The 56,977-nt window shown below is 42.5% G+C and carries 62 protein-coding genes (1 of these 62 cut by a window edge); 34 read left to right on the plus strand and 28 right to left on the minus strand.

All coding sequences use genetic code 11. The features are described 5' to 3' along the window. Nucleotides 1-444 (minus strand): hypothetical protein (locus tag R7P74_RS05645; RefSeq protein ID WP_318122736.1); only part of this gene is annotated, 444 nt, incomplete at its 3' end. A gap of 654 nt (nt 445-1,098) precedes the next feature. Here R7P74_RS05645 and R7P74_RS05650 point away from each other — a divergent pair. Next, nucleotides 1,099-1,320 (plus strand): hypothetical protein, encoded by a 222-nt coding sequence (locus R7P74_RS05650; RefSeq protein WP_140049444.1) that lies wholly within the window; start codon nt 1,099-1,101, stop codon nt 1,318-1,320. Between the two features lie 36 nt (nt 1,321-1,356). Here R7P74_RS05650 and R7P74_RS05655 read toward each other — a convergent pair whose 3' ends face one another. Then, entirely contained in the window at nt 1,357-3,060 is a 1,704-nt protein-coding gene (locus R7P74_RS05655) for an FAD-dependent oxidoreductase (protein ID WP_318122737.1), read from the minus strand. Nucleotides 3,061-3,127: 67 nt separating this feature from the next. Next, on the minus strand, nt 3,128-3,256 hold the full coding sequence (locus R7P74_RS05660) for a pyridine nucleotide-disulfide oxidoreductase (RefSeq protein WP_143693460.1): 129 nt from the start codon (nt 3,254-3,256) through the stop codon (nt 3,128-3,130). A 151-nt stretch (nt 3,257-3,407) separates the two neighbouring features. Between R7P74_RS05660 and R7P74_RS05665 the strand changes: the two genes are divergently transcribed. From R7P74_RS05665 to R7P74_RS05675, 3 genes are read left to right on the plus strand one after another with little or no spacing between them, the layout of a single operon-like run. Continuing rightward, entirely contained in the window at nt 3,408-3,698 is a 291-nt protein-coding gene (locus R7P74_RS05665) for an ArsR/SmtB family transcription factor (protein WP_005376206.1), read from the plus strand. 5 nt (nt 3,699-3,703) lie between these two features. Beyond that, entirely contained in the window at nt 3,704-4,117 is a 414-nt protein-coding gene (locus R7P74_RS05670) for a YeeE/YedE family protein (protein WP_372058356.1), read from the plus strand. Between the two features lie 14 nt (nt 4,118-4,131). Beyond that, entirely contained in the window at nt 4,132-4,572 is a 441-nt protein-coding gene (locus tag R7P74_RS05675; RefSeq protein WP_031781165.1) for a YeeE/YedE family protein, read from the plus strand. A gap of 36 nt (nt 4,573-4,608) precedes the next feature. Here R7P74_RS05675 and R7P74_RS05680 read toward each other — a convergent pair whose 3' ends face one another. After that, on the minus strand, nt 4,609-5,472 hold the full coding sequence (locus tag R7P74_RS05680; protein WP_033907051.1) for an endonuclease/exonuclease/phosphatase family protein: 864 nt from the start codon (nt 5,470-5,472) through the stop codon (nt 4,609-4,611). 309 nt (nt 5,473-5,781) lie between these two features. On the opposite strand from R7P74_RS05680, the gene nrdD reads away from it, so the two are divergent. Together nrdD and nrdG are read left to right on the plus strand one after the other, a co-directional pair. Further along, nucleotides 5,782-7,902: an anaerobic ribonucleoside-triphosphate reductase gene (gene nrdD / locus R7P74_RS05685; protein WP_005388026.1), complete on the plus strand. Its 2,121-nt coding sequence runs from the start codon at nt 5,782-5,784 to the stop codon at nt 7,900-7,902. A gap of 84 nt (nt 7,903-7,986) precedes the next feature. After that, the gene (gene nrdG / locus R7P74_RS05690) at nt 7,987-8,457 is read left to right on the plus strand and encodes an anaerobic ribonucleoside-triphosphate reductase-activating protein (RefSeq protein WP_318122738.1); all 471 of its coding nucleotides are present in this window, start codon (nt 7,987-7,989) and stop codon (nt 8,455-8,457) included. A gap of 84 nt (nt 8,458-8,541) precedes the next feature. Here the strand turns inward: nrdG and R7P74_RS05695 are convergent, their stop codons facing one another. Continuing rightward, nucleotides 8,542-9,927 carry an MATE family efflux transporter gene (locus R7P74_RS05695; protein ID WP_206957542.1) on the minus strand — a complete coding sequence of 462 codons (1,386 nt, stop codon included), beginning with the start codon at nt 9,925-9,927 and terminating at the stop codon, nt 8,542-8,544. 120 nt (nt 9,928-10,047) lie between these two features. On the opposite strand from R7P74_RS05695, the gene R7P74_RS05700 reads away from it, so the two are divergent. From R7P74_RS05700 to R7P74_RS05710, 3 genes are all read left to right on the plus strand, one after another. Beyond that, nucleotides 10,048-10,905, plus strand: a complete 858-nt coding sequence (locus R7P74_RS05700) for an AraC family transcriptional regulator (RefSeq protein ID WP_054575975.1) — start codon at nt 10,048-10,050, stop codon at nt 10,903-10,905. A gap of 155 nt (nt 10,906-11,060) precedes the next feature. Next, on the plus strand, nt 11,061-12,248 hold the full coding sequence (locus R7P74_RS05705) for an amino acid aminotransferase (RefSeq protein WP_017634625.1): 1,188 nt from the start codon (nt 11,061-11,063) through the stop codon (nt 12,246-12,248). 11 nt (nt 12,249-12,259) lie between these two features. After that, entirely contained in the window at nt 12,260-12,943 is a 684-nt protein-coding gene (locus tag R7P74_RS05710) for an ATP-dependent zinc protease family protein (protein WP_206957541.1), read from the plus strand. Nucleotides 12,944-13,072: 129 nt separating this feature from the next. Here R7P74_RS05710 and R7P74_RS05715 read toward each other — a convergent pair whose 3' ends face one another. Beyond that, complete coding sequence (locus R7P74_RS05715) at nt 13,073-13,609, minus strand: hypothetical protein (protein ID WP_017634623.1); 537 nt, start codon at nt 13,607-13,609, stop codon at nt 13,073-13,075. Nucleotides 13,610-13,763: 154 nt separating this feature from the next. Next, entirely contained in the window at nt 13,764-14,138 is a 375-nt protein-coding gene (locus R7P74_RS05720; RefSeq protein WP_005376220.1) for a YgiW/YdeI family stress tolerance OB fold protein, read from the minus strand. A gap of 155 nt (nt 14,139-14,293) precedes the next feature. On the opposite strand from R7P74_RS05720, the gene R7P74_RS05725 reads away from it, so the two are divergent. The 4 genes from R7P74_RS05725 (at nt 14,294) to modC (ending at nt 18,390) form a co-directional block, all read left to right on the plus strand. Continuing rightward, complete coding sequence (locus R7P74_RS05725) at nt 14,294-15,745, plus strand: cobyric acid synthase (protein ID WP_238952654.1); 1,452 nt, start codon at nt 14,294-14,296, stop codon at nt 15,743-15,745. Between the two features lie 69 nt (nt 15,746-15,814). Next, nucleotides 15,815-16,570: a molybdate ABC transporter substrate-binding protein gene (gene modA / locus R7P74_RS05730; protein ID WP_213877347.1), complete on the plus strand. Its 756-nt coding sequence runs from the start codon at nt 15,815-15,817 to the stop codon at nt 16,568-16,570. 27 nt (nt 16,571-16,597) lie between these two features. After that, entirely contained in the window at nt 16,598-17,287 is a 690-nt protein-coding gene (modB, locus tag R7P74_RS05735) for a molybdate ABC transporter permease subunit (RefSeq protein ID WP_138940294.1), read from the plus strand. After that, a complete protein-coding gene (gene modC / locus R7P74_RS05740; protein ID WP_054575980.1) occupies nt 17,284-18,390 on the plus strand; it encodes a molybdenum ABC transporter ATP-binding protein ModC in 1,107 nt (368 codons plus the stop codon). Before modB ends, modC begins: the two co-directional genes overlap by 4 nt. Nucleotides 18,391-18,466: 76 nt before the next feature. Here modC and R7P74_RS05745 read toward each other — a convergent pair whose 3' ends face one another. After that, on the minus strand, nt 18,467-18,904 hold the full coding sequence (locus R7P74_RS05745) for a DUF3069 domain-containing protein (protein WP_005376232.1): 438 nt from the start codon (nt 18,902-18,904) through the stop codon (nt 18,467-18,469). A gap of 273 nt (nt 18,905-19,177) precedes the next feature. On the opposite strand from R7P74_RS05745, the gene R7P74_RS05750 reads away from it, so the two are divergent. Beyond that, nucleotides 19,178-20,137, plus strand: a complete 960-nt coding sequence (locus R7P74_RS05750) for a GGDEF domain-containing response regulator (RefSeq protein ID WP_258634430.1) — start codon at nt 19,178-19,180, stop codon at nt 20,135-20,137. Between the two features lie 251 nt (nt 20,138-20,388). Here the strand turns inward: R7P74_RS05750 and R7P74_RS05755 are convergent, their stop codons facing one another. Continuing rightward, the gene (locus R7P74_RS05755; RefSeq protein ID WP_258476955.1) at nt 20,389-21,627 is read right to left on the minus strand and encodes a GGDEF domain-containing protein; all 1,239 of its coding nucleotides are present in this window, start codon (nt 21,625-21,627) and stop codon (nt 20,389-20,391) included. 253 nt (nt 21,628-21,880) lie between these two features. On the opposite strand from R7P74_RS05755, the gene R7P74_RS05760 reads away from it, so the two are divergent. The 10 genes from R7P74_RS05760 to R7P74_RS05805 all read left to right on the plus strand — a co-directional run bounded on the left by R7P74_RS05760 (nt 21,881) and on the right by R7P74_RS05805 (nt 31,732). After that, on the plus strand, nt 21,881-22,249 hold the full coding sequence (locus R7P74_RS05760) for a late competence development ComFB family protein (protein WP_005376241.1): 369 nt from the start codon (nt 21,881-21,883) through the stop codon (nt 22,247-22,249). A gap of 41 nt (nt 22,250-22,290) precedes the next feature. Next, nucleotides 22,291-22,572, plus strand: coding sequence for an HlyU family transcriptional regulator (locus R7P74_RS05765; protein ID WP_005376244.1), 282 nt, complete (start codon nt 22,291-22,293; stop codon nt 22,570-22,572). Nucleotides 22,573-23,006: 434 nt separating this feature from the next. Further along, nucleotides 23,007-24,563, plus strand: a complete 1,557-nt coding sequence (locus R7P74_RS05770) for a Re/Si-specific NAD(P)(+) transhydrogenase subunit alpha (RefSeq protein WP_225473054.1) — start codon at nt 23,007-23,009, stop codon at nt 24,561-24,563. Nucleotides 24,564-24,571: 8 nt separating this feature from the next. Further along, nucleotides 24,572-25,948 (plus strand): Re/Si-specific NAD(P)(+) transhydrogenase subunit beta, encoded by a 1,377-nt coding sequence (pntB, locus tag R7P74_RS05775; protein ID WP_005376248.1) that lies wholly within the window; start codon nt 24,572-24,574, stop codon nt 25,946-25,948. A 155-nt stretch (nt 25,949-26,103) separates the two neighbouring features. Next, nucleotides 26,104-27,558 carry a sensor histidine kinase VxrA gene (vxrA, locus tag R7P74_RS05780; protein WP_025767766.1) on the plus strand — a complete coding sequence of 485 codons (1,455 nt, stop codon included), beginning with the start codon at nt 26,104-26,106 and terminating at the stop codon, nt 27,556-27,558. Beyond that, nucleotides 27,533-28,195 carry a response regulator transcription factor VxrB gene (gene vxrB / locus R7P74_RS05785; protein WP_005376251.1) on the plus strand — a complete coding sequence of 221 codons (663 nt, stop codon included), beginning with the start codon at nt 27,533-27,535 and terminating at the stop codon, nt 28,193-28,195. The genes vxrA and vxrB overlap by 26 nt, the downstream gene beginning before the upstream one ends. 6 nt (nt 28,196-28,201) lie before the next feature. Continuing rightward, nucleotides 28,202-29,083 (plus strand): DUF2861 family protein, encoded by an 882-nt coding sequence (locus R7P74_RS05790; protein ID WP_005388048.1) that lies wholly within the window; start codon nt 28,202-28,204, stop codon nt 29,081-29,083. A 60-nt stretch (nt 29,084-29,143) separates the two neighbouring features. After that, nucleotides 29,144-30,265 (plus strand): conjugal transfer protein TraF, encoded by a 1,122-nt coding sequence (locus R7P74_RS05795; protein WP_005388052.1) that lies wholly within the window; start codon nt 29,144-29,146, stop codon nt 30,263-30,265. A gap of 41 nt (nt 30,266-30,306) precedes the next feature. Continuing rightward, complete coding sequence (locus tag R7P74_RS05800) at nt 30,307-30,468, plus strand: YoaH family protein (RefSeq protein ID WP_005376257.1); 162 nt, start codon at nt 30,307-30,309, stop codon at nt 30,466-30,468. A gap of 874 nt (nt 30,469-31,342) precedes the next feature. Beyond that, nucleotides 31,343-31,732: a universal stress protein gene (locus R7P74_RS05805; RefSeq protein WP_017634770.1), complete on the plus strand. Its 390-nt coding sequence runs from the start codon at nt 31,343-31,345 to the stop codon at nt 31,730-31,732. 90 nt (nt 31,733-31,822) lie between these two features. Here the strand turns inward: R7P74_RS05805 and R7P74_RS05810 are convergent, their stop codons facing one another. Beyond that, the gene (locus tag R7P74_RS05810; RefSeq protein ID WP_005376260.1) at nt 31,823-32,035 is read right to left on the minus strand and encodes a hypothetical protein; all 213 of its coding nucleotides are present in this window, start codon (nt 32,033-32,035) and stop codon (nt 31,823-31,825) included. Between the two features lie 296 nt (nt 32,036-32,331). Further along, nucleotides 32,332-33,171 (minus strand): LysR family transcriptional regulator, encoded by an 840-nt coding sequence (locus tag R7P74_RS05815; RefSeq protein ID WP_053349988.1) that lies wholly within the window; start codon nt 33,169-33,171, stop codon nt 32,332-32,334. A gap of 81 nt (nt 33,172-33,252) precedes the next feature. Between R7P74_RS05815 and R7P74_RS05820 the strand changes: the two genes are divergently transcribed. The 4 genes from R7P74_RS05820 to R7P74_RS05835 all read left to right on the plus strand — a co-directional run bounded on the left by R7P74_RS05820 (nt 33,253) and on the right by R7P74_RS05835 (nt 35,044). Then, complete coding sequence (locus tag R7P74_RS05820) at nt 33,253-33,603, plus strand: hypothetical protein (RefSeq protein WP_262592173.1); 351 nt, start codon at nt 33,253-33,255, stop codon at nt 33,601-33,603. 251 nt (nt 33,604-33,854) lie between these two features. Beyond that, the gene (locus R7P74_RS05825; protein ID WP_262634087.1) at nt 33,855-34,085 is read left to right on the plus strand and encodes a hypothetical protein; all 231 of its coding nucleotides are present in this window, start codon (nt 33,855-33,857) and stop codon (nt 34,083-34,085) included. 102 nt (nt 34,086-34,187) lie between these two features. Beyond that, entirely contained in the window at nt 34,188-34,544 is a 357-nt protein-coding gene (locus R7P74_RS05830; RefSeq protein ID WP_225466265.1) for a regulator, read from the plus strand. Between the two features lie 26 nt (nt 34,545-34,570). Further along, nucleotides 34,571-35,044, plus strand: a complete 474-nt coding sequence (locus R7P74_RS05835; protein WP_225466264.1) for a hypothetical protein — start codon at nt 34,571-34,573, stop codon at nt 35,042-35,044. 493 nt (nt 35,045-35,537) lie between these two features. On the opposite strand, the gene R7P74_RS05840 is transcribed toward R7P74_RS05835, so the two are convergent. The 10 genes from R7P74_RS05840 to R7P74_RS05885 form a co-directional block, all read right to left on the minus strand. After that, nucleotides 35,538-35,660, minus strand: a complete 123-nt coding sequence (locus tag R7P74_RS05840; protein WP_262634085.1) for a hypothetical protein — start codon at nt 35,658-35,660, stop codon at nt 35,538-35,540. 7 nt (nt 35,661-35,667) lie between these two features. Continuing rightward, a complete protein-coding gene (locus R7P74_RS05845) occupies nt 35,668-37,092 on the minus strand; it encodes a zonular occludens toxin domain-containing protein (RefSeq protein WP_262634084.1) in 1,425 nt (474 codons plus the stop codon). 5 nt (nt 37,093-37,097) lie between these two features. Next, entirely contained in the window at nt 37,098-37,430 is a 333-nt protein-coding gene (locus R7P74_RS05850) for a DUF2523 family protein (protein ID WP_005376274.1), read from the minus strand. After that, complete coding sequence (locus R7P74_RS05855) at nt 37,430-38,935, minus strand: chemotaxis protein (RefSeq protein WP_262634083.1); 1,506 nt, start codon at nt 38,933-38,935, stop codon at nt 37,430-37,432. Before R7P74_RS05855 ends, R7P74_RS05850 begins: the two co-directional genes overlap by 1 nt. Nucleotides 38,936-39,069: 134 nt before the next feature. Further along, complete coding sequence (locus tag R7P74_RS05860) at nt 39,070-39,261, minus strand: hypothetical protein (RefSeq protein ID WP_262634082.1); 192 nt, start codon at nt 39,259-39,261, stop codon at nt 39,070-39,072. A gap of 28 nt (nt 39,262-39,289) precedes the next feature. Beyond that, nucleotides 39,290-39,535: a hypothetical protein gene (locus tag R7P74_RS05865; protein ID WP_318122739.1), complete on the minus strand. Its 246-nt coding sequence runs from the start codon at nt 39,533-39,535 to the stop codon at nt 39,290-39,292. Nucleotides 39,536-39,537: 2 nt separating this feature from the next. After that, the gene (locus tag R7P74_RS05870) at nt 39,538-39,873 is read right to left on the minus strand and encodes a DUF1293 domain-containing protein (RefSeq protein WP_043852786.1); all 336 of its coding nucleotides are present in this window, start codon (nt 39,871-39,873) and stop codon (nt 39,538-39,540) included. Beyond that, entirely contained in the window at nt 39,845-40,945 is a 1,101-nt protein-coding gene (locus R7P74_RS05875) for a replication initiation factor domain-containing protein (protein ID WP_043048353.1), read from the minus strand. The genes R7P74_RS05870 and R7P74_RS05875 overlap by 29 nt, the downstream gene beginning before the upstream one ends. Then, nucleotides 40,935-41,135, minus strand: a complete 201-nt coding sequence (locus R7P74_RS05880) for a hypothetical protein (protein ID WP_043048356.1) — start codon at nt 41,133-41,135, stop codon at nt 40,935-40,937. The genes R7P74_RS05875 and R7P74_RS05880 overlap by 11 nt, the downstream gene beginning before the upstream one ends. Before the next feature lie 2 nt (nt 41,136-41,137). Beyond that, nucleotides 41,138-41,440, minus strand: a complete 303-nt coding sequence (locus R7P74_RS05885) for a hypothetical protein (RefSeq protein WP_318122740.1) — start codon at nt 41,438-41,440, stop codon at nt 41,138-41,140. 184 nt (nt 41,441-41,624) lie between these two features. On the opposite strand from R7P74_RS05885, the gene R7P74_RS05890 reads away from it, so the two are divergent. Continuing rightward, complete coding sequence (locus R7P74_RS05890; protein ID WP_186585305.1) at nt 41,625-41,993, plus strand: DUF3693 domain-containing protein; 369 nt, start codon at nt 41,625-41,627, stop codon at nt 41,991-41,993. Between the two features lie 222 nt (nt 41,994-42,215). Here the strand turns inward: R7P74_RS05890 and yciH are convergent, their stop codons facing one another. From yciH to R7P74_RS05910, 4 genes are all read right to left on the minus strand, one after another. Further along, a complete protein-coding gene (gene yciH / locus R7P74_RS05895) occupies nt 42,216-42,527 on the minus strand; it encodes a stress response translation initiation inhibitor YciH (RefSeq protein ID WP_005376292.1) in 312 nt (103 codons plus the stop codon). Nucleotide 42,528: 1 nt separating this feature from the next. Then, complete coding sequence (locus R7P74_RS05900) at nt 42,529-42,915, minus strand: DUF3319 domain-containing protein (RefSeq protein WP_005376294.1); 387 nt, start codon at nt 42,913-42,915, stop codon at nt 42,529-42,531. A 128-nt stretch (nt 42,916-43,043) separates the two neighbouring features. Beyond that, nucleotides 43,044-44,033, minus strand: coding sequence for a D-alanine--D-alanine ligase (locus R7P74_RS05905; RefSeq protein ID WP_213874160.1), 990 nt, complete (start codon nt 44,031-44,033; stop codon nt 43,044-43,046). 149 nt (nt 44,034-44,182) lie between these two features. Further along, nucleotides 44,183-44,752: an SPOR domain-containing protein gene (locus R7P74_RS05910; protein WP_318122741.1), complete on the minus strand. Its 570-nt coding sequence runs from the start codon at nt 44,750-44,752 to the stop codon at nt 44,183-44,185. 236 nt (nt 44,753-44,988) lie between these two features. Here R7P74_RS05910 and R7P74_RS05915 point away from each other — a divergent pair, with 236 nt between their 5' ends. Continuing rightward, nucleotides 44,989-47,622, plus strand: coding sequence for a bifunctional acetate--CoA ligase family protein/GNAT family N-acetyltransferase (locus tag R7P74_RS05915; RefSeq protein ID WP_318122742.1), 2,634 nt, complete (start codon nt 44,989-44,991; stop codon nt 47,620-47,622). A 77-nt stretch (nt 47,623-47,699) separates the two neighbouring features. On the opposite strand, the gene R7P74_RS05920 is transcribed toward R7P74_RS05915, so the two are convergent. Next, nucleotides 47,700-48,587 (minus strand): LysR family transcriptional regulator, encoded by an 888-nt coding sequence (locus R7P74_RS05920; RefSeq protein WP_017634152.1) that lies wholly within the window; start codon nt 48,585-48,587, stop codon nt 47,700-47,702. A 231-nt stretch (nt 48,588-48,818) separates the two neighbouring features. Here R7P74_RS05920 and R7P74_RS05925 point away from each other — a divergent pair, with 231 nt between their 5' ends. Next, a complete protein-coding gene (locus R7P74_RS05925) occupies nt 48,819-50,957 on the plus strand; it encodes a TonB-dependent hemoglobin/transferrin/lactoferrin family receptor (protein ID WP_053303617.1) in 2,139 nt (712 codons plus the stop codon). Between the two features lie 334 nt (nt 50,958-51,291). On the opposite strand, the gene galE is transcribed toward R7P74_RS05925, so the two are convergent. Together galE and R7P74_RS05935 are read right to left on the minus strand one after the other, a co-directional pair. Then, nucleotides 51,292-52,308, minus strand: a complete 1,017-nt coding sequence (gene galE / locus R7P74_RS05930; protein WP_005376309.1) for a UDP-glucose 4-epimerase GalE — start codon at nt 52,306-52,308, stop codon at nt 51,292-51,294. Between the two features lie 54 nt (nt 52,309-52,362). Continuing rightward, a complete protein-coding gene (locus R7P74_RS05935) occupies nt 52,363-54,321 on the minus strand; it encodes a diguanylate cyclase domain-containing protein (protein ID WP_318122743.1) in 1,959 nt (652 codons plus the stop codon). A 319-nt stretch (nt 54,322-54,640) separates the two neighbouring features. On the opposite strand from R7P74_RS05935, the gene R7P74_RS05940 reads away from it, so the two are divergent. The 3 genes in view from R7P74_RS05940 to R7P74_RS05950 are tightly spaced (each overlapping or abutting the next) and all read left to right on the plus strand, a layout consistent with a single transcriptional unit that may run on beyond the window. Continuing rightward, on the plus strand, nt 54,641-55,396 hold the full coding sequence (locus R7P74_RS05940; protein WP_064354779.1) for a 5-oxoprolinase subunit PxpA: 756 nt from the start codon (nt 54,641-54,643) through the stop codon (nt 55,394-55,396). Further along, nucleotides 55,396-56,079, plus strand: coding sequence for a 5-oxoprolinase subunit B family protein (locus R7P74_RS05945; RefSeq protein ID WP_318122744.1), 684 nt, complete (start codon nt 55,396-55,398; stop codon nt 56,077-56,079). The genes R7P74_RS05940 and R7P74_RS05945 overlap by 1 nt, the downstream gene beginning before the upstream one ends. Next, on the plus strand, nt 56,076-56,977 hold the 5' portion of the coding sequence (locus R7P74_RS05950; RefSeq protein ID WP_064354777.1) for a biotin-dependent carboxyltransferase family protein. 34 nt of this gene lie beyond the right edge of the window; 902 of the gene's 936 nt are visible here — the first part of the coding sequence; its start codon is at nt 56,076-56,078; the stop codon falls past the right edge of the window. The genes R7P74_RS05945 and R7P74_RS05950 overlap by 4 nt, the downstream gene beginning before the upstream one ends.

Consider the following 56,977-nt stretch of genomic DNA (forward strand, 5'->3'; position numbering starts at 1 on the left):
CTCTTGCAGGGCATGCATCAGTTGAACGCTTGAGAACTGGATATCTTCATTGATAGATTCAAGAACACATTCATCAATGCTGGGCCTCTCAATCTGGCTGACTTGCAGATCTGGTGTAAGGTTCAGAGTGATATCACGCATGTAAGTGGATAGGTATTTGTAGCCTAGCTTTGTTCTACGGTACTCGAGTTCTGCTCTTTCCTGCGGAGTTATATTGATTTTGACCTGTTCACTGCATTTTGATTCTGCTGATTTCCGTGGTCTGCCGCGGTTTGGTTTATTGATACGCTGTTCAATAAGTTTTAGAACTTCAAGTTGCTCATCAGAATCCCTCAGATGACGGTAGTCACCCTGCATTTCAATTACGAGCTGACGTTGTTCGATGAGTTTTGCACTGCTCATTTGGTCTAGCTTTTCTCTGATGCTTAATTCAAAATTAATCATACTGATTACCTTTATTATTTTTATTAGTGGTAAGGAGGAGCGGAGCGACAAGCGCAGAACCGTAAGGTTCGAGCACCGCAGCGTTAGCGAGGAAGCTCCGCAGGACAAGCTGCTAATTAATTTCGAGGAACGAGAAATAATTAGTACTGGCTTGTTTCCGTGTTTTTTAATTTAGTGGAACCATTGTGATTATTCTCCTTCTCGCACTCATGGAGAGCAGTGTCAAAATTTACAGATGGGAATAAACAGAGAGTTCCTGTTCTATATTTAATTCGTTATATGGTATTTGTTCAACTGACATTAAAATTAATATTTAGTATAATTTTAATTTTTTAGGGAATTAATTAACTTGTGTTGTATAAAGTAAATTATGTACCGTTGGATTATTAAAAAGTAAATTGCTTATAATGGGAATATGTTGGGATAACTTAATTTTCGTATAATATAAAATTAGAGTTAGTCAACTTATTACCTTTTAAAAGGTATGGAGTAGTGGTTTCTTGTCTTGGATTGATTAAGTAAATAATTAACGAATCGAACCAAATTGATTGAGTAGGAGAGGAAACACCATTATGCTTAAGGTTGACTATGTAAGTATGTTGGCCGACTTCGTCGAACTTGTCGAGTTGATGTCGCGTGCTAAGTGGAGGGTGTATGGCAGGTAAGGTAAAACAGCGAAGAGCTAGGAAAGTTTATACTTCTGAGTTAGCTGAATCGTTTGCAAACGCTGTTAATTTGGCAGCAAAGCAGGTCAGTAAAGAGAAACCTGATTCCCCTTCAGCAACGCTGGATAAAAAAGAGTGTTGTAAAGCTTGTTCAGCGAAAAAAGTAGCATTACCTACTTCTTTGCTTCATAAACAAAAAAGGAGCACATAGAGTGCTCCAAAGGAAAAGGGCAGTGTTTGGATTACCTTATGCGGTGGCGAACTTGTAAGTGCGATAGCCGCCAATCAGGTTACGGGCCTTGAAGCCGTTATTAACTAACTGACGGTATGCAACGTTACCGCGTAACCCAACTTGACAATAGATTACGATCTCCTTGTCTTTTGGTAGTTCATCCATACGGTGACGCAATTGGTCTACAGGAATGTTGATCGCATCTTTGATAAAGCCAACATTTTCAAGTTCGCCAGGGTTACGTACATCGAGCAGGACTTGCTCGTCTGTCAATGAGTCCATTTCATCAAATTGAATCGGAGTGGCGTCACCGTTAATGATGTTGTTTGCCACAAAGGCTGCTTGGTTGATCACATCTTTGGCACTGCCATACGGCGGCGCGTAAGTGAGCTCAAGGTGTTGAAGCTGCTCGACAGTCATGCCTGCACGCTGTGCAACCGCCATCACATCAATTCGTTTGTCGACACCATCTTTACCCACTGCTTGCGCACCAAAGATTTTGCCTGTTTTTGGATCGAACAACATCTTCAACGAGACAATCTCAGCACCTGGGTAGTAACTTGCATGGCTAGCGGTATGAACGTAGACCTTTTCGTACTCAACACCATCACGTTTAAGTTGTTTCTCGTTTTTGCCTGTTGAGGCAACTGCGAGGTCAAATATCTTACAGATAGCGGTGCCTTGTGTACCTTGATAGGTTTCACTGCGTCCTAGCATGTTGTCGGCGGCCATACGACCTTGACGGTTAGCAGGGCCAGCAAGTGGAACTAGAGTTTGTGCACCTGTAACAAAGTCTTTTTCTTCGACTGCATCACCAACAGCGTAGATGCTAGGATCGCTAGTCTGCATCATTTCATTGGTGTAGATACCACCTAGTTCACCAATTTGAAGCCCTGCTTCTTTTGCTAACTTAGTCTCAGGGCGCACACCGATAGCCATGATTAAGATGTCAGTGGTTAGTGACTCACCATTGCTTAGAGTAAGATTTAGTTCACCTTCAATATGCTGGTGTTCGGTATCTTCACCAGAACCGATGCTGGCTATATGCTCGTTCGGCACGTACTCGATAGCTTGGAGAGCAACGCCTAGTTTAAGGTCAATACCTTTTTGACGAATTTCAGCGTGAGCAAAGCCCGCCATTTCACGGTCGACAGGTGTCATTACCTGATCTGCCATCTCAATTAGCGTGGTTTTAATTCCCAATTGGTGGAAGGCTTCCATCATTTCTAGACCGATGAATCCACCACCGACAACCGTAGCGTGCTCTGGCTTGTTCATCTGGATGGTTTGAATGATACGATCCATATCTGGGATGTTACGCAGGGAATGCGTCAGCGGGTTATCAATACCAGGGATAGGCGGTACGATAGGGCCTGCACCTGGGCTAAGGAGCAAGAAGTCATAGCTTTCAGTATACTCGCTATTATCCAATAGGTTCTTAACAGTAACCTGCTTGTTGTGTCGATCAATGGATATGACTTCGTTCATAACACGAACATCAACGTTAAATCGAGCTAAGAAGCTTTCTGGAGTTTGCAAGAGGAGCTTACTTCTATCCTTAATGTCGCCACCTATGTGGTATGGCAAGCCGCAATTGGCGAACGAGACGAAACTTCCTCTTTCGAACATGATGATTTCTGCATCTTCACTCAAGCGACGAGCACGAGCTGCGGCTGATGCTCCACCAGCAACGCCACCAACAATAAGAATCTTTGTCATTACCTAACTCCAAATTTAATCGAAAGTACTTAATAAACCACTCTCTCTAAAAAGAGTGGTTTATTATTTACTTTTCTAATGACACAAATGGACCGCGTTCAAACATAATGATTTCTGCGTCTTCACTAAGACGACGAGCGCGAGCTGCTGCAGATGCACCGCCAGCAACCCCACCAATAATCACGATTTTGCTCATGGATTTCTCCTGCTGAATGATCGAAAACGCCTACACCTTACTTAAATAAATTAGCTAAGTCTAATGTTATTTAATCTACATTAGCATTGACTTAATAATATTAATTAGTAATATCTAATAAAATGTAATGTAGTAATGAAGAGGCATAAGAATGGGCGACAGTATGCTACAAAGTGCGACCGAAGCGAGTGAGCTGCTTAAAATTATGGCTCATCCAGAGCGCCTAATCGTGATGTGTAAGCTGATTGAAGGCGAGAAAGGGGTCGGTGAACTTTTTGAAGGTTCATCATTAAGCCAATCTGCTTTTTCACAACATCTCACCGTATTGAGAAAGCACGACATTATTAAAGCTAGAAAAGTTTCTCAGCAGGTATTCTATTCAATTTCTGATGAAAGAGTTGGTCCGCTGGTTGAGGCCTTTAAGCAAGTTTTCTGTAAGTAATTAGTTTGGCGGTTGCTATGTTTGAAGTTCCTTGGATGTCGCTGTTGGGCGGCATAATAGTTGGCGTATCAGCGATAACACTGATGCTATTTACTGGCAAGACTGCTGGGATCAGTGGGATCTTAAACGGTGCCGTTGAGAACGCAGATCGCGTTTGGCGCATTGTTTTTTTAATTGCGATGGTATTAGGTGGCGTGTTTGCTGTTTATGTTCTTGGCGGGCATGTACCAGAACAGTACAGCGGTTCTGTTGTTTTAGTTATCGTTGCTGGCTTGTTAGTCGGTGTCGGTACGCGTATCGGCAATGGTTGTACTAGTGGTCATGGCATTTGTGGGATAGGGCGTTTCTCAATCCGTTCTGTGGTCGCGACGTGTACTTTTATGGCCACAGCCATGTTAACCGTCTTGCTAGTATCGTGAGGAATAGTGCCGTTATGAAAACTCATGTAATGAAAAGTATTAAGCAAATGTCCGTTGTTGCATTTTCTGGTGTGCTCTTTGGTATTGGTATGGTGGTCTCTGGTATGGCTGAACCGGCAAAAGTGATTGGCTTTCTCGATATTACTGGAGCATGGGATCCAAGCTTAGCCTTTGTAATGGGCGGAGCACTTGCGGTGTTCGTTCCAGCTTATCTTTTATTAATAAAGCCAAGAAGCGAATCTGTGTTTGGTGATGAGATTGTATGCCCAACTTCTAAAGCGATAGACAAAAAGTTAGTCGGTGGTGCTGTACTGTTTGGTATTGGTTGGGGGTTACTGGGTGTGTGTCCTGGTCCTGCGGTTGCCAGCCTTTTCACTGGCAACACACAAGTTCTGCTCTTTATAGTGGCAATGTTGGCTGGGTCATTCACCGCTAAAAGAGTGGTTCGTCAATAAAGAAAGTACTTCAACGTTAAAAATAGTACTTAAACGCTAAAAAGTGAGTGTCGTAGAAACCGGGCAATGGTCACTCAGTTTATAGTCGAGTACATCTTGTGTTTTGAAAACGGTTTGAACACCAGACGACGCCTTTAAATCACCACTCACAATAATGTGGTCTATCACCGAGCGGAATTGGTGGGTTTTATTCGGATTACGATTAGAACGCACTTTACATTCCGCTTTAGTCTCTTTAGTCACTAGCTTTGCACTAGTATTGTCCGATATCACGTCCCACAACCAATCTCCTTGATAACCCAAGTTGTGGTTAAAGTCGCCAAGCACGACATAATGTTGTTTGTTGTCCTCGCGCGCCTTTATCCACTTAGCTAGTGCCTGTCCTTGTTGTTTCACTATCTTACAATCGCGGTTATTACGATACGCGCCACTGCAACCCGCTTTCAGATGTACAGAGAGTAGGTGAGTCTCGTTTTCTTGGTTTGGATTTAAAACAAGGTAGCTCGCGAAGCGCAGCTTGCTGTTGCCTCGTGTGATAGAGAAGTCTGGCTTGTCTAATACGCTTACGCCATTGCGCACGGCAAAGCCTGTGTATTGGTTGGTGTCGTTAAACTGAAGGTGTCGGTTGGAGGCGTTTGAACGATCGGAAAGATAGATAGTGAAGTCATTGCCAACAGCTTTTTGCATTGCAGCGACGCTTTCGACTTCTTGAAAAGCAAGAATGTCGGCTTGTGTTTTATCCACATAGTGGGTCAGTTTTTCAAAATCTTGTGGTGTTCTCGACACTTTTCCACCATCTATAGATAACCATTCTATGTTCCAACTGGTTAGATTGATGGAGTTTTGAGCAAATGAAAGAGAACTAAAAAGTAATATTAACGTAACAAAAAGTGATCGCATTTTGGCCTGTTGCACTCCTATCTTTTAGCGTATTCCTTTCCATCCTTTATCCTACAAGACCTCCAAAAATAGCAAGTAGATTTAGTACCAATTTTGCAATTTTCATGGTTTTCTTCGCAACTGAGATCAACGCCAATAAGATCGATTTCTTCTTGTTCGCTAGCCAATCTTTATTGATCAAAATCAATGTTTTCGAGTGGTGCTTCTCGTTAAATACGCCACAATATATTGTGTTGCTAGAATAAAAAATAACCCCATATAGTGTGTTTGTGGATAACTCTGTGAGTATGCTCGGGTAAGGAGAACAAGGTGAAACCAATCGTAATCAAACGCGACGGATCAAGAGCTCCGTTCAACAGGGATCGTATCCAAGCAGCAGTTGAAGCAGCAGCGGAAAACAAAGATAAAGATGTCGCTATTTATGCTCTTAATGTGGCTCTTGCTGTCGAGTTACAGTTAAGAGAACACGATGAAGTTCACATCCATGAGATTCAAGACTTAGTCGAAAATGAACTCATGCAAGGTCCTTACAAAGCCCTAGCGCGTTCTTACATTGAATATCGCCACGATCGCGACATCGCTCGTGAGAAGCAAAGTGCACTAACTCGCGAAATCGAAGGTTTGATTGAAGAAAGTAATCTGGATCTAATCAACGAGAACGCGAACAAAGACGGCAAAGTAATTCCGACTCAACGTGACTTGTTGGCTGGTATCGTAGCGAAACACTATGCGAAGACGCACATTCTTCCTCGCGATGTGGTTCAAGCGCACGAAGTGGGTGACATTCACTACCACGATTTAGACTACGCACCGTTCTTCCCAATGTTTAACTGTATGCTTATCGATCTTAAAGGCATGCTGACGCATGGTTTTAAAATGGGTAACGCTGAGATTGATACGCCAAAATCAATTTCGACTGCAACAGCGGTAACAGCGCAAATCATTGCTCAAGTCGCGAGCCACATTTACGGCGGTACAACCATCAACCGTATTGATGAGGTTCTAGAACCGTACGTAATCACAAGCTACGAGAAACACCTAGAGATCGCAAAAGAGTGGAACATTGCTGAGCCAGAAGAGTTCGCAAAAGCACGCACTGAGAAAGAGTGTTACGACGCGTTCCAATCTCTAGAGTACGAGGTAAACACGCTACACACGGCGAACGGTCAAACACCATTCGTTACGTTTGGTTTTGGTCTTGGTACAAGCTGGGCATCCCGCCTTATCCAGAAATCGATTCTGAAGAATCGTATTGCAGGTCTAGGCAAGAACCGTAAAACAGCGGTATTCCCTAAACTTGTATTCGGCATCAAAGATGGTTTGAACCACAAATCAGAAGATCCAAACTACGACATCAAGCAACTTGCGCTTGAGTGTGCGTCTAAGCGTATGTACCCTGACATTCTTAACTACGACAAAGTAGTGGAAGTAACCGGTTCATTCAAAACGCCAATGGGTTGCCGTAGCTTCCTTGGTACTTACGAAGAAAACGGTGAGCTGATTCACGAAGGTCGTAACAACCTTGGCGTCGTGAGCTTGAACCTTCCTCGTATCGCTATCCGTGCAAACGGAAGCGAAGAGAAATTCTACGAGCTTCTAAATGACCGCCTACGTCTTGCTCGTAAAGCACTAGAGACACGTATCTCTCGCCTTGAAAACGTGAAAGCACGTGTGGCCCCAATCCTATACATGGAAGGCGCATGTGGTGTTCGCTTGAAAGCAGACGACTCAATCGCAGATATCTTCAAGAACGGTCGTGCGTCTATTTCTCTTGGTTACATCGGTGTACACGAGACAATTAACGCGCTATTCGGTACAGAAGCGCACGTTTATGATGACGCTGTTTTGCGTGAAAAAGCGGTCGCGATCATCAAGCATCTAAAAGATGCTGTGAATCAATGGGCTGACGAAACAGGTTATGGCTTCAGCTTATATGCAACGCCAAGTGAAAACCTATGTAGCCGTTTCTGCCGCATCGATGCGAAAGAGTTCGGCGTAATTGAAGGCGTAACAGACAAAGGTTACTACACCAACAGCTTCCACCTAGATGTTGAGAAGAAGGTGAACCCATACGACAAGATCGACTTTGAGATGCCTTACCCAGAAATCTCAAGCGGCGGCTTTATCTGTTACGGCGAGTTCCCGAACATGCAACGTAACGTTGAAGCACTAGAAAACGTATGGGACTACAGTTACACCCGAGTGCCTTACTACGGTACAAACACGCCAATTGATGAGTGCTACGAGTGTGGCTACAACGGCGAGTTTGACTGTACAAGTAAAGGCTTCACTTGCCCAAGCTGTGGTAACCATGACTCAACTAAAGTATCAGTAACACGTCGAGTTTGTGGCTACCTAGGCAGCCCAGATGCACGCCCGTTTAACTTCGGTAAGCAAGAAGAAGTGAAGCGCCGAGTTAAACACCTGTAAGGTTTACTACCACTCGTTTTAACACTTTGAAAATCAACTTTAAACAGGTTGATTTTCTCTTTCGCGATAACACAGAGACGCATTATGAATTACCACCAATACTATCCAATTGACGTTGTTAACGGACCGGGTACGCGCTGCACGCTGTTTGTGTCGGGTTGTGTGCATCAGTGCCGTGGGTGTTATAACCAGTCGACGCAACGTTTGGATTCTGGTGTACTTTTCACGCAAGAAGCGGAAGACAAAATCATCGCTGACTTAAACGACACGCGTATCAAACGCCGTGGCTTGTCGTTGTCGGGTGGAGATCCGCTTCACCCTGCTAATGTGCCTTATATTTTGAAGATAGTGAAAAGGGTGAGAGAGGAGTGCCCAGGTAAAGACATTTGGGTTTGGACTGGCTACACGCTGACGGAACTGAATAACGCGCAAAGGGAAGTGGTGCAATACATCGATGTTTTGATTGATGGTAAGTTTGAACAAGACAAGAAAGACCTCAATCTCGAATGGCGTGGCAGTTCAAACCAAATCATTCATCGCTTTACGGACATCTAATCAAGCATTCTCCGCACATAAAAAGGGCTCACGCGTGCATAACGGGTGAGCCCTTTTGGTGTGAGTTCGTTAATGTCTTTTTGGTTACGCTGTCACCGATTGGTCATCTTCAACCATATTATTTATCCAACGTTTAGATTGAATACGGTAAGTCGTCAGTACGCCTTTCACTAACTCTTCCGCGAGCAGAGACATCAAGACAAAATGCAAAGGCAGCCCTAACACCATGCCTGTGTGATAAGTAAGGGGGATGCCAATAGCCCACTGACCGAACGTGTCGATGAAAATGCTATAGCGAATATCAGCGCCACTCTTTAGTACGCCGCCAATTCCAACCATGTTAAACACCCTCAAAATCATACCTAGCGCCATGACTAAACATACGTTAAGTGCCATGTCTGCATCGGTTAACGGGCTCAGTACCAATAGGTGATGAATCATGGGCGAGCTCAACCACACTAGGAAAAACAGCAAGGTGGCTAAGATTGCGCTGGTTAACACATACCACCACGCCGTTTTCTCGACTCGGTCATAATGTTTTGCACCAATATCATTCCCAAGAAGAACGGATGCAGCGACCGCAAATCCCATAAAGGTTGAAATCAGTACCCCTTCAATCGGTGATAAGAATGAGATGATCGCCAGTTCTGAAACGCCCAATTGACCATAGATGATGCTGTAAACGATCAATCCACCAGTCCAAAGTGCATCGTGGACCAACATGGGTAAAGAAACCTTAAAGTACTTTTTTCGATACTGTTTTAAGCGGCCTTGTACCCAATCGAACTTAGTCGGAATTAGGTAAGCATATCGTTTGTAGAAAAAATAAATCAAGACGGCGGTTTGGAAAAATCGAGAAACAAAACTACCTACGGCTGCACCAAATACGCCCCATTGAGGGAAACCAAATAAACCAAAAATCAAAACATAATTAAGCGCGACGTTAACGACAATGGCGGAGATACTAACGTTGGTTGCCAGTTTGGTTTGGCCCACGGAGCGCAATACCGCTTCAATCGGTACTACTATCGCCGTAGCAATGAGGCTAAAGCCCGTAACCACAAGATAATCACGTGCATAAGTGACGTATTCAGGATCGTCTGACATAAAAGAGACGATCTCTTCATCAAAAATCGCATAAAGAACGATAAACGGCAGCGTCACCAAAATGGAAATAAACCAAGATTGCGCCAACGTTCTGCGAATTCCGGCTAGGTTTCCTGAGCCGTAGTATTGAGAAGCAAGTACGGTAACTGCACCGCACAGGCCAAAGACAACCGCTAGGTTGAAGAAAAAGATACGATTTCCAACTCCAACTGCTGCCGTTGCAGATTCTCCGAGTAGGCTTACCATGAAAATATCCACGACGCCGAGCAAAGCAAAAAGCATGGACTGAAGTGAAACAGGTAGGCCAATCGTAATCAGCTTTTGCCAAAATGCTTTATCGATGTATTCGCGTGTTAAGAGCATCGCATTTCTCCTTAAAGATTAATGCGAGTAGTTTATCCTCATGATTTGGCGGTGTATTTTTCAAAGGAATCCAAAACCTTTGTAAAACTCTCTACTAACGCACATGTGAGCCAATAAATCATGGAAGATAAACAAGAACGCTACGCGATTTCAGAAAAAACTTATCAAGAGTTTATTGATCACAGTCGAGTATTAGCACTTGAGGAGAGAGGCATTGTGCAGTGCGGCATTGCCACTTGTCGTGACTTCTTCTCTGTTTATCGTAAAAACCAAAAGAAACACATGCTGCTCTATACGGTGCGTGGTAAAGGGTGGCTAGAGAGTGGGACTTATCGATACGATTTGGAGCCGGGCTCGTTGATTACAGTACCCGCAGGTGTTGAAAACGGTTTTGGTATAGAAGAAGAACCTTGGCAGATCGCGTGGCTTTTTCTTGCTACTGATAGAGAGTGGCCGATATTAGAATGCGATGTTCGCTATCAGCTTTCATCTACACCTGAAGTGATGTATGCATGTATCCAAACACTACTACGCAGCATTCACCTTCCAATCGATTATGGTGGTGCGGTAGGTGAGCATAGTGTGGCTCAGTTAGAGCTGATGTTAAACATGCCGCCCTCAGAGTCGATATCACGCAGCCAATTGAGGCTTCGGCGTGTATTTGACCTTGTCCAACGTCAGCTCCATAAGGATTGGAGCGTTGAGCAGGTGGCGGCTCTATATCCATGTTCGGAGCCTCATTTGCATCGACTGACTCAAAAGCAGTTTGGTCGAAGCCCAATGGCACATTTAACGCGTATGCGCATGGAATATGCTGCTAGGTTACTTCGTTCAACAGAATGGCCAATTCAGCATATTGGAGAAATAGTCGGATATCCGACCAGCGCAAACTTTAGTACACGTTTTAAAGCGTGGTCAACCATGACACCAAGAGAGTTTAGAAAAAACGGTAGAGTGGATTGGTACGACGAGGAGTGAATCGTTCTTTTTCTGAACGATAGAGCGCACAAAACTCACCGCAATCCAGAATTTTGTTCTCTAATTGATGAAATAAGTGAAAAATCATTTCGTCATTTTTTGCGATGGTGTTAACGTGAGGTTCGGTACTTGAATTTCAAAGGGTTATGACTTTCATGTTTTCTAATCTCCCAACTCCCGTATTAGATCCTATTTTATCTCTATCCGTTGCATACCGTAACGATGAACGTCCAAACAAGGTTGACCTTGGCATTGGCGTATACAAAAACAGCGCAGGCGAAACGCCGATTATGAAAGCCATTCAAATGGCGCAGGATGTCGTTGTTGAAACTCAAAAAACCAAGTCTTATGTTGGTCTTGCGGGTTGCGAAGAATTTAATAAAAGCATGATCGATTTGCTGCTGACGGGAACGTCTGCAATGGATCGTGTTGCAGCTATTCAAACGCCAGGTGCAAGTGGTGCGCTGCGTATGCTCGGTGATCTAATGAAGATCGCACAGCCAGATACGACGGTTTGGATTTCCAACCCAAGCTACGTAAACCACAAGCCAGTGATGGAAGCAGCAGGCCTTAAAGTTAAGTTCTACCACTATTTCTCTTCGGAAACGAAACAAGTAGACACCGCAAAAATGATGGATGATCTTGCGAAAGCTGGGCCTTCAGATGTGGTACTTCTTCATGGTTGTTGCCACAACCCAACTGGTGCAGATATTGACTTCTCTGCTTGGCAAGCCATTACAGAATTGTCGCAGAAGAACGGTTTCATCCCATTTGTGGACATTGCTTACCAAGGCTTCGGTGATGGCCTAGAAGAAGACGCAAAAGGTCTTCGTTTTATGGCAGATAACGTTGAAGAGATGTTGATTACTACTTCATGTTCGAAGAACTTTGGTCTGTACCGTGAACGAACTGGTGCAGCGATTGTGGTTGGTAAGAACATGCATGATGTAACCAATGCAAAAGGTAAACTCCTCACTCTAGCTCGCTCGACTTACACGATGCCACCCGACCATGGTGCAGCTTTAGTCAAGACCATTCTGCAAGATGACAATCTCACTTCCGTTTGGAAGCAAGAATTGAGTGAAATGCAACATCGTTTGGTTAGCCTTCGTCAAAGTTTGTGTAACGAGTTGAGAAACAACCATAATACAGATCAATTTGATTTCATTGAGGGTCACAAAGGCATGTTTACTGTGCTAGGCTTTAGTGGAAACCAAATGGCGCAACTGCGTGAAGATTATGGCATTTATGGTGTTGGCGATGGTCGAATTAACATTGCCGGACTTACCGAAACTCATATTCCATACGTAGCGGACGCAATTAAGAAAGTATCTCAAGCTTAATTGGAGTGTGGATGAAAAACTGGAAACTGATTCTGCCGCTTATGATGAGCGGCAGTTTAATTGCTTGTACGTCAACTCAAACGACACAGGAACCTGTTGAGCCAGAGTCGCCAAAGGTCGAAGCGCCCGTTAAAGTCGAGCCAGAAGTGAAACCTGAGGTAGATCCAAAGCCTGAGGTGGAGCCCAAACCAGAAGCGAAACCTGAGAAAAAGCCGGAACCAAAGCCTAAGAAGCCAGTCAAGGTCACAAAAACACCCGATGGCATGTTAATTCTTGGTTCTGAAGAATGGGTTTATGTTCCTGAAATTGACCAGACTTTCAAGGCTAGAGTCGATACAGGTGCGACAACATCATCAATTAGTGCGACTGACATTGTTCCGTTTGAGCGTGATGGTAAAGACTGGGTTAAATTTAAGATAGATTTAGGTGACAAAGACACCAAAGAATTTAAAGTACCCGTTGAGCGCTGGGCTAAAGTTAAGCAGTCTTCGTCAGAAGAGGTGGATAAACGAGCGGTGGTAAAAGCCTACATTACCGTTGGGGATCACAAAGAAAAGACAGAGTTTACGTTAGCCGATCGCGGACATATGACGTTTCCAATTTTGCTTGGTCGAAGCTTTTTTAGAGATATCGCCGTTGTAGATGTATCGAAAAAATATGTGCAAGATAAACCTAAAAAAACCGCTAAAAACTGATGTATTACAGCTAGTTTCTGCTAGAAGCTAATAATTCGTGATTAACAAAAAATGGCCTCCAAAATTGGAGGCCATTTTTATTGAATCATATGCTTGCTTGTGATGCCCTGGTAGTCATAGTCATGTCCACTAAAATGCAAAACGAGCAGACATTACAATTTGCTGGCCATAGACACCATTATTTTTGAAATCTGCACCAAGCGATAGTTGCTGAGTTGAGTGGAATCGTGCGCCCAGATTGTAAATGGTGTTCGAATCGTCATTATCTATGATTTGGCCGATACGGCCATGTAGCTCAACATTTTGCATAAACCAAATACGAGTACCAATATTCACTTCCGTGCGCCACTCGTCACCCACTTTATCACTGCCGTTCTCTTTAATGTTGTGTACCAACATTTGGCCATAAATATCTGCAAATTGGCCTGCTGGCCCATTAAAGCCTATACCACCAGCAATGTCCCAGTCTCCGCTAAACTCACTGTCTGCGCGAGCAATGAAATGGGTATTCTCTGTAAAGTAGGTATTGAACTCGCCACCAAATGTACCAGGGCTAGTGCCCATGCGAAATTCCATCGTGTTGTAGTTGAAATTATTTGCATGTGCGGAAAGTGGCAAAATAGCACACAAACCAAAGGCTGCAACCTTTAGAGCTTTACCTAGCATGGTGTCTCCGGGCAAGATGATTAAAATGAACAAAAAAATGGTCTGCAAAAAGCAGACCAAGATTGATAAAGCTATCATTTTAAGTGCTTGCCGTCACTATTTAGCTGTAATCGTCACTACATCATGTTGATATGCACAGCAATCGGGGGTTGTTTTACATGACTACGAGTTGTTCGACTTCAATCTCTGGTTTGTTCCCGCCTTCAAATTCGCCAAACAGACGGACTTTAGTCGTGTGATCAATCGGAGTATTTAGCTGAATATCGTCATCGAGTTCGACCATCACTTCACCGGAACCATCGCTAAAGACAAACTTATCCGCGCGAACTTGACGCAATAAGTTACCTTCAACGACCACATCTTTTTCAGTAAACATATTGGAGTCGTTTAGCAAGGCATCCAATTTTTCCACAGTGACAGGACCGTTAAACTGCAAGTTTGATTGGTTTTGAGCGTTATCTTTCGCGAACGCGATAGAAGGAGCAATAGCTAAGGCGGCGATTGTTGCGATAATTGTATTCTTTTTCATGTTACATCCTCATCGGTTTGTTTTGATGGGGTCATTAAAACAGGGCTTGTTTGAACCAATGATGATTTCAACATTCATATTCTATTCATTTGCTTGAGTAAGTGGGGACGATGACGTTATGATTGTTCATCTTCCTCTATTCCTTACGAATGTTCATGAAATCAGCGATCCCATCTTTAATGGTTCAAGGCACCACTTCGGATGCCGGAAAAAGTGTCCTTGTGGCAGGTTTATGCCGTGTATTAGCAAGAAAAGGGATAAATGTTGCCCCATTTAAGCCACAAAACATGGCACTAAATAGTGCGGTAACCAAAGATGGCGGTGAAATAGGTCGAGCACAGGCCGTTCAGGCACAGGCGTGTAATATTGAGCCAACCGTACATATGAATCCGGTTTTAATTAAACCTAACAGTGATACAGGTGCTCAGATCATTTTGCAGGGTAAGGCGATTTCCAATATGGATGCGGCTGGCTTTCATGATTACAAGAAAGTGGCGATGGACACGGTGTTAGATTCCTTCTCTCGTCTGACTCAAGAATTTGATTCGATTATTATCGAGGGCGCGGGGAGTCCTGCTGAAATCAATTTACGAGAAGGCGATATTGCAAACATGGGTTTTGCTGAGGCCGCTGATGTACCAGTGATCATTGTTGCTGATATTGATCGTGGTGGAGTGTTTGCACATTTGTACGGAACACTTGCGTTACTTTCTGAATCTGAACAAGCGCGAGTAAAAGGATTTGTTATCAACCGTTTTCGAGGTGATATTCGTTTATTGCAATCGGGCCTCGATTGGCTAGAAGAAAAAACAGGTAAACCTGTACTTGGTGTACTTCCTTTTCTTCATGGTTTGAATTTAGAAGCAGAAGACGCGATCACTGCGCAGCAAGAGTTGCACTCTGAGGTAAAACTGAATGTTGTTGTGCCTGTTTTAACCCGGATTAGTAATCATACTGATTTTGATGTGCTGCGATTGAATCCAGACATCAATCTACGTTATGTAGGTAAAGGCGAAAAAATAGATAAAGCCGACCTGGTTATTTTGCCTGGGACCAAATCAGTGAGAGACGATCTGGATTATCTAAGAAGCCAGGGGTGGGATAAAGATATCTTGCGTCATATTCGTCTTGGTGGAAAAGTGATTGGTATCTGTGGTGGCTACCAGATGCTTGGAAACTTGATTGATGATCCAAACGGCGTCGAAGGCCAACCAGGTCAAAGCGAAGGACTTGGCTTGCTTGATATCACTACGACGCTAACTAACAGCAAACAGCTTACAAACACACAAGCACAGCTTTCTCTTAACGGCAAAACAGCCAATGTAAAGGGTTATGAAATCCACGTAGGGCGAAGTGAAGTACGGGGCCTGCAACCTTTTACATTCAGTTCCGGTGAAGCGGAGGGGGCGATCAGCGAGTGTGGCCAAATCATGGGAACCTACCTTCACGGGTTCTTTGACGAGGCAGATGTCTTAAGCCTGGTATCAGAATGGGTAAACGGCACCCAAATCAAACAACAAGACTTTGAAGAGTTAAAGGAGCAAGGCATTAATCGCATCGCAGATGCGATAGAACAACATATACGCCTTGATTTTTTGTTTAAATAGCCCATTAACTGATTGAACTTTATATTTAAATAACCTGTTCTTTCGCTTGCCTTGTATTGGAGTATCTCTATGAAAGCATGGAAACAGTATGCTTGCCTTGCGGCAGTATTAAGCATTTCATTTTCAGCAAACGCAGCAACGAACCTAAAAGTGTATGCAGCCTCTTCTATGACGAATGCGATTAACGAAATCGCGCAAAACTTTGAAGAAAAGTATGACGTTTCTATCACTCCCGTTTATGGTGGTTCTTCTTCTATCGCTCGACAAATTATCAATGGCGCACCAGCGGATGTATTCATTTCTGCGAACACAAAATGGATGGATTATTTGGTCGATAAAGACGTCATTTATCGTGACAATGTCACAAATCTAGTGCGCAATAGCTTAGTGTTGATTGCTCCTCAGTCTTCAGAATTAACCTCATTTAACTTTTCTGATGCAAAGGCATGGGAGAAGGCATTGCATGGAAATCGTCTTGCTTTAGGCAATCCGACGTCAGTACCTGCTGGTATGTACGCGAAAGAGTCATTGACTACACTGGGTGTATGGAAAGCGGTTCAAACTCACGTCGCACCAGCAAAGAATGTGCGCTTAGCTTTGGCGTTGGTTGAACGTGGAGAAGCGCCTTTAGGTGTGGTCTACAAAACCGATGCTCAGTTAACTGATAAAGTCAAAATTCTCGGCGAATTTGCGAGTGATACGCATGCGGCTATTGTTTACCCGGCTGCAATTGTGAATGATTCTACTGAGTCGGAGCAGTTCTTCCAGTACCTAAAATCGGACGAAGCCGCACGCGTTTTTGCTCAATATGGCTTTCAGCAATAAACCGGCCTTCAATTATAGGAACGAAGCGTGACAGAACTGGAATACCAAGCCTTAATGTTAAGCCTCAAAGTAGGCGCGTACGCAGTACTTTGGCTGATTCCTCTCGGCGTTTTTCTTGCTTGGCTACTTTCTCGAAAAACGTTCTTTGGTAAATCGATTCTCGATAGCTTAATTCATTTACCACTGGTATTGCCGCCAGTGGTAATCGGCTATTTGTTGTTGATTTCTTTAGGACGACAAGGGTTCCTTGGAAAGTGGCTCTATGAAAACTTAGGGGTAGTCTTTAGCTTTAATTGGAAAGGGGCAGTAGTCGCTTGTCTTGTCGTGGCTTTGCCTTTGATGGTTCGTTCAGTACGCTTAAGCTTAGATAGCGTCGACCCTAAATTGGAGCACGCAGCCTCTACGTTAGGCGCTTCTCCTTTAAAAGTGTTTCTCACCATCACGTTACCACTGACCATTCCCGGAATTATTACGGGCACGATGCTGTCATTTGCTCGTAGTCTTGGCGAATTCGGGGCGACGATCAGTTTCGTCTCTAACATTCCGGGTGAGACCCAAACGATTCCGCTGGCAATGTACAACTTTATTGAAACGCCAGGTGCAGAAATGCAGGCGGCTCGTCTGTGTATCATTTCTATCGCGTTAGCCTTGTCTACATTAATGATCTCGGAATGGCTAAATCGTAAAGCGGCAAGTAGATTGGGTGCGAAGCAATGACGATTAAAGTCCAATTTAAACAAATGCTTGGTGAGACTGACTTCGACATCAAACTTAAGTTACCCTGTAACGGAATTAGTGCCTTGTTTGGACGATCTGGTGCAGGTAAAACGACGTTGATTAACATCATCAGCGGATTGGTCACTCCAAGGCAAGGGTATGTTGCGGTTGGTGAGCATGTTTTGTTTGACAGTGAACAGGGAATCAACCTACCAACGCACAAGCGTGGTATTGGTTATGTGTTTCAGGATTCACGTTTGTTTCCTCACTATTCGGTTCAAGGCAATTTGTTATATGGCGTTAAAGAAAAAGATGACGAGTATTTTGATGCAGTCACCGAACTCTTGTCTATCAAACCGTTACTAAAGCGCTTTCCGGTATCACTTTCTGGTGGTGAAAAGCAACGTGTTGCGATTGCGCGCGCATTGCTATCTAAGCCCAATTTGCTTTTGATGGATGAGCCACTTGCCTCACTCGATATGCCAAGAAAGCGTGAGGTAATGCCTTTTCTCGAGGAGTTGTCGGAGAAGGTAAATATCCCTATTATCTATGTCACACACAGTCTCCAGGAAATTTTAAGGCTTGCTCAGCACCTTGCAATTATTGACCAAGGTAAAATTTCGAGTTCAGGTAAGCTTGAGGAAGTGTGGGCTTCTCATGCTATGCGTCCATGGCAATCTTTCTCAGATCAAAGCAGCTTATTTGAAGGCCGGATTGCTGAACATCATGAACGTTATGCACTGACTTGTATCAACCTTGCACCTAATGTATTCCTGTGGGTGCAAAAGATTGACGGAACACCAGACACGCCAATACGCTTGCAAGTGCGTGCCAACGACGTTTCTATCACGCTCGAGCAGCCCAAGGCGACGTCGATTCGAAATATTCTGCCTGCTATTGTCGATTCCATCGAAGTGTTTAACGCAGCCGATGACAAACAGAGTATTAATGTATCACTCAAGCTAGACGAGAAATGTTATTTGTGGGCAACGATCACACCGTGGGCCCTTGACGATCTCAACCTAAAAGTTGGTAGCCGTGTTTTTGCGCAAATTAAAGGTGTCAGTGTGACACAAAAAGATATGGCACTAGCGCCTCATTAACCGTTTAGACTGATTTACGCTTCATGATCAAAAAAGGCCGCAAAGTGCGGCCTTTGTTACTAGAAGAATGTCGGAATTACTTCGCGAATACTTCTTTGAATTCACGCTTAAGAAGTGGGTCACGACGTGCTTTCTTAAGTTGCTTAACCATGTCTTTCACACAGTTGTGAAGCACATTATCAAGTAGTTGAGCACGGTATTCTTCTTTATCTTCATCTGTCATGTTTTCTGGCAGATTAAGAGTCGGAAACTCTTCCATCACATTAATACCAGCGAATGCTTGGCCTACAGAAACTAGAGCATGAAACTGTTCAAAGTTGTCTAGAATGTTCTGTGCACTTGCTGGCATTTCGTCCCATGATTCACGTACCGCTTCTTCAGACACTTCATGGATAGAGGTAACCATTTCGAACATTTGCTCTGGAACTTCGTCAAATTCGATAACTTTACGTAGCTCTGGAGAAATGCTGGCTAGATCGATTTTTTTGCTTTCGCTGTTAGTTGCTTCTGACATGGTGTGTCTCTCATTACAAAAAGGCGGGAATATTAATACCAAATGCATCAAATAGCTATACCCATTAGTCCGCAAGATGACCAAAGTGAATGAGTTTGTTGAACTTCTGCTCACAGGCCATGATTAGATAGGGTAACGTTCAGTCTAATTGCTTTATGCAATGGATTCCGTGATATTCAAACAAAAATATAGCACTTAATTATGAGTCGAATGCAACAACTCTATGAGTATGGTATATGTTTAATAAAGACATAATTAAAAATGGAACGCGTTATGCAACCGATAGGGACATCGATGCGAATCCTTCTGGTTGACGATGTTCAGCTAGACAGGATGCAGCTGGCTATTCGTCTAAAGCAACTTGGACATATTGTAAAAGCCGTAGGTAGTGGACTAGAGGCGTTAAATACCTATGAGAGTTTTGATCCGGAACTGGTGTTACTCGATATATCAATGCCAGATATGAACGGTTTTGAAGTCTCTCTTCATATAAGAGAAACGTTTCCGGATTGGATCCCAATTATTTTCTTGAGTAGTCACGAAGAGCCAGAAATGATTGCTAAAGCCATAGATGCGGGCGGTGATGACTATTTAATTAAGCCGGTAGATAAACTGGTACTGAACTCTAAACTTATCGCAATGCAGCGTATTGCTCATATGAGACGAGAGCTTAAGCAAGCGACAGCTCAATTGGAGCAGGTTAATCAACTTTTGACTCAGCAAGCGAATGAAGATGGCCTAACCAAACTCTATAACCGCCGTTATATCGACCATAAGTTGGAATCGATGGTTGCATGGCATGGCCGTCACAACATGCCAATGGCTTTGATTCTATTGGACGTCGATTTTTTTAAACCGTTTAATGATAATTACGGTCATATTGAAGGCGATCGTTGCTTGCAAGCGATTGCGAATCAACTCAAGGCTACTTTTTGTCGCTCTGGGGAATATGTAGGTCGATATGGTGGAGAAGAGTTTGTTGTGTTGCTAGGGTGTACCGACACTCAAACAGCAGAAAGAGAAGCCGAGCGTATACAAGAGGCTATGTATTTTCTCGATTACCCACATGAGTATTCTAGTGTGTCAAATAGAGTGACAGTGTCACAGGGTGTTTTTGTTTTTCAACCGACAGGGAAAGAAGTGCAATCAGACTTGTATGCAACCGTTGATAAAGCACTATATACCTCGAAGTCTTTGGGAAGAAACACACATACTGTAGTTAATTCTTTTTAAAAACAAAACCTTATGAATACTGCTCCTTTTGTTGCGTTGTCACTTTTTGGTGGTTATTTTAAAGCTAACTCAAAGTAAGATAGGCAAACAGTGCGAACGGAATTTCGCAATCGGGCGTATACCTTATACCTTTGATTAGATAGATGACATCGGGATAGTGGCAACGATGAGTGCAGTTATTATGCTGATGGGGAAGTTCGGTTTTGTTTTAAACCCAGACAAGCTTGTTAACTTTCACGATTGGTTAGGGCCTAACGAAGCTTTATGCAGTTACGTCCGGCCTTTTTCGCTTTGTAAAGTGCTTCGTCCGCTGATTTAATAACGTCCAGAGGAGCTTGCCCATTCCGGCTATCAGCAACTCCGAAACTTGCGGTAACAAAAACCGACTTTCTTTTCGAACTGTTGCTACCACGACGTTTTTGTCCTTGTTTATGGTTCTCAGGGCGAGATTCTTCATCGCGTAATATCATCTCGTATTCTGCAATCGATTTGCGAGCTTCTTCCAAAAAGTTCTTACATTCGTCAGTGTATTTGCCTTTAAAAACGATGGTAAATTCTTCTCCGCCAAATCGATAAACTTTTGCGCCGCCTGGGGTTTTAGTGAGGCGCGAAGCGACCATTTTTAGAACGTCATCACCAGTATCGTGACCGTAGGTGTCGTTAAACTTTTTAAAATGGTCAACATCAAGCATTGCGATCGTGAACTTCTTACCCATGTGTTTTAGATCGAGATCAAGTGCACGTCTGCTCGGAATCAGCGTTAGGCTATCGGTGAAAGCCAGTTGATGGCTAGCGGAAGCGGCATAAATAATGATAAGCAGCCCTGTTAGCGTAAACATGGTGCTTGATATGTACTGCACATCAAAGAAAATGAACGTCGCAGACGCCAATACCATGGCAGAGTAGGTCATCGCATGGATAATTTCATTCTTCTTTAAAACAAGGATTCCAAGAAAACAGACAATACCCACGCAATATAAAACAAGAATTAAAGGCAGTTTAGAGACCGTCGGTACAATAAATAAAATACCGCTTGTCCATTGTTCAAACCCTCCTTCAACGTAATATGCTAGCGTTAGATAAGACCAAAGAACGAACATTGCTAACATCAAGATGTAAGTCAACATGGCTCTAGAGTCAAAACCTTCTTTACTAAACAAAAATACCGTAAGAAACGAGACAGGAAGTAACGTGGCTAAAATGGTTAGCTCAAGTAAAGCGGTACCACTTTGAAGCGGGACTTGTAGGCGGTGCTGTATCACGAAGTAGGCTAGCAACATTGCCAAGCACACCATGGACTCTCTGCCTTGCTTAAATGAATAACAAAGGAGTAGCGCACAACCTAATAGTATGTACGGCAAGTTTGCGGCAATGCCCCAGTTTGCCTGAGTCATCTGAATAATGCTGTCCATGCCCGAACTCACTATGCCCAGTAGCAAAAAAGGGAATAAGAATCTGAAGCCTGATGAAGTCATTGACGATGAGGACATCTATTACAAACTGCCTGAAAATAGTTGACTATATAATTGGTTAGGTAAATCGTTTTATCAATATGGATATTTATCCGTTATTGAATTTCGAACTTTGAGAACTAGCAAGAATACGTCTATTTGTTCCTTTTCCCAAGTATTTTGGAAGACATTACGGCAAAAAGAGAGAGATTGATTAAATTAAGAGCAATCAATAAGTTGTTATAAACAAGTCGTTGCTATACTCATTTCATAGGAAAAAGGAGATTTACAGATGCAGATAAGCTCAGATGTACACAATTACATGGAAACATTAGTAGGCCAGGTTCTCAGTTTGCCCGAATTTTTAGAACAGTATGACAACGAACAGTTAGCCGATATTGCTTGCCTTGCGCTTATCCAGCTCAAGCCTGTCTATATCCGTCATGATATTGATTTTTTGTCTTCACTTCCTGAACAAAAATTAAGCCAGTTTAAGCAAAGCGCGGATATAGCGGTGAAAAACGCCGCAGAAATGGTGAAAGAAGACAGGCGTAAGAACCGAGAGTATGATGTGCCTGTAATTTTTTCCCATACTAGTTATGATGATGACAAAGAGTTGGATTGGTATGAAAAACCGATCCTTAACGTTAATATCAAGTAAGAGTCGCTCAGTTGACTAGTGAGTTGACCCAAGGAGGAATCGTGGGATTTTTTTCGCGTTTGTTTGGTGGTAGTGAGAAAACGGTTGAAGCCAAAAATATCGAACCAGTTGAGTATAAAGGTTTCCTTATTTACCCAGAGAGCCTTTCAGAGGGCGGACAATATCGCATCGCTGGTCGAATAGAAAAGCATGACAATGATGAAGTGAAAACACATCGGTTTATTCGCTCCGATTTACTTGGCTCAGAGCAAGATGCCAATGACCTTATGTTGAAGAAATCTCAAATGTTTATTGATCAAATGGGCGATAAAATCTTCGACTAGCAATTTACTGCAATTTGATTCCAGTCATCTTAAAAAGAGCCATTAGTGTATATGCTAGTGGCTCTTTCTTTTTAACGCATAAATCTCTGTTAAGTCAGTATTTAATCGTTACCTGGTTAGACCTCAGTCTAGTACGGTGTTGCGTTGTTATTTTTCGAGCACAGAGCGACAATCATTCATTACTTAGCGTTATATGTAATGAAATTTAGTATTTAAATTACAAAAGACTTGAAGTAATGAGACGCGTTCGATACAAACAGAATAATAACAGGGCTGTTAGTCAAGGTGTTATTGTGCAAATGGGTGTCCCCAAACATCATCTTTCGTTTGCAATTGTCTTGCGTGGTAAACAGATAGAAATAAAAAAGAATTAGAGTAGAGCGACGCTCTGTTTTGGGACTAATTTATTGATATGTATACAAGGAGTATGCGTTTTGCAAATCGGTGTACCTAAAGAGATACTCGCGGGTGAATCGCGAGTGGCTGCATCGCCGAAGTCGGTTGAGCAGTTAATAAAATTGGGATTCGATGTCGCGATTGAATCCCAAGCGGGGGTGCTAGCGAGTTTCGATGATGCCGCTTATGAAGCAGCTGGTGCGAAAATCGTTTCTAGTGAAGAAGTTTGGGCATCTGGCCTTATTTTAAAAGTTAATGCGCCAATTGTGGATGATGAGCAAAGCATTGACGAAATTGCGTTACTGCAAGATGGAGCAACACTGGTTAGCTTTATTTGGCCGGCTCAAAATGCTGAGTTGATGGAACAACTTTCAAGTAAGAACATTAACGTTCTTGCCATGGATTCCGTTCCTCGTATCTCACGTGCACAAGCCTTAGACGCGCTATCTTCGATGGCTAATATCGCTGGTTATCGTGCAGTGGTTGAGGCAGCTCATGAGTTTGGTCGTTTCTTTACAGGTCAAATTACGGCTGCCGGTAAAGTACCTCCAGCGAAAGTATTGGTTGCGGGTGCTGGCGTCGCTGGCTTGGCGGCTATCGGTGCTGCAGGTAGCTTAGGTGCCATTGTCCGTGCGTTTGACGTCCGCCCAGAAGTAAAAGAGCAAGTTGAATCGATGGGCGCTGAGTTCCTGACCGTTGACTTTCAAGAAGAGTCAGGCTCCGGGGATGGCTACGCAAAAGAAATGTCTGATGACTTCAACAAAAAAGCGGCAGAGTTATACGCAGAGCAAGCTAAAGATGTTGATATCATTATTACGACCGCGCTCATCCCTGGTAAACCTGCGCCGAAGTTGATCACCAAAGAAATGGTCGACAGCATGAAAGCGGGCAGTGTTATTGTCGATTTGGCAGCTGCTAATGGCGGTAACTGTGAATATACAGTGAAAGACCAAGTTATCATGACGGATAACGGCGTAAAAATTGTTGGTTACACTGACATGGTTGGTCGTTTGCCAACACAATCTTCTCAGCTTTACGCGACAAACCTTGTCAATCTTCTAAAACTGCTGTGTAAAGAGAAAGATGGCAACATCAATATTGATTTTGAAGATGTTGTTATCCGTGGCGTTACCGTGGTGAAAGAAGGTGAAGTTACTTGGCCAGCGCCACCAATTCAGGTTTCAGTTCAGCCGCAAGTGAAACAAGAACAGCCTGTGAAGCCAGAGCCTAAAGTAGAAGAACCTACGTCTCCAACGAAGAAAATTATTGGTGTGGCAGCGGCTGTTGGAGCCTTTGCATGGGTTGCATCGGTTGCTCCGGCAGCGTTTCTTTCTCACTTTACTGTATTTGTTCTAGCGTGTGTTGTCGGATACTACGTAGTATGGAATGTTACCCATGCACTTCATACTCCACTAATGTCAGTAACGAATGCTATCTCTGGCATTATTGTCGTTGGTGCATTACTGCAAATTGGACAAGGTAATGGCGTCGTTTCATTCCTATCTTTTATTGCCGTATTGATCGCGAGTATCAATATCTTCGGTGGTTTCACCGTCACCAAGCGTATGCTTGAAATGTTCCGCAAAGATAAATAGGAGTCACAATGTCTGCAGGATTAGTACAAGCAGCTTACATTGTTGCTGCATTATTTTTCATCATGAGTTTGGCGGGGCTTTCAAAGCAAGAGTCTGCTCGTAATGGTAACTACTACGGTATCGCTGGTATGACGATCGCGCTAATAGCGACGATCTTTAGCCCAGATGCGCAAGGTTTTGGTTGGATCATTATCGCGATGGCGATAGGTGGTGCGATCGGTATTTTCTATGCGAAGAAAGTAGAAATGACCGAGATGCCAGAACTGGTTGCGATTCTACACAGCTTTGTAGGTTTAGCTGCGGTTTTAGTTGGCTACAACAGCTACCTAGATGCGCCAGAAGCAGCAACACATGCTGAGCATGTTATCCACCTTGTAGAAGTATTCTTGGGTGTGTTCATCGGTGCCGTAACTTTCACCGGTTCAATTGTCGCATTTGGTAAGCTGCGTGGTGTGATTTCTTCGTCGCCACTTAACCTGCCTCATAAGCACAAAATGAACCTCGCAGCGGTTGTTATTTCTACGCTTCTTATGATCTACTTCGTAAAAGCAGATGGCAGCATGTTCGCTCTTATTGTGATGACTTTGATCGCGTTCGCATTCGGCTACCATTTAGTCGCTTCAATCGGTGGTGCAGATATGCCAGTTGTTGTCTCTATGTTGAACTCATACTCAGGTTGGGCAGCAGCGGCAGCAGGTTTCATGCTAGCAAATGATCTATTGATTGTAACAGGTGCTTTGGTAGGTTCATCAGGTGCGATTCTTTCTTACATCATGTGTAAAGCAATGAACCGTTCGTTTATCAGTGTTATTGCCGGTGGTTTTGGTCAAGAGATAGTGATTTCAGGTGACGAAGAGCAGGGCGAATATCGTGAAACAACGGCTGAAGAAGTTGCAGAGATGTTGAAGAACTCAAAATCAGTAATCATCACTCCAGGATATGGCATGGCAGTAGCTCAGGCACAATACCCTGTTCATGAAATTACTGATGTACTTCGTTCACAAGGTATTGAAGTTCGCTTTGGGATTCACCCAGTAGCGGGTCGTCTACCGGGGCATATGAATGTGTTACTCGCTGAAGCAAAAGTACCGTATGATATCGTTCTTGAAATGGATGAAATCAATGATGACTTTGCAGAAACCGATACCGTATTGGTTATCGGTGCTAACGATACGGTCAACCCAGCCGCACTGGAAGATCCGAACAGCCCAATCGCTGGTATGCCCGTATTGGAGGTATGGAACGCGAAAAACGTAGTGGTATTCAAGCGCTCAATGAATACTGGTTACGCAGGAGTACAGAACCCACTGTTCTTCAAAGAAAATACATCAATGCTATTTGGTGATGCGAAAGAAAGTGTTGAGTCTATTTTTAAAGCACTTTAACCATTCTTGATTTAAAACTATACAGGGTCAGCAATCGCTGGCCCTTTTTTGTTCCGTTTCAATGTTATAGTAATGCAAATCCTTCTGTTAGCAGATGTCAATTGCTTGTAGATTGATGTATAGTTTTGGCTAATGTAACAAGTGACGGTAACAGTTTGATTAAAAAGTTTTTGCTCGGTTTTGCAACTGTATTGCCGCTTTTTTCGGCACCTGCATTTTCCGATTCACTACCAGAAAGAATAGATACGTTTACAGAGCTATTTAACTATGAAGTAGCTCTTAAGTCGTACGATATTCGTATTCTGCAATCAAATTATCCTACCAAGTTACTTGCGCCAGATTCGCTTCTGCCGCAAACGTCTGACTATCCGTTAAAAGATATCCAACAGCTTTACAGCTTGGCGAATACTTGTCGTGGCAAATTACCATTAAGTCCTTTAATTACTGAGCCTTTAGTATTTACAAGGGCGATTTGTAAAGGGACGCAGCTGACACCTCGTTGGTTCTCGCGTAGTGGTCTCATTCACCCTGGTGGTGGGACGTATGCGGCACGTTATGTGGATAAGTATCCAGAACTCAAACCCAAACTATCTCAGTACATGCATATAAAAGAGCGTGATAACGAGGAAGGGGATGAGTTGCTAGAAAGCTTGAAAAACATGGATGACGACGCCATTAATGCTTTGATTGCAGGCGCGAGCATGTTTATTGAAGGTAACGAACTTTGGTTAAGACGTGGTGACCGTTACTTTGTTTTCGAGAAAGATATCTGGCAAGAGAACGTAGCGAATGCGGGTCTGTCATACGCTCTAGCGTCTCAAAGCAAAAGTTGCTTTGTTAAACGAGGTAATATTTGTTGGGATGTAGAAGATCACTCGCAAGTTTTGCGGATCAGTATGATCATACTGGTAATCGCCAATATTCTTTTGGTGATTGGTTGGGCGGTGTACCGTTGGAATAGCAAGCGAGAAGAACTACGTAGTAGAATGCTCGTGTTGCAAATTTTAACGCATGAGCTCAGAACACCGATTGCATCTCTGTCACTAACGGTTGAGGGCTTTCGTCGAGAGTTCGAGCATTTGCCTGAAAGTGTGTATGACGAATTCCGCAGATTGTGTGAAGATACGCGCCGCCTGCGTCAATTGGCAGAAGCGAGTAAAGATTATTTGCAATCTGATAACCAAATGCTTGCAACAGACTGGGTACCATCCGTTGCAGATTGGTTAGAATTTAAGATCGAAGAAGAATTTGATAGTGCCGTGCTTTTTAACATCAATGAAGATGTGGCTGCTAAAGTTAATGTGTACTGGTTAGGAACTTGTATCGATAACTTGCTTCGTAATGCGCTTAAGTACGGTGTCGCACCGGTTGAATTGGATGTCTCAACTAGTGAAGAAAAAATAGTATTCCAAGTCCGAGATGCAGGAGGCCTAACGGCTAAAGATTGGGCAAATTTGAAGAAACCGTTCGTAAGTAAGAGCGGGTTAGGACTTGGATTAACAATCGTTGAATCTATGGTAGGCCGCATGGGCGGAAAAATGTCCTTAATGGGACCACCTACAACTTTTATATTGGAGATACCTTGTGAAACAGACACTGCTTCTCGTTGAGGACGATAAAAACTTGGCTGACGGCCTGTTAGTAAGCCTGGAACAAGCAGGATATGAGTGTTTACATGTGGAGCGTATTGCAGACGTAGAGCCACAATGGAAAAAAGCTGACTTGGTAATTCTCGATCGCCAACTCCCAGATGGTGACTCTGTACAATGTCTCCCAGAATGGAAACAGATTAAAGACGTACCAGTTATCTTGTTAACGGCACTTGTTACCGTAAAAGATAAAGTTGCAGGCCTTGATTCCGGCGCGAACGACTACTTAACAAAGCCTTTTGCTGAGGCGGAGCTTTTTGCGAGAATCCGTGCACAGCTACGAGCACCGGATTCAGCAGAACAAAGCAACGCTGATAAAGTGATTACAAAAGACTTAGAGATTGACCGCTCGACTCGTGAAGTGACTTATAAAGACGAGCTAATTACGCTTACTCGAACAGAGTTTGATTTGCTGCTATTTTTGGCGTCAAACTTAGGTCGCGTGTTTACTCGTGATGAGCTACTTGACCACGTTTGGGGTTACAATCACTTCCCGACAACACGTACGGTTGATACACATGTACTACAGCTTCGTCAAAAACTGCCAGGACTGGAAATTGAAACACTTCGTGGTGTTGGCTACAAGATGAAAGCATAAGTCGTAATGAAAATACTACTCCCTGTAGTTGTCTCATTAGCGTTAGTGAAACCAGTCCATGCAATGGACTGGTTTCAAACTAACACGCCTTTAACACAGGCACATCAACACTTACTTGAAGATGATCTTGCGGGTATGTTCAACTCTCTTGTTGAACTCTGGCAAACGGAACCAAGTAAAGATTTGACTCCTCACCTTAATGATCTTCTTGGTCAGTCACTATCTAAAAACTGTGGCAAGGCTCTCACTGGTGTAACGCTGCCTGATTGGATAAGTGGTGTGAACGTTATTCGTCAGACTATTCAAAGCCCTGGGCGAGATACATTTAGATTGGTAATCAAGCTAAGAGCTACAACTGACATCGAAAATATTTCATTTAATCGATGGGTGGATGATTCTATATCCGCGGACAGTTCATTCAGCTATGAACAACAGCCGAACGGGACAGAACTTGCCAACGAGCGTAGTTACTCGAAACGCTATAACTTAACCGGTAAGCTTGAAGCTGGTTTATATCACTTAACCGTTGTTTCTACTGATAAACAAGAGTATCGAACTTGGGTAATACTTGGAGATTCAAACTCTTCTCAATATGTTCGTTGGACATCTAAAGAGAATTGGAAAGTAGAAAAGAGCGCACTTCGTAATCCCCATTGTCCATTACCGCAACTTGAAGTCGGTTTGTATGACTACATTGATGGCCAGTACGAGCAAATGTGGAAAAAGACTTACGAGTCTAACTATCCAAATTCATTGGAGCTAGCGGGTGTCCCAAACGATAGATACGTATTGGCGGTAAGTATCAATAGTCGCCGTTGGCAGGGCGATATAATTGTTGAGCAGGCTCAAACTATTAGCCGAACCTATGATCTTTCCCAGGAAGAATAGTTAAAGAAATACTACTTGTGCCGATAAAGGTTCAGGACGAACTAAAATCACAAGTGTAGTATGAAAAACAAATATAAAATTCTTGCCACTTCTGTTGCTACTATTCTTTTCGCTAATGCTGCTTCTGCTGCTACTTATGCGATAGAGGCTCGTAGTGATGCAATGGGTGGCGTTGGTACCGTATCAGCAACTTATCTAACTGCGCCTTTTTTCAACCCCGCTCTTACTGCGATTTATCGCCGAAATGACGATGCAGGCATGATCGTGCCAAGTTTTGGTGGCAGCTACGATGATCAATATGATCTAGTTGATGAGATCGAACGCATCAGCAAATTGACAGACGTCGATGAAATCAAAAAATCGATGGATGCTATCGATGGGAAAAAGACAGACTTTGATCTTGGTGGTGTCGTTGCCATTGGTATTCCCAACAAATTCTTATCTGCAACTGCATACGGTAAGCTATACACTGAATCATTCGTACAACCAAATGTTGATACCTCAGGTACTAATCCATTAGATGATAGCTATGTACAAGGTGTTTCTATTGGCGTGGCTGAAGCAGGTATTTCACTTGCTAAATACACTAATTTCATGAACCAACACCTTTCTTTTGGTGTTACTCCTAAACTTCAGCGTATATACACGTACTCATACGCCACGAGTTTTCAGAATTTTGATACTAAAGACTTACGTGAAAATGAGACCGCCGAAACGATGTTTAACTTAGACGCAGGCGCACTTTGGTTCTTTGGCCCATATCGTCTCGGTATTTCAGCGAAAAATTTGATCGGAAGAGACGTTAAAACAAAATCATTCCAATATGGCAGCGATACGATAAAATCATACGAATATAGCATGCGTCCTGTATACACCGTTGGGGCAGGGATTGTTGCCGATTACTTTACGATGAGTGTTGACTACGATCTTAACGAAGAAAAACGTTTTTCATCCTTTGATGATAATACGCAAATGATTCGAGCTGGTATTGAATTTGATATTTTGCGTCAAATGGCATTACGAGCAGGGTATATGAAGAACTTAGCTCGAAGCAATGACGAAGGAACCATTACTGCTGGTATCGGGTTGTCTCCACTTAAGTTGTTCGAATTGGATATCGCAGCTCAGTACACAAACGAGAACGCTATGGGTGCATCCATTAATTTCCTTGCTACCTATTAATTGAATCGTTATAGTCAGCTCCTCAAAATGAGGAGCTTTTTATGTTTGACGATTTACCCCCTCTATCTCACCAAGAACAACAACAAGCTGTAGAGAGAATTCAAGAATTGATGGCGAAGGGCACAAGTACTGCAGAAGCTATCAAAATTGTTGCCGAACGGATTCGTTCTGAGTACGCAGAAAAACAACAGCAACAAAACTAATCAATTCATGGACAGGGCATACGCCCTGTTTTTTTGCCTTTCTATTTTCTATTCCTTTACACTCCCAAACACCACCCTGGTTACGCTGTAACTAAAATTTACTATACCTCTATGATTTTAATCTTGTTCAATTACCTTTAAAACTAAATAGCGGGTTAGTAAAATTTTACCTCATCATATTAACCTTGGCTTACACAGTGCAGGTAGTTAGGCATTTTTTAAAGAACTTATAAGTTAAACTCAATTATATCAATTGTTTACCTCGGTATTTTAATCTGCCAACCATATTGGTCGCGATTGATCTTGTAATTTAATTACAAAGCCCAAGAGAGCCTCGTTCTCAGGCAGAAGATTATGCTAAAAAAAGAAAAAAGAGACACCGTAACTTATAACGATAATTCAACTAGAGTTATTAAATAAGCGATATAAGAACAGTAAGCACTCGCAGACATATGTAATAGATGAAGCGAAATTCATCTTATTGAGCTGCTTTTTTTAGCCGAAATACGTCTCCTGGATTTGAGCGGAGCGTTACATATTGAGCATGCTTAATCTAAAGTAGTTTTACTAAACTAGGCGACGTTGAAGTGGGTAATATGAAACCTCAAGAGTAGTAGAAATCAAGAGTAGTAACGCGTGTTACAACGTAATGTTTTCTGACATCCTTCATGTTAAATAGTCCGATAATTAGAGAAGAAATTGGAAAAACATCGTTGATCTTTGGATGAGAGGAAGCAACAAGGTTGCAATGAAAACTATTTGCCTGTTTTACACTAAACTCCTTTAACTATCATGTAGCAGTAGTTTTGATGTTGTGTTCGCTCTATGTGGACTAGACTTAATATGAGAACAAAAACTAACCTAGGGAGGAATGATGGGTTATAAGCACGTTTTGGTTGCTGTCGACTTATCTCAATCTAGCCAAGCCGTTATCGAAAAAGCAATAATGCAAGCAGATAACTCAAGCAGCAAACTCTCATTTGTTTACGTAGATGTTGATCGCATAGTCATGGAAGCGAAGGAAGAGCAAGAATTGGAAAGAAGGCTGCAAGAGCTCGCTGATAAATGCTTATACCCAGTCAACGAGACCATGGTAGTAATAGGCGATCTTCATATAAAACTATCGGGAATCGTCAAAAAAGAGGGGATAGATTTAGTTGTCTGTGGTCATCATCACAACTTATTGAGTCGCTTTTTTTCATCGATACCAAAGGTTGTGAACGAAGTTGAAGCTGATTTATTAATCGTCTATTTAGACGAGTGATCGACAACTCTTGTTCGCACTCATCATTTTTTGTCACTAAAAAGCCGAACGTTTATGTTCGGCTTGGTGTATCGGTGATAATAAAAGTTTTTAGCCAGGAATGATTGATGCCTCATGAGATAAAACAGATGCAGACTCCGCGTTTGACTGCAGATCAAAATGTACGTTAACTTGCACGCCTTCTCGCTCAAAAGTGACATCATCAAAATCGGTCATAGCGATTTTGAATCCATTTCTAGCAAAAAAGCCAGTCACCATAGTTCGCTGCTTAATTTCTAATGCAGACGCGAGTAGCTTATCCATGGCATTCTCCTTGGTTATTGTGGGGATATGGGTAGAAGATACACATAGATTGGTATGAAATCAATTTTATATAAAGTTGCTTTTGATGAAAATTTTAATGTAAGTCAATCTATCGTTTACCCCACGTGATTTATTCCACGCAAAACCTTGATAACAAGACGGCAGAGCATCTCACATTGTGATAGCAAGCATAAAGATGGTGGTGTTAATAAATACCGCCGAAACAATATGTTACAAAGATTAGCGTTAGGCCTAGTTGAGTAGACAACGCAAAATTCTAAATCTGAACAACCGCCCTAAAATGACTCACTCTTCAATACTTGTGATAACTCAGACCTAATAAAAGTAGATATCTCAGCTAGCTTTCTTGGCAAAGGGTTTTGATAAGGGTAGGCAATATACATGGAACGTTCTATATCAAAAGTTTGCGATATTCGGATGTTTTTGTCTATATAGTTACTTTTAATAAGATAGTTTGGAATGACACCAACCCCAACTCCCTCAGAAACAAAGTTTATTAAAATAGAGGTGTTATCAACTTCGATAACATCAGTATATTGATTTTTAATTGATTCCTTATTCGAATGATGTTTGTAGATTAATAGTGTTTTGTTGTTAGCATTACTTACCCTAGATATCAAAACATCACTATAATCACCAATTTTATGTGCAATAAGAGTGTCATCAATAACATTATTAAGCCTAATCGCTAAATCTACGTTGCTTTCTAATAAATTTTCTACATTGTTACTTGACGATATTTCAAAATCAACTTTTGGATATCGTTCTTTTAAGTCTTTAAGAACAGAACCAAAAATAGAAGAGGCTATAGAGTTGGGCATTGTGATTTTAAACTTTCCATCAATGCATTCACTCAACGAGCTAGCTCTGTAATTTAACTCGTGCAAACTCTCTAACGTCTTGATAGCAAGCTCTCTAATGCTTTCGCCATGATCAGTTAAAACGAGTTTCCTTGTTGTTCTGTGGACGAGTGTTACGCCAAGTTGTTTTTCTAATGCTGCTAGCTGCCTGCTGACTTGAGCTTTAGACTTTCCAAGTTCTTTTGATGCCTCTGTAAGAGAGAGGTGTTTACAAATGGCTGCAAAGCAGATCAGCTCATTGTTCATCAATTCCATGATTGTTACCTTTTTGCAACTCTGAGTCACGTTGTCTTTTAACTGGTGGGAAAGTATAACTTGCATCATCGGAGGGGGACAATGATATTTAAAAACCGCCATGAAATAATGGCAGACTACTATCTTAATAAAACCATATTGGATATTAAGTTAAACCGATATCCTGAAGAAATTAACTCAATCGGATTAAATATAGAAAATAAAGATTTAAAAATAAAGAATTTGTCTCGTGAAATTACTAAGTTGGATTCGGGTGATTTAATTATTTATTGTGCATCATTGATAATGACTCATTCCATATCGGAAAAAGTAATAATAAAAGTTGAAATTGATTCTTTAAATTATAAAGTTAAAAGTGTGAGGATATTTAAATATGAAGACTGCAATACAAAATTCGAAAAGATCTGTTTATCAGAAAGATACATTGTATAGAATAATAAATAACATTAGTACTTTGTATACCAAATCACTAGTAAAATTATTTGGTGAAGAGTTGAGAATCCATCATTGCAAACATAAGATTAATGTAAGAACCACTAACGAGTTGAGTGAGCATATGAAGAAAGATCTAGGTATAGATTGAAAAGTAGAGAGTTTACATCTGTTAGATTCCTTGTTCCTATAAAGGTAATCTAGTACTTATACGTTTGGGTTAAGCAAATGCGTGTCCATGTTGACTCATATTGAATGAGCAAGACGCAGAACCAACGTGTACTGTGTTGAACGTAACCCAAGATACAATGAAGGAACTTAATCAGCCACACGGTTTTAAAGTTGATGACTGGTTATTATCAAGTTGTCGCTGTGGTGAAATCGAAGTTCACGATCCATACAAGACAGCTGATGAGGCTTGCAAAGCAGCAACAGCCAAATACGGTGTAACTAAACTGACTTCACCAATGCTAATCTTCTAACCCTTAAGTTCGTATTATGCGACGTTATGTTGAATAATGTTTCATATCAATTACATATACACCCTTTTGATTATCAGGGTATATATGACGAACTTTCGAAAAATGAGCAAGAATTACGTTTTTCGTGAATTTGAGTGTGGTTTAAGTGTAGAAGAAGCAGCAAAACTATGTTTTAAAAGTGTGAGGATGGTCAAATTATGGGATTCAGGGAAGCCCATTCCACCCGAATGCAAACGGCTAATGAGAATGACCAAGGGGAGGGAACTAGCCACCTCGGAAGCTTGGGAAAATTTCAAAATGCATAAAGACACGCTTGAACTACCAACAGGACAACTAGTTACACCCCAAGAGATCCTTACTGGAATAGCTTTACTTGAAATTCAGTCACCTAGTGACGCAGGAACACTTACAAAACTCATGAAGTATGCTAGATGTATAGCAGGGATAAAAAATAAGTAGCATATATTTGAAGGGAAGGACTCTAAATGAAAAAAACACTTGTGATGTTAACTTTGCCTTTACTCATGCCTTTTCCAAGTCTAGCGAACTTTGAAGGATTTACAGAGAAGAGCTACTCAAACGAACAGTACTTAAGAACGCATTATACTGAAAGCAATCACTCTCAATTTCACATTGGATGTGGTAGAGGCTCTGACCATAAACTATTCAGCCTTGTCGGACTTAAACACAACAGCCTTTATGACTGGAGTGGTGTTACAAATATGAAGCTTTCAATTGACGGTGGCAAAGTATTGTCAATTAAAGGTGGGTCGAACAAGTATGACGATATGTTTTACTCAAGTGGTTCAACTGATTTGTTGATTCGAGAAATGTTAACTGGAAAATTGTTGGAGGTAAGCGTAATTGATAATGAAGAGGAAAAAATACGCTTTTCACTGGAAGGAATAGAAGACGCGTACACAACGCTCAAAGATAAGTGTAACTTACCCAAGAGCTAATTATTAAGCCGAGCAATCACTGTTCGGCTTTTTTGTATCAGAGCACAAGGTTAGTAGTGAGTGGGAATTTACCCCCGTAATACAGAACGGGGGTTTGCCCTCCGCTGCGCTCCTCCTCCTCAGTCTTCGTCGTCGTCACTTATTGTCGGGCAACCGCCAAATAGGAAAATCAATCTCGACACTCGATTGATTTAGAGAGCTATGGGAGACATGAGATAGAGCCGACACTTGGGAGTGCCCTGGGCGTTTTGAATGGTCTAGCAGGAAAGGAGGGCGGCAGAACCCAAGAGAGTTTGGGTTGCTAACCGCGCCGATTAAGTGGGGAGGCTATCTTTAGTTAAGTGGGCGGCTTGGTGCCCCGTCGTCGCTCCGCAACTCCTTATCCCTGCGGGGCTGTTTTTGTGGAGACAAATACCAACCGAGAAAAATCCCCAAAGAGAATATCCAAAGCAAATCTAAGAACTCCAAGGAAGCAGAAACCCAAAAGAGCAAATCAGCCCCCTTTAAACTCACTGTAGCCCAACTTACGAACCCAGTAATACCAATCAACGAAGTCATAGCCACCACGAAGAATCCAGCGCTTATCCCTTGCAACTTGTCTATAAAATTCATACATCCTTACCTCACATCAGAAAAGAGTTCTCACTCATCGCTTGACCACGTAGAGAGCCAATACTAGCGACATCCGTCTCAATGGAATCATCACGACCACCACGGTCATTAGTGGATGGTTCGCACGTTATAAGGCTTTTAAGCTCACCTTGTTTGAGAACCATTAAGCATTCGTCCAATAGCTCAAATTGAACATCCACGGCATCGAGATAGCGCTTATTGATAGAATAGAGCCCATCGTCGGTATAAGCGTTAATCACAACATCAAAGTTAGCCGTTCTAAGGTTGATTCCGTTTTTTTGTTTAATGATCGTCTTCTTATGGAAACCAGACAGGTAGGCAGATTGAAGCCCCTCAAAATAGAGAACATCTGTTACAGGAACAAAAGGAGAGCCGCCTTGCTGACCACTCGAATTAGCAGTCCCACCGCTAGATAAAACAGAATCCCCTTTAGTAGACGTCGAAGCCGGTCCAGCCGGAACAGATTCCAAATTTTGGCTGTTAGTTTTCGTCTCAAGTTCATCTGTTGAAACCTGACTTTCATCTTCAGTAAGTAAATCCATAGCGCCATAAATAAAATACACCGGACAAGCAATCATTAAGAACAAGGCTAGAAAGAATTTCGGAGAGCGAAACAGCGTATTCAAGCCACCTGATTTAGTAGCCGCACCCGTACCCGTAGACTTATAAAGTAGATGCGCTTCCAAAGGGATTTTTTGAGGGAATAAGTTTGCGTCTTTCTTTTGCGGAATAACTGGTTTAGTCACATTAGTAGGGTGTTTGTATATCCACGGTTTACGCTTAGCAAAGAAAAAACCATCCCTATTTTTATGAAAAAAAGCTTGCTCAGCACACGCCTTGATTGAGCTATCTATCTGCTGCCAGTCGGGAGAGAGCAACTCAATATCCCAGTTGTATTTTCGATGACGCATAAAGCCCTCGTTATAAGTTAACGGGTAGATTATGCGACCATTTTCGTCGTATTCAGCCACGCCTAAATCGTCTATCTCGCACGATTGCAACGTACTCAAATCGACAGGAACGTGGCGAGAATCGAAAAACTCCTTATAGCCTTTAGGTAGGTTTGGAAGAAATTCTTCTAAAGGGCGGTATTTAATTTTTCGACCATCGAAGCCGATGTTTTTAGAAAAGATATCCTGACACTCATCGATGACAATGAGCGCATTGAGAGGGCACCAACAGAAGAAATGCTGCCAGAGTTCAATACCAATTTCAGAGCGCGAGAAAATACGAATCAACTTAGCAGATGAAGGGAATTTAATATTCAAGCGCTTTTCAATTTCTTCTAAGGGCTGCATACCCTCAAAGTTGGTCACAACCACACGACCAGCCTTGAGAGCAGGGAGAATAACAAACCATGCCGTGTAAGCGGATTTATAAGAGCCATTGCCACCCGTTCTAATACTAATTGCCATTGTTGCTACCTCGACATTCTCATTACAAGTGCAGTAGTGGCGCAATTGGCATAAATAGCCATCCCATCAGGCACTTTAAATAATATCCCCCAGTAACGAAGCTCAGAGGGGAGCAAGTTAAACAAATCAGAGAATAGGGAGCTAAAACCAATCTCATCTAATAATGTTGTCGCCACCAAATAAGAGATACGCAAAAACTCAATCATCACCATGAATTTCATTTTTATCCACCACGCTTGGAGCCACACAAAAGCCGCATCAAAATAGCTACCTGCATTACTGAAATAGTTAAGAATGGTCTCACCCATATTGGTGATGTACTGAAAAAACTCATACATTAGAAAGCCCCTCCGATTGCTCTTATCCCTAGCAGGCCAAATACAAACAAAACCACCGCCCCGATGATTCCGGCGTTATCCTGTAACGCTGCCATAACTGCATTCTGTTGACGGACTACATTGCCGCGAACCGTAAGCTCGATGTTATGAGCGTTGTAATCACCGCCGTTAACATCAGATGTAAAATTGAAGTAAGCGCGGTACTGATTTAATAAATCCTTATACTCATTTTTAAGGACAGTAATTTCAGCGTTTAAGTTGTGTAATTGGGTAGCCGAATAAAGGGGAACAACGGCACCGCCACCGCCACCATCAACCATAGGTTTACCTAACCCCTCAATAGCATCGACCACATCACCAAAGCCCTTTTGGTTAGTTGATTCCAAGTCGCCAAGGTCATTGGATAGCTGACCAAAGCCATTGTTTAAAAGGTTATTTGCAGATGTAAGCAAGCCGTTGGTTTGATTACCAATACCAGACAACATATCTGATTGTCCTTTGATAGCGTTGGCTACATGGTTTGCATTATCGACAACCGTGTCGGTATTTAAATCAACCGACGCCTTGAGAGCATCCAGAGCGGATTTTGTTTCAGCTTGGTTTTTGTTCATGTCGTTATTGATACCAGTTAGCTGAGAGTTAACATCCTTATTCATCGCCTTAATAGCCGCTAGAGTGTCACTAGTATTATCAACATCCGGCTCAGGTTTATCAGGGTCAGTAGAACCACCACCGCCACCGCCAGATGGTTTATCTGGGTCGCCTAAATCGCCACCCGTTGGAGGGTCGATGTCGGTATCACCCGAACATTCCGGCCAGTTTGGGGAAAAGATGGTACAAGACTCAGGCGGAGGAACGTCACACCAATTATTATCTGGCGTACAGCACATTCCGTATTCTGCATTCCAATCAGGATGATTTTCATCACATTTGTTTTCATCGTCCAGGCATGCAGGAAATGAAGGGGAACCCGGCTCACAGCCCTCAGGTGGAGGTGGAGCAATATCGCAAGACATTCGAAAATCAGGCGGGTCAACTTGGTCATTACAAATAATTGTTGGAGAGCCACCATCAGCAAGACAGTTAGACTCATATTGGTTCATCTGACTTATCGTGTCAGGACGACTACAGAAAGGAGGAGGAGGCGGCTCATCGCATGTTCCCGTATCAGGGTCGAACACTTGACCATCAGGACATGAGGCTGCAGTGGTATACCTAAGAGAAAAAGACCCCCTATCTACCACAGAACCAGAGCAACCAGAACCACGATAATATTCAGAATGTATCGTTACACTAGAGTGGCTAGAAAGCTCACCACCAACCATTTTTTGAGACTGCCTTAAAGACGGGATATAACTACAATACCCCGTCACTTGAGTAATAATACCATCGGGAGATGAAGCATATTTAACTTCACCATACCAATGATATTTAACCAGAGCATTAGCACTAAACGAAACACTCAGCAAAATAACCAGTGACGCAATGCTTTGTTTAATACTCATTTGTATTCCTTATAAAAAAATAACGCCCCACTAGGAGGCGTTAATACCAGACTTAAAACCCCCAACGAATCCACCGAACATCGAGAGAGCGAAAAGTAGGGTGAGTATGGCGGTTAACGTCTCTTGCATAGTGATTACGAACGCATCGAGCCAATCATCATACGAAGACCAAAACCGATAGCCGCTAGACCAATGAGACCAGTCACAACTAGCGTGTAGTTTGATTGACCTTCAGTTACAGCCGCGTTAATTGCCTCAGAATGGCTAGCCGCGAAAGTAGAGCCAGATGCCACCACAGTAGCCAAAAGAACAGATAGTTTTTTCATAGGAATATCTCCAAAAGGTTTTACAGGATTAGGCTTTACCAAGCCCTTTAACGATTCGTCCGAACACATGACCGGACACAAATGAGAGCAGCAAATAACCTGTTATCTCAGCGTAAAATGCTGCATCAATATCAAACTCCAAGTTTGCGCGAGTCGCCATCAACTGATAGTCGTCATTGCTCACCACTACGAACGTACAATTGGCTAACGGCTCGTAGGGGAAAGCTTTAATCGTTCCATCAGTGAGGATTTCCGCACAGACTGAGAGAGTCATAATTATTTAAGGCTCGCTTGAAAGTGTTTTTTAATATCGTCATCAAGCGGAATGAGCTCCTTAACTTGAATATCAAGAGGGTCATCAATATTCACATCAAAGCGAAGTTCATATTCGCGATTAGGCACAAACGCTCTGGTGTTGATTAACTGGTTTGCGTAATCCAGATTGATGCGAATTGGTTGTTTGTTAAAAGGAATATCAGTGTTTAAACCGATACCACGCTGTTGAAACTTCTCAACGTCAACTTCTTCAACCGCACGAAGAACTGAAAGCTCCGCGAACTCCATACCCGATTTCGGGAACTTCTTAATAACTACTGCTGTAATTGTTGGCATAGCCTTGACTCTCCAAAGTTAAGGATTTGAGATGAGCGTAAGCGTCCGGCACGCCTAGCTCGTTAAAATTCGTTCGTCTGTATTTTTCGGGAATAAGCATTCCAAACGCTTCCCCTAAGTCACCCTCAGTCATCGCAATGACCTCAGACAACGCTTTGCCGCACTGGCGACGAGCCCAAGCGATACGAGAGAAAAACTCCAAACCTTGAGCCTTTTTGTTCTTGGAAAACTTGACGGGTTCAGACGGTTCAATACTGGCGGCAAAATCACAGAGACCAGCAAAAGCCGAAGCAGGAGAGGCGAGCATATCGACGTCGCACTTTTTCAGTTCAACTTCATTTCGATACCAAATGACCTCAGGGTCAGTAATTTTTTGCTCCAACTTTTTGTTGTAAATGCGCCAATAAACGGTTGAAGAACGTGAACCCACTATCGTTGCTTCTTCCATTAGCTCACCAGATTCAGTAATGCGCTTATGTGGAACCATTGAGGGACCACGACCACGCTTAGCCGTACGAAACGCACCGTTGTAAAAACATATTTCTGCATAGCCACAGTCAAAAACTCCCGTGTAATCATCGACAGCCAAGTCAAGACGGGCGAGGCGAGTAACGCCAAGCACCGTAGCTAACCAGAAATGTATTTTCTTATGCGTGGTGTAATCAAAAAGCTTGGTACAGCCAGTACCGTTGATTTGGACGAATACCGTGTCATTGTTGCCACCAATACCAACCAAACCACATTCAACGGTTCCCGTCTTATCAAGAATCACCATCGAATCTTGATAGCCATGCAAGCCACGGCCACGCATAGGCGACAAACGGAAACCGAAAATCTTTGACATGAATTCATCAAAGCGATGCGAGAGCACTTTACGAACCTTGTCTTTATGACGCTCCATTGCGCTTTCAATGGCGTCTGGAGTGCTAGAAGTAGGTTGACGAAACTCAGGCATCTGCAAGTTAATGAAATCTTGGTCATTCGACTTATCAAGATGGCGTAAATCACCGTAGTTAAACGTAAAAGCCAAGTGGTCAATTTTGACTGGGCGTGTTTCATCTTTAAATTGCATGAAAGACCCCCTTTAATAGCAATTCGTTGTAATTTTCATCTGTAATTTCAACCAGTTGATAAGCATCGTTACCGTAGTGGATGTGTAAAAACTGGTTGAATTCAGCTTGGTTTTTAAAGAAATGATGACCCCAAGGAAAATACACATTGATTCCGATTTGGGGTTCATCATCGAAATAAATGGAATCCATAATTAAGCTTCCAAACCAGTTGCTTTTTGAGGTGCCGTTCCTAGGAAGCGGCATAGAACTTCATGTTCGTCAGATTCAAAACGAAACTCGTAATCACCAACCGAGAGATAACCAAAAGACTCTTTGTTGTTTTCGAATGTGCTAATGCAGTAGCCAAAATGATTGAAAGGAACAACGACTTCTTCAAAGATGTCTGTTGTAGTGATGTAGCACAGCTTGAAAGCAGGAACATGAGACACAGCGAAGTGACGAAGCGTTAACGTTTTAACGTTGACGTTTTGAACTTGAGTTTCCAATACGACCATAACAACCACCTTGACTAGTTGAGAGCGACCGCCGAAGCCAAGACGTAAGCGTCAAGGGCAAACGCCCAGAGCTAAGGCGGTCTAAATCCTGATTTAAGTGGACTATAAGCCACAAAATTCAGGACTGTAAAGACCGCATTTTGTGGACTGTGGGTATACAATAATCAAGACAGGAGGTGCGACTATGTACACAAATCAACTGCTAGATGCCTACAAAAAGGCAAAGAACTATGTTCAAGATAAGCAAATTGCTCATGATTTGGGGTTAAGCCGCCAAAAGATTAGCGCAATTAGAAATGGACAACGCTATCTAACTGAAAATGAAGCACTTTTTCTTGCGAAAGAAATTGGAGCAGATACAGAATCCGTTTTGGTGTACTTAGCTGCTGATAAAGCCAAAACGTACGAAGCTCAACAAGCTTGGGCGAAGATTGCAAAAAAGTTTAACGGGCTAGGATTATCAAGTATTTCAATGATTTGTGGCATGTTTGCGTTGTGGCTTGGCGACCTTAAAGTAGCTATAGCTAAGTGCGCATTATGTATATTATGTTAAATTGTCTATTGCCATACGCTAAATGCTGTCTGAGCATGCTCCTATTCCCCAGCAGATTTTAAATTTAAGGGCCTTACTGTGAGCATTAAACATAATGGTTATTTACCATAAAATAGCTAATATCGATCTATCAATCTACGATTGCTTGCTCTTCAATTAGCAACTTATAAAAAATGGCGTCTATTTCTTTAGACGCCATTTTTGTTTACTGGAAATATTAAATTAGCCACCGGCTAATTTGACTGTCATGCCTTTCTTTTCAAGATGTGCCTTGATCTTGTCTCTAGCATCACCTTGAATCTCGATATTGCCATCTTTTACAGAGCCACCACAGCCACAGACTTTTTTGAGTTCTGCCGCTAATAACTTTAAAGGTGCATCATCCAAGTCTAAACCTGTAACAATGCATACGCCTTTACCTTTACGGCCTTTCGTTTGGCGCTGAATCCGAACAACACCATCGCCTTTAGGGCGAGATACTTTTTCTTCTTCCGGTTTAATTCGACCGGTTTCTGTTGAATATACCAGAGTCATTCTATTGTTTCTTTTGTTGTTGAGCTTGCATCGCTTTTTGCTTTGCAACCAAATAAGCTTCGATATGGCGTTGAATAGCGGCTTTACTGCCCTTAATCAGTTTACCATTAAACATACAGTACCAAGAGTTAGGTTGGCCTGTATCGTTTTGAATAGTATAGCCGTTAAAGACCTCTGATTTTGCAACACCAGTTTGCTGCACTCTTTGCCCGAGTGAAGCAAACTCTTTGGGATCAATAATCGATGCGGTGTCACACCACCAATCAATGCTTTTCTTTACCGCCGTCAAACTGCCCTGTAAAACGTGGTTCTTGATTTTAACCTTCCAAACACTGCCATCTGATCCGACTGACTGCAGGTTAAAACCTCTATAATTTGAAATCGCCATACCACTGAGTCATCTGTTTAATGCGTTGATATAATCATAATTGCTACTGAGCAATATTCAAATACGGCTTGAATAATCCTTGCTCTAGAAAACAACTTGTATCATAAAACGCGTCTCGATAACGTTAATCACTTTGCACTGTTTATACAATCTTCCAAGAACTCATGAAATTTGTGCCCGTTGTTTTGAAGCATTTTAGGGAACATTGAGATCGGAGTCATTCCTGGAAATGTGTTTACTTCGTTTAAGTAAATCTCATCATCTTCCGTTAGGAAAAAGTCGATACGAGATAAATGACGAAGATTCATTTGTCTAAATACCGTCTCTGACGCGTGTTGGATGGAATCTAATTGTACTTGAGTTAGATTCTTCGCCTCAACTTCTGTGAGCGAGTGACTTGAACTGCTGTACTTTTCATCGTACGAGTAAAAAGCACCATCAGGCGCGATGACCTCGCCTGGCTTAGTGATATGTAGTTGGCCATTCATCTCATATGCAGCAACTTCAAGTTCTCGAGGTTTTACTGCTTTCTCAACCAACACTTGGTCAGAAAACCCAAAAGCATCATTTACTGCATTAGAAAGCTTGTCTTTTTCTGTGACACTGTAACAGCCAACGGAAGAGCCTTGGCGAGCGGCTTTAACAAAAACTTTTCCCCACTTTTCAAAGGCTTTATGAGCTTGAACGTGAGCTTCTTCATCGTTTCGCGTTAAGAATAAGTATGGCGTATTGGGTATGCCAATAGCGTCGTACCAAAGCTTAGATGTGATTTTATTGAAACTATTGCTACTCGCTTCTGGCCCGCAGCCAAGATAAGGAATACCTGCGATTTCAAACAGAGATTGAATGTCGCCTGTTTCGCCAGGAAAACCATGTATACAAGGCACGATGAAATCAATGGTTTGATTAGATTCACTTGAGCACAACTGCTTGGTATTGAGATCCAAGTAAACCAACTCACCTTGGTTGGTCATCCAACCTTCGTTTTTTATTTCTACGCGTGTAACGTGAACGTCTTCAATAAGATTTAGTTGTTGTTCGACAAAGTTTGCAGACAATAATGAAATCTCGTGCTCAGAAGAGCCACCGCCGCATAGTAAAAGAATATTTTTAATCATGAATCCATCTTTCCGTGACCTACAAAAGATACTATTTATTATGATAAACCTTTGAAGTGTGACGTACAGTAATTTTAATGTGAGGAATGTTGTTCGAATAGGATTTGAGCAAATAAATAAGGGAGCTATTCGCTCCCTTCTTTGATGTGTTAATTTAATTTGTTAAGCGTTGGGTAAGCTGAGTTTTTGATTGCATCAATGCTCTTAACAAATGGTCTTAACTGCTGAAATTGAGCTGGCAAAGTCGAAATCGCTTGCTTGGCTTCTGAGCTTGTTGCGTAGTCTCCGTATAAAACTGAGAACCACTTAGTACCGTTTACAACTTTGTAGTTTTCCCAAATTGGCTGACCGTTCTGTGGCAGCTTATTTGCAAACTGATCGACTTTAGCTTGGCTACCCACAGCTGCGACTTGAATGGTATAGCCGAATCGTTGAATGCCAGCTTGCTTTTTACTTGGTGGTACGATCTTAACTGGCTTCGCCTGCTCTTTTGGCGTTAGCTTGACTACTTTCTTTTCTTCAGGCTTTGCCGTCATTTTCACAACAGTTGGTTGTACGTCTTTTTCTACTACAGCGTTTTCAGACGCCATAATTGGTTTAGAGATACGATCTGATTTGTAGTCCTCTCGGTAACTTTCTGAGGTCACATCCGTGATGTAAGTTTCAGATGCACAAGCAGAAAGCAGAACTGACAAGCCGATGATTGCGATTTTTTTCATGAAGTAACAAATGCTCTGGATAAATATTACGATAAATCATGCCGATAGCAGGGCCGTTTATCAAGCATCAAATACAATAATCTGTGATTTTGATGTGATGAATAACACAAACTCCATAAGCATCGTACACATTTTCTGCAATGTCTGGTCTGAAGATGTTTTATCAGTAAATTATTCGTTTATGATTGATATGAAACCGAGAAGCCAACGTGACTTACAAACGGCCAGGAGTCAGCATGAATAAACTACATAAACTCTTTAAACCCAACTCTGTGGCCGTTATTGGGGCATCTCAAAAAGCATTGCGAGCAGGACATGTTGTGATGCGCAACCTTCTACAAAGTGGATTTGGTGGCGCGATTATGCCAGTAACGCCGCGATATAAAGCCGTATCTGGCGTGATCGCTTACCCTGATGTAGCTTCCCTGCCCTATACGCCAGATATTGCAATTTTGTGTACGAACGTTTCACGTAACGAGCAATTGCTTAAAGAGCTAGATGAGAGAGGCACACCGTTTGCGATTGTTATCTCTGATGACCCTAATCCTTTAGATATCTCATCATTGAACATTCGAGTCTTAGGCCCAAACAGCTTAGGTATCATCCTTCCTTGGCACAATTTTAACTGCACGTTTTCACCTGTTGCAGCTAAACCCGGAAAAATTGCTTTCATCTCACAATCCGCGGCGGTTTGTACCACGGTTTTAGACTGGGCAAATGATAAGAACATTGGTTTTTCTTCGTTCATTTCGATTGGGCGCGGACAAGATATCGATTTTGCAGATTTGCTCGACTATTTGAGTATGGATGGAAACACTGAAGCTATTCTGCTTTATGTTGATAATATCCAAGACGCTCGCCGATTTATGTCTGCTGCGCGCGCCGCTTCACGTAACCGACGTATATTGGTGCTAAAAGCGGGCCGCTCTAAAGAGATGAATACTTTTGAGCAGCAAGACGGAGATACACTTGACGTAATTTACGATTCTGCTATTCGCAGAACTGGTATGTTACGAGTCAGCAATACGCATGAGCTTTTTGCCGCGGTAGAAACACTCACGCATTCTGTGCCACTTCGTGGAGAGCGTTTAGCGATCATCACCAATGGCGGCGGCCCTGCTGTTATGTCCGTTGATACTTTGATTGAACGTGGTGGCCAACTCGCAACGCTTGATGACGCTTCCATTGAGCAATTACAAGCAGTACTTCCATCCAACTGGCGTGCTCGAAATCCGATTGATCTGTCTGGTGACGCAACCCAAAAACGCTATATTGATACCATTAACGCACTGATGAATAACGACTGTGCAGATGCGATATTGATTATGCATAGTCCTTCTGCTGTTTCTGATCCTCTTGAAACTGCTCAAGCCGTTATTAATTCAATCAAATCTCACCCTCGGCATAAGCATTTTAATATCTTGACCAACTGGTCAGGAGAACAAACGTCGAGAGAGGCACGACTGGCATTTACTCAAGCAGGTATTCCAACCTATAGAACACCTGAAAGTGCGGTTGTAGCATACATGCACTTGGTCGAATACAGACGAAACCAGAAACAACTAATGGAAACGCCAACGACGGCAGAGCCATTACATTCTGGAAGTGTGAGTTCAGCAAAAGAATGGGTAAACGAACGACTACTGGATAAAAACACAGTCACCTTAGATACGCATCAAACCAGCCCATTATTTAAGCTGTTCGGGTTTAACGTTTTGCCGACGTGGATTGCATCTGACGACATTGAAGCCGTTCATATGGCAGAAAATATTGGATATCCTGTTGCGGTTAAATTGCGTTCTCCAGACATTCCTCATAAATCGGATGTTCACGGTGTCGCTCTAAATTTAAGAAACAGTCGAGAAGTTTCCAACGCAGCGCTATCCATTTTAGATACCGTAAAGCTCAGCTATCCTTCCGCCAATGTGCATGGGCTGTTGGTACAAGGGATGGCAAAGCTCGGCAGCGCTGAAGAGCTACGGATTAGTATTGCAGTAGATAAAGTCTTTGGACCAGTGATCTTGCTTGGTCAAGGCGGCTCTGAGTGGAATATCGCCCAAGATGCCGTCGCTGCACTTCCTCCTTTGAACATGACGCTTGCGCGCTACCTTGTCGTTGTTGCCCTAAAGTCTGGAAAGATTCGCCTGCAGAAACACAAAGATGCGCTCGATATTACTGAGTTGTCGAAGTTCTTGGTTCGTATCTCCCAAATGGCAGTTGAGTTACCAGAAATACAAAAACTGGATATCCATCCAGTACTAGTGTCCGGAAGCGATTTAACCATCCTTGATGCAGATGTCACACTGTGTAAATACGAAGGAGACGCCCAAAAACGGCTAGCGATTCGCCCTTTCCCGGCAGAGTTTGTCGAAACTGTAACGCTTCGAGATGGCCAGCCTATCCTGCTTCGCCCTATCTTGCCTGAGGATGAGCCGCTGCATGCTCAATTCATTAATAGCGTATCGAAAGAAGATCTCTATAAGCGTTTCTTTTCTGAAGTTGGAGAGTTCAACCATGAGGCTTTGGCAAACTTTACTCAAATCGACTACGACCGCGAAATGGCGTTTGTTGCGGTAGCGTTTAATACTGACGGACCGTCTATCATAGGGGTAGCCCGCGCATTGATTACACCAGACAATAGTGACGCTGAGTTTGCTATTTTGGTTCGTTCAGATTTGAAAGGAAAAGGTTTAGGCAAAGTGCTGATGCAGAAAATAATCAGCTATTGCAAAGTTAAAGGCACAAAGCAAATGTCTGGAATGACCATGCCAGCAAACAGAGGAATGTTGATGTTGGCTCAGAACTTGGGGTTTGAGATCGATGTCCAGTTTGCAGACGGTACGGCAGATATGGTGCTCCCTTTAAATTGAAAAGCGCAGCATTAGCGATGACTTTTACTTCTTACATTCGATAATCAATGGGAATCTAAGAAGTAAAAGTTACGTTGTTACTTTAGTTTCCAATTCTTTTTTAAGTACTGAATACACCAGGATTTTGCCTCACCCATAGTGTTCCGGCGCCATGCCAAAATAATATCCATCGGCTGTTCTTCAGTGCCTTCGATTCGTTTCAATACACCACTATCAATAAGAGGTTGTGCAATTTGGCTTGGTAATGTACCAATACCCAAACCTGCAGTGAGCGCTTCTACTTTTGCCGTAAAGTTGGTGACGGTCAAGCGAGGCTGTTTTTGAATGATATTAATTGAGAGCGCTGGTTGCTCACGTGCGGTATCTGCAATAGCAATAATCCGATACTTTTCTCGCGCTGCTTCATCAAACTTACCACTACGCTTGTGAACATAGTGATCAGCGGAAGCTACCCAATACATACTCATTTTACCAATTTTTTCTGACTTAACTTCTTGAGGAAGCGTATCCAGTGATGGGCAAATCAGTAAATCAGCTCTCCCCGTATTCAACGACTCCCAGCTACCAGCCAGAATCTCCTCTTGCAGCCTGACTCGAGTTGAGCTGACCTCGGCCAGCGCATCAACCATCGGGAAAAAGTTGGATATAGGAATAATGCCATCGAAGGCAATGGTAATATCCAGTTCCCAGCCATTCGCCAATAACGTTGCATCGTTCACTAACTTTTCACTGGCTTGTAAAATGGCTCTTCCTCTTTCAAGAATAAGCTTACCTGCTTCAGTAAAATGGGCTTTGTGACCAGAGCGATCGAAGATAATAATGTCTAAGTCTTGCTCGAGTTTCTGGATTTGATAGCTCAGCGATGACGGGGCTCTGTCTAACTCATTCGCAGCAGCAGCAAAACTCCCTCTTCGATCAATAGCATCTAGAATATGGAGTGCTTCTAACGTAATTGGACTCTGCACATGGCCTCTCTTAATGTGATATCCATCACATTCGTTGTATTTGGATGAACTTATCAAGAACTAACGACAAATAATATAACATATTGATAACTAAAGACTAGGAATGCTCATAGCCTAAGAATAAGATTCAATACAAATCAATAAATGACAATGGTAATGATAGTAATTACCATTTAGATCCATTAATATCCGCGTGTTGTTACCTATTATGGATCTAAGGTATTGAAGCCAATGTATAAAAAATCAATTTTGTCAGCCTCCATTTTAGTTGCCCTTTCCCATACTGCTTATGCGGAAGAAGCTTCTAAGTTTGAAGAAGTCGTTGTGTCGGCCACCCGTACCAACCAAACCATAAACACTGTTGCTGCTTCTGTTGCTGTTGTATCAGAGAAAGACATCGAAGAAAACATGGTAAAGGACTTGAATGATCTATTCGAGTATACGCCAGGTGTTACTGTTAATGGCACTCAACGCCAAGGCGTCCAAAGTATTAACATTCGCGGGATGGAAGGTAAACGAGTTAAAATCTTAGTAGACGGTGCATCTCAACCAGGTGTATTCAGCGGTGGACCATATTCGTTTATCAATTCTAGTGCCGTTACTGTCGACCCCGATATGCTAAAGAGTGTCGAAATTGTTAAAGGAGCAGCTTCTAGCCTACATGGTAGTGATGCAATTGGCGGTGTTGTCGCATTCGAAACAAAAGATCCGAAGGATTTCCTCAAAGATGGTAAAGACTTTGGTGGTCAAGCTAAACTCTCTTATTCATCGGAAGATAACTCTTTTAGTGAGCATGTAGCTTTAGCAAAGCGTTTCGGTAATACAGAAGCACTTATAGCCTTTACACGCCGTGATGGTGCAGAGCTACAAAATTTCTCTAAGGCGCCTTACGATAACTATTCTGTGGACAACCAAGATTATTACAAAAACGATCTATTGGTAAAACTTCAATCTCAATTGAATGACGCTCATCGCTTGGAGTTCTTGGGAGAAGTTATTTACAACGAGACTGACTCAGAGATCGCACATAAAAGTTACAAAAACTTCAACGCTGAAGACACAACCAAGCAAAATCGCATTGGGCTCAAGCACATTTGGTTTGCAGATGCAGCTATCTCGGATACGATCACGTCCAAGCTTACATGGATTGGTAAAGAAGAAAACGGCGTCTCTAATCGCTTTATCGAAGCCAGCCCTGGTTACCCACCTTACGTACCGCCTAGTGGTGACAACCAACAGAAAAAAGATTACGAATATACTGAAGACAAATTTGAATTCGAAACTCAGTTAGATAAAGAGATTCAAAATCACTATATTGTTTACGGAATATCGTACAAACATAGTGACATCAGTAATACCAATCGCGAGTTTAATTCTGATCCTGGCACGCCAGATACTGTTTACGTTTACACACCGGATGCAAAAGAAGAAAGCTTTGGTTTATTCTTGCAAGATGAAATTTCGCTTCTTAATGACAAGCTAATTCTGACTCCAGGTGTGCGTTACGATTACTTCTCTACTAATCCTTCAAATACTTCTGAAGAGTCATTCGAGAAGTTTAGCGACTCTGCATTAACTGGTCGTTTAGGAGCAACTTACTCTGTATCGCAACCTGGCACGATCTTCGCGCAAGTGAGCCAAGGGTTCCGAGCGCCATCGTTCGACGAGCTTTACTACACCTACGATAATCCGGCTCATGGCTATACCAACCGCCCTAACCCAAATTTGGGATCTGAAAAGAGTTTGTCTTATGAACTTGGTTACCGTCATAACACTGCAGCGTCTGCAACTGAAGTAGCGTTCTACTACAGTGATTACAGTGACTTTATTGAGCAAACGTCATCAAACAATGGTGGTTTAACTGAATTCACAAATATCAATATTAGTGAAGCAAACATTAAAGGGGTTGAGCTCTCTAACCGTCTTGATTGGCATGCCATCGCTGGTCTTCCATCAGGCGTGACAACTCGCTTTGTTGCAGCATACACAGAAGGTGAAGATGGTGATGGTAATCCTTTGAACAGTGTAAACCCATGGAATGCCGTAGCTGCTGTAAATTACGATTCACCAAATGCACTTTGGGGGACAAGCCTAAAAGTAAACTACACGGCTAAGAAATCGAACAGTGATATCAACTCAGATGGTGATAAAGGCGGAATCAAAGACCAAGTTGCTTTGCCGTCTGCGACAGTCGTTGACTTAACGGCGTACTACAAACCAATGAAAGATATAACCATTCGTGCTGGTGTTATGAATCTAACGAATGAAGAATACCATCTTTGGAACGATGTTCGCGGTAAGACTGAGTTAAGTCGAGACAAAACGCAAGCTGAGCGTAATTATAACATTAGTGTTAAATACGAGTTCTAAACCTTAAAAACACAAAAGCCAGCGTAATGCTGGCTTTTTTATGGCTTTCATTTCAAAAATGTAAAGAAAAGTATGAAAAATGAAAGTTTACTGTTTTGCCATCTCTTTTTTCACCATTACTGCTGCTGCAATGATGAAAGTGATGATCAGACCGAGTTCCATGAACTACCCCAATAGCTATGAGAAAATTTATAACCCAAATTAAGAGTCGGGCATAGTTTAACAGCTCTATATATACTTGCTACCTTTTAACCAGTAATTTACGATTTTTTCCGATTTGGATCAAAAAAGACGCAATCATGCGCCTTTTTGTTACTATTATGTAAATTAAAGATTAGGCATCTGGATAACCTTGAGGGTTAGTAGATTGCCAGCGCCATGTATCGCCAGTCATTTCTTCTAGAGTGCGAGTTGCTTTCCAACCTAACTCATTCATCGCTTTTGATGGATCCGCCCAACACTCTGCAATATCACCTGGACGACGCTCAACAAGTTGGTATGGGACATCTTTACCACTTGCGGCTTCAAATGCTTTCACCATGTCCAGTACACTGTAGCCGTTACCAGTACCGAGGTTATAGATATGAAGGCCAGCTTTGCTACCTACTTTTTCTAATGCAGCAACGTGACCATCGGATAAGTCCATTACATGAATATAATCACGTACGCCTGTGCCATCTTTGGTCGGATAATCACTACCAAACACAGAAAGGAACTCTCTGCGCCCTACCGCAACTTGAGAAACAAACGGCATTAAGTTGTTTGGAATACCTTGAGGATCTTCACCTAGCTCGCCTGTTGGATGTGAACCTACCGGGTTAAAGTAACGAAGAAGTGTAATGCTCCAGTCAGGGTTCGCATTTTGGAAGTCGGTTAAACACTCTTCTACCATTAATTTGCTGCGCCCATATGGGTTAGTTGCGCTAGTTGGAAAGTCCTCTGTGATGGGTACAGATGCAGGATCACCATATACAGTCGCTGATGAACTAAATACCAACGATTTAACTCCGGCTTCACGCATTGCATCAACCAATACTAACGTGCCATTAACGTTGTTGTCGTAATACTCTAAAGGTTTTGCTACAGACTCACCGACGGCCTTTAAACCTGCAAAATGGATAACAGCTTCAATATTGTGCGACTTTAGTGCTTCTACCATCGCCAATTTATCTCTGATATCGGCTTTAATGAAGGTTGGCTTTACACCACATACCTTTTCAATTCGATCTAATACCGTAGATTTACTGTTGTACAGGTTGTCTAGAATCACTGGCGTCATGCCAGCTTCGATCATTTGAATACACGTATGACTACCGATATAGCCCATACCACCCGTAACGAGTACTTTCATTTTATTATTCCTTCTGACGCGAATTGGGTTAGTTTAAAGCTTTGACGTTACGATTTAAACTGTCTCTTGTAATTCGCATCCCATTAATATTGCTTGGCCTTTTCCGGCTTTCTTTGCTTGATACATTGCCGTATCCGCACTTTTTAAAACTCGAGTAGCATCGCGCTCATTTACGCCGACTAATTTTACGCCGATACTAACGCCAACTTTGAGTAAGTGACCTTTGTACTCAATTGGAGCACATATGCTCTCGAGCAACTGTTCTGCTATTCGGGTGACCACTTTTTGATTGGCGGGATTTACCAACATGACAAATTCATCACCAGAAAGTCTTGCGATTAAATCACTATGTCTCGTCGCAGATGTTAGACGCTCGGAAACTTTTTTCAAAACTTCATCACCTGCATCATGACCGTAGGTATCGTTAACTTCTTTAAATCCATCCAGATCGAGGTACAAAACTGCAAATTCGTCACGCAAGTATCCAGAGCGTTGTACTAGTTGTTCCAACTCTAAATGGAACTTAGATCGATTGGCTAACCCCGTTAAAGCATCGTGATGAGCTAAATGCTCTAATCGTTCCATCTCTTTTGCGCCGGAAAGGTCGGTAAGAACAATAACCAGATCATAGAAACCATAGTCTTCACACTTAACGATACGATTGACTCGAGCAAACATCGGTACAAACTGACCAATATGGTTCTTCTCGATAACTTCACCTTGCCAAACGCCATAATTTTCTATCGACTCGATGATACTAGGCATCATTTCCTGTAACTTGCGCCACTTTAGCGTTTGGATGAATGACTTCCCAATAAGCTGATCCACCTCTAAGCCGACTAACTTAGTGACGGCAGGGTTTGCCATCGTAATGACACCGCGATGATTAAGAACAATGAGACCATCTTGGCTGCTTTCAAAAACACGTCCCGCAACACGTTGCCGGTTTATGGCTTCTTCAATTTCGGTGATATCTTGAATCGAAAACAGTAAGTATTCATGTGTCGAGAGGCGACGACTGGTTAGGCTCAACTGCTGTTCGTTATCTGCATTTTTGAGGTGAATATCATCGCACTCTAGGCCTCGACTCAGGATCTGACTCAGCTCATTCGGTGTTTTGGTTTTAATTAGATCACGAATATTGGCGTATTTAAGTTCATCTAATTTTTTTTGAAATATTTGCTGGGTCGCCGTATTACAATGAATAACACGTCCGGAATTGTCTGTAATAACTAATGCATGCTGAACAGATTCGATAACCTCTTCTGAAAATGCGCGCTTTTGTTCTAGTGTGTCTAGCGAATGTTGCCGCTGCTTCTCACGTACTGTTAACCTATTCATCATTTGATTGAAAGAGCTCGCGAGGTCTCCAATTTCATCGTTGGCGTAATAGCGAGCTTGATGTTCCGTGTTTCGTCCGTGTGTCACATTCTCTATTACGCGGTTGAGTTCCATCACGGGCTTGAGAACAAGCCTCTCGATACTTATGTAAAAAACAGTGCCACCAGCGATAAGAAACAGAAGAAGTAAAGCGCCATCTTGAAGTAAAGATTGCATGGCTTCTACGATTGGACGATGAGAAAGCGTGACTCTAATGCTACCAATGACATAGCCATCATGGATAATCGGCTCTAGAACATAAAGAAATTTGGTTGATAAGGCATAGCCTAGAGCGTGCAACCTACTTCTTTCGGTTTGACTGGGAACGGGTGCTAGTGCCCCACTTATCTCCATAACAGCGAATGGTTGGTCATCTTGGTCATAAAGTTTGACCCGCGTTACATTTGGCTGGTTTAAAAAGTTGGCGAGAATAGTTTGAGCTTTTTGCTTGTCCTTTGTCGTCAGCGCATCTTTAATTGAGAAAGAAACGTTGTTAATCAACTTTCTTGTCTGCTCGACCAGTTCATGCTTAGACGATTGGTATACAGTATACGAGGTGTAACCTTTTGAGATAACAAAGATAGCCGTTAAAAAGACCAGAAGAGGCCAAATAAGCTTCGCTCGTAATGACATATATATTCCTGTCGCAGACAACCACAAAAATGACAGAAGAACCATTATGCAATCTATCACCCATGAAGGGCGACAAGATTAACACGATGCTAATGCAAAATAACCTTAAATTCTCAAAAATTGGATGGAAAAGAAACGAAATACCTTAAAATTCGGATCAACTCAAATAACGGCAACATCTTTATGGACTAACGTGATCTTTTTCGTCAGCTATCTGCTCAAAAAGCTTCGTTTTCATGATAGAAGAATGAAGTGAGTCACTGAACCTAGATGCATTTTCCTGCATCGTAAACCCATTGCTTGTGTAGAAATAAAACGTATGACATTGAATAAACAGCAACTTACATTGAACTGTGATATGGGCGAGAGCTTTGGCTCTTGGAGTATGGGCGCAGATGAAGACGTGATGCCCCATGTTGATATGGCGAACATCGCGTGTGGTTTTCATGCCTCCGACCCTAATGTCATGCACGACACCATCACCCTAGCGAATGACAACGATGTTGATATTGGCGCACACCCAGGTTACGCCGACCTACAAGGCTTTGGCAGACGAAGCATAAGCATGACGGGTGATGAAATTACGAACATGGTTATATATCAGGTTGGTGCTTTACAAGCATTATGCCGGGCGCAATACACAGACATCAGTTACATAAAGCCTCATGGTGCTCTATACAACGACATGATGAAAAGTGATGCGATATTTAGAGCGGTAGTAAAGGCGGCAGCACTGTTCAAAGTACCGTTAATGATCCTAGCTTCACAGGAAAACGAAAAATACTTAGAAATCGCAGACGATTATGATGTTCCCTTGCTATTTGAAGCATTTGCAGATCGTTTATACCAAGATGACGGCTTACTGACTCCTAGAACACAGCCCAATGCCGTGTTAAAAAGCGAGCACGCGATACTTGAGCAAGTCCGGACCTTAGCTGACTCTGGGCGTGTCAAAACCGCTTCAGGCGGTTACATATTATTGGAAGCCGATACAATTTGTGTTCATGGTGACAATGAAGAGTCGATCGCGCTGCTCCAAAAGATCCGCCAAAGCCTATACGCTGGAGGAAATTAATGCATAAAGAGAAATTTAATATCTCTTTGATCTCCGAGTGCAGTATTTTCATTAAGTTTGATGAGAGTATTTCTGAAAATGCAGTCGGAGAGCTTGCTCGCAGCATAAGAGAAACTTTCGCTTCAATTGTTATGAACGTTGTCCCCTCCTATCAAACTATTCTCATTGATTACTTACCTTTTCGAATCAACGAAAAGAACTTAGTCAATGAGCTGCAACAAATCGTGAGCCAGTTTGATACTCAATCACTTAAGCTTTCCCAGCCGAATCACGTTACTATCCCTGTATATTACTCTGAAGAAACCGCGTTAGATCTATCTCGTTTTAAAAAGCGAGGTCTGTCATTAGACGATCTTATTACCCTGCATACGAAAACCGAGTACGCGGTTTCTGCAATTGGCTTTGCTCCAGGCTTTGCATTTCTCTCTGACGTTGATACTCAATTGCACATGGCAAGGCTTGCCACACCAAGAACTCACGTGCCGGCCGGAAGTGTCGGAATCGCAGACTCTAAAACGGCCGTCTATCCATCAGATAGTCCTGGCGGATGGAACATTATTGGTAAAAGCCCGCTTGCGCTCTTCTCCGACTCTCCTCCTTTTATACCGTTTGAAGTGGGTGACAAGGTCACCTTTAATGCTATTTCAAAACAAGAGTTTATCGATTTAGGAGGCGTACTATGAGTTACGGTGGATTACTGGTGGAAAAGCCAGGACCGCTCTCTTTAGTTCAAGACTTTGGTCGTTTTGGCTTGGCGCATGTCGGTGTGACTCAAGGTGGCCCGGTCGACGACTATGCTTACAGTTGGGCCAACCATTTGCTTGGTAACGTAGTCAATTGCGTTGCGATTGAAATTACTTTGGGTAACGCTTGTTTTATTGCCTTGCATAACTGCCACCTTGCTATATGTGGCGGTGATTTAAATGCAAAAATAGATGGTGAACCTATTTCAAATTGGTCTGACTTTACGTTGAAAAAAGGACAGAAGCTTCAGTTCGGAGTCGCAAGGAATGGGCTTCGCTCCTACCTAGCGGTTAAAGGTGGATTCAATGTTGCTCAGCACTTAGGAAGCGCATCGACCGTCTTGCGAGAATCTCTAGGTGGTTATGATTCAAATGGTGGCGCTTTGAAAGCTGGCGATATTCTTCCCTTTGTCCCTCATAACTTACCGAAACGTAAACCAAGGCAAATGACGTTTCGCTTTAAGCCAGATTACAACTTACCCATTAAGCTGAGAGTGATTGAAGGCTATCAGAACGAGGACTTTGATGAAGACGCTCGCCAAGTATTTTACAACAAAGCATTCATCATCTCCCCCAATTCGAATCGCATGGGCTACCGTCTTGAGGGCAATAACATTCGTCCACCTTACGAAGGCGTCCTATCAGAGGGAATTGCATTAGGTTCAATTCAAGTACCTAGCGATGGTAACCCTATTGTGCTGCTCAACGATCACCAGACTATTGGCGGGTATCCTAAATTTGGCTGCGTAGCCCGTATTGACTTACCTAGACTGGCACAGGCGAAGCCCGGACAAAAAGTCAATTTTGTGAAAGGAGATAGGCTAGGCTTGCAAGAAGT

It is taken from the genome of Vibrio sp. 2033 (genome assembly GCF_033339735.1).

Coding starts and splice junctions, on each gene's coding strand:
- R7P74_RS05715 (WP_017634623.1), bottom strand. CDS start 13,609: ATGCTAGGTAAAGCTCTAAAGGTTGCAGCCTTTGGTTTGTGTGCTATT.
- R7P74_RS05890 (WP_186585305.1), top strand. CDS start 41,625: ATGTACACAAATCAACTGCTAGATGCCTACAAAAAGGCAAAGAACTAT.
- R7P74_RS05915 (WP_318122742.1), top strand. CDS start 44,989: ATGAATAAACTACATAAACTCTTTAAACCCAACTCTGTGGCCGTTATT.
- R7P74_RS05695 (WP_206957542.1), bottom strand. CDS start 9,927: ATGCTCTTAACACGCGAATACATCGATAAAGCATTTTGGCAAAAGCTG.
- R7P74_RS05835 (WP_225466264.1), top strand. CDS start 34,571: ATGAAAAAAACACTTGTGATGTTAACTTTGCCTTTACTCATGCCTTTT.
- R7P74_RS05880 (WP_043048356.1), bottom strand. CDS start 41,135: ATGGATTCCATTTATTTCGATGATGAACCCCAAATCGGAATCAATGTG.
- modA (WP_213877347.1), top strand. CDS start 15,815: ATGAAAGCATGGAAACAGTATGCTTGCCTTGCGGCAGTATTAAGCATT.
- R7P74_RS05840 (WP_262634085.1), bottom strand. CDS start 35,660: ATGTATGAATTTTATAGACAAGTTGCAAGGGATAAGCGCTGGATTCTT.
- R7P74_RS05820 (WP_262592173.1), top strand. CDS start 33,253: ATGATATTTAAAAACCGCCATGAAATAATGGCAGACTACTATCTTAAT.
- R7P74_RS05790 (WP_005388048.1), top strand. CDS start 28,202: ATGAAAATACTACTCCCTGTAGTTGTCTCATTAGCGTTAGTGAAACCA.
- R7P74_RS05750 (WP_258634430.1), top strand. CDS start 19,178: ATGCAACCGATAGGGACATCGATGCGAATCCTTCTGGTTGACGATGTT.
- R7P74_RS05860 (WP_262634082.1), bottom strand. CDS start 39,261: ATGAAAAAACTATCTGTTCTTTTGGCTACTGTGGTGGCATCTGGCTCT.
- R7P74_RS05945 (WP_318122744.1), top strand. CDS start 55,396: ATGCATAAAGAGAAATTTAATATCTCTTTGATCTCCGAGTGCAGTATT.
- R7P74_RS05700 (WP_054575975.1), top strand. CDS start 10,048: ATGGAAGATAAACAAGAACGCTACGCGATTTCAGAAAAAACTTATCAA.
- R7P74_RS05805 (WP_017634770.1), top strand. CDS start 31,343: ATGGGTTATAAGCACGTTTTGGTTGCTGTCGACTTATCTCAATCTAGC.
- R7P74_RS05800 (WP_005376257.1), top strand. CDS start 30,307: ATGTTTGACGATTTACCCCCTCTATCTCACCAAGAACAACAACAAGCT.
- R7P74_RS05755 (WP_258476955.1), bottom strand. CDS start 21,627: ATGTCCTCATCGTCAATGACTTCATCAGGCTTCAGATTCTTATTCCCT.
- R7P74_RS05850 (WP_005376274.1), bottom strand. CDS start 37,430: ATGTATGAGTTTTTTCAGTACATCACCAATATGGGTGAGACCATTCTT.
- R7P74_RS05665 (WP_005376206.1), top strand. CDS start 3,408: ATGGGCGACAGTATGCTACAAAGTGCGACCGAAGCGAGTGAGCTGCTT.
- R7P74_RS05815 (WP_053349988.1), bottom strand. CDS start 33,171: ATGGAATTGATGAACAATGAGCTGATCTGCTTTGCAGCCATTTGTAAA.
- R7P74_RS05680 (WP_033907051.1), bottom strand. CDS start 5,472: ATGCGATCACTTTTTGTTACGTTAATATTACTTTTTAGTTCTCTTTCA.
- R7P74_RS05875 (WP_043048353.1), bottom strand. CDS start 40,945: ATGCAATTTAAAGATGAAACACGCCCAGTCAAAATTGACCACTTGGCT.
- R7P74_RS05675 (WP_031781165.1), top strand. CDS start 4,132: ATGAAAACTCATGTAATGAAAAGTATTAAGCAAATGTCCGTTGTTGCA.
- R7P74_RS05725 (WP_238952654.1), top strand. CDS start 14,294: ATGAAATCAGCGATCCCATCTTTAATGGTTCAAGGCACCACTTCGGAT.
- R7P74_RS05885 (WP_318122740.1), bottom strand. CDS start 41,440: ATGGTCGTATTGGAAACTCAAGTTCAAAACGTCAACGTTAAAACGTTA.
- R7P74_RS05925 (WP_053303617.1), top strand. CDS start 48,819: ATGTATAAAAAATCAATTTTGTCAGCCTCCATTTTAGTTGCCCTTTCC.
- R7P74_RS05910 (WP_318122741.1), bottom strand. CDS start 44,752: ATGAAAAAAATCGCAATCATCGGCTTGTCAGTTCTGCTTTCTGCTTGT.
- R7P74_RS05660 (WP_143693460.1), bottom strand. CDS start 3,256: ATGAGCAAAATCGTGATTATTGGTGGGGTTGCTGGCGGTGCATCTGCA.
- galE (WP_005376309.1), bottom strand. CDS start 52,308: ATGAAAGTACTCGTTACGGGTGGTATGGGCTATATCGGTAGTCATACG.
- nrdG (WP_318122738.1), top strand. CDS start 7,987: ATGAATTACCACCAATACTATCCAATTGACGTTGTTAACGGACCGGGT.
- R7P74_RS05720 (WP_005376220.1), bottom strand. CDS start 14,138: ATGAAAAAGAATACAATTATCGCAACAATCGCCGCCTTAGCTATTGCT.
- R7P74_RS05900 (WP_005376294.1), bottom strand. CDS start 42,915: ATGGCGATTTCAAATTATAGAGGTTTTAACCTGCAGTCAGTCGGATCA.
- R7P74_RS05870 (WP_043852786.1), bottom strand. CDS start 39,873: ATGCCAACAATTACAGCAGTAGTTATTAAGAAGTTCCCGAAATCGGGT.
- R7P74_RS05810 (WP_005376260.1), bottom strand. CDS start 32,035: ATGGATAAGCTACTCGCGTCTGCATTAGAAATTAAGCAGCGAACTATG.
- R7P74_RS05905 (WP_213874160.1), bottom strand. CDS start 44,033: ATGATTAAAAATATTCTTTTACTATGCGGCGGTGGCTCTTCTGAGCAC.
- modC (WP_054575980.1), top strand. CDS start 17,284: ATGACGATTAAAGTCCAATTTAAACAAATGCTTGGTGAGACTGACTTC.
- R7P74_RS05655 (WP_318122737.1), bottom strand. CDS start 3,060: ATGACAAAGATTCTTATTGTTGGTGGCGTTGCTGGTGGAGCATCAGCC.
- R7P74_RS05940 (WP_064354779.1), top strand. CDS start 54,641: ATGACATTGAATAAACAGCAACTTACATTGAACTGTGATATGGGCGAG.
- R7P74_RS05795 (WP_005388052.1), top strand. CDS start 29,144: ATGAAAAACAAATATAAAATTCTTGCCACTTCTGTTGCTACTATTCTT.
- R7P74_RS05865 (WP_318122739.1), bottom strand. CDS start 39,535: ATGACTCTCTCAGTCTGTGCGGAAATCCTCACTGATGGAACGATTAAA.
- R7P74_RS05855 (WP_262634083.1), bottom strand. CDS start 38,935: ATGAGTATTAAACAAAGCATTGCGTCACTGGTTATTTTGCTGAGTGTT.
- R7P74_RS05935 (WP_318122743.1), bottom strand. CDS start 54,321: ATGTCATTACGAGCGAAGCTTATTTGGCCTCTTCTGGTCTTTTTAACG.
- pntB (WP_005376248.1), top strand. CDS start 24,572: ATGTCTGCAGGATTAGTACAAGCAGCTTACATTGTTGCTGCATTATTT.
- yciH (WP_005376292.1), bottom strand. CDS start 42,527: ATGACTCTGGTATATTCAACAGAAACCGGTCGAATTAAACCGGAAGAA.
- R7P74_RS05830 (WP_225466265.1), top strand. CDS start 34,188: ATGAGCAAGAATTACGTTTTTCGTGAATTTGAGTGTGGTTTAAGTGTA.
- R7P74_RS05705 (WP_017634625.1), top strand. CDS start 11,061: ATGTTTTCTAATCTCCCAACTCCCGTATTAGATCCTATTTTATCTCTA.
- R7P74_RS05710 (WP_206957541.1), top strand. CDS start 12,260: ATGAAAAACTGGAAACTGATTCTGCCGCTTATGATGAGCGGCAGTTTA.
- R7P74_RS05845 (WP_262634084.1), bottom strand. CDS start 37,092: ATGGCAATTAGTATTAGAACGGGTGGCAATGGCTCTTATAAATCCGCT.
- R7P74_RS05745 (WP_005376232.1), bottom strand. CDS start 18,904: ATGTCAGAAGCAACTAACAGCGAAAGCAAAAAAATCGATCTAGCCAGC.
- R7P74_RS05760 (WP_005376241.1), top strand. CDS start 21,881: ATGCAGATAAGCTCAGATGTACACAATTACATGGAAACATTAGTAGGC.
- R7P74_RS05650 (WP_140049444.1), top strand. CDS start 1,099: ATGGCAGGTAAGGTAAAACAGCGAAGAGCTAGGAAAGTTTATACTTCT.